This window comes from Microcoleus sp. T2B6 (genome assembly GCF_036700475.1).
Classification (GTDB): Bacteria; Cyanobacteriota; Cyanobacteriia; order Cyanobacteriales; family Microcoleaceae; genus Microcoleus.
The window spans coordinates 1-57671 of record NZ_JAUBOZ010000039.1 but is presented as its reverse complement, the minus strand read 5'-3'; the positions used below and the strand labels follow the sequence as shown (position 1 = coordinate 57671).

The window sequence follows — 57671 nt, the reverse complement described above, 5'->3', positions numbered from 1 at the left end:
AAACCGCAGCCGGGAATGTTTCTCCAAGCCATTCGAGACCACGGCTTAAACCCGAATCAGTGCTGGGTAATTGGCGATCGCCTCCGGGATTTAGAACCGGGACTGCAACTGGGCATGAAAGCTTTTTTGGTGAAAACAGGCAGCGGGTTACAGGAACTCGAAGAACTGTCCAAACGTCCTTACGCTTCCCTAGTTACTGTCATTTCGTCTTTGTCGGAGATTGGCGCGATCGTGCAGGAAAAGCCAAATTTACCAGCCTGCAAAGACTCCCAAGCTTCTATTTGTAAAGAGTAAACATGACTGAGCGATCGTTTTGAATAAGATTTTTGCCACAGCTTCCCACTAGAAAAAGTTTAGCACAAACAGCAACTATTTATTTCAATATCTGCGCTATTTTGCAGTAAAATGGTGGCAAACGAGTTTAAAGAGCTGGCTGATTCTCGGTCTGGTGTCTGGGTTAATTGATCTCAGTTTCATTAGGCAAATACTATGGGTTATGGTGGATATCAGCTCAATTTATTCTCAAAAATGTCCCAAAAAGGATTTTTTGAAAAAGTTAATCGAGTGATGGAATTAGGTATCCAAGAGATTAATTGCAAAGGTTATGAAAAGATTATTAAAAATCTCATCCCCCACGCATTAAAAACCGAGGTCAGCGATCGGGAAATTTCCAAAATTTCCAACCGAGGCAGTGCTCGCAGTTTATATGAGTTATTGGGATTTCATTATTGCTGTGTGGATATTGAAGAAAAGTATGGCTCAATATGTCTAGACTTAAATTTTGATTCTGTACCGCTCGATCATCACAACTTATACGATCTAGTGACTAATTTCGGCACAACCGAACACGTAGCAAATCAATTAAATGCCTTCAAAGTTATCCACGACTTGACGAAAGTGGGTGGCTATATGTGGCACGACGTACCTTTTACGGGTTACGTCAATCACGGTCTGGTCAACTATACAACTAAATTTTTTTATTCGCTTTGCAAGAGCAACCGCTATCAATTGTGCGACCTGCACATACAGCCGATTGTTGCTATGAGAAAACTTCCAGAGGATGTAGTGACTGCACTTAACGTTCCTGATGACTTCGCAGAAAATTTTCAATATCGCGACTCTGGACTGTCGGTTTTGATTCAAAAGGTGCAGGATATTCCCTTTGTCCCTCCCCTCGACGGATTGCCTACAGGAATGAATGATTTACAGAAGAGCAGGTATTGGACTGTAACTGAGTTTGATATCGAAAAAGCATTGATAGAGAGCCGGAAAAAATATTATTATTGACCAAAGTCGAATTTTACCCTAGGCTGTTAATACACAATTAAAAGATTGAGGACTGTCAACTTTGAATACATTGCAGCAAATTCTTGTTACAGGCGGAGCGGGCTATGTGGGAGCTGTTTTAGTTCCTAAGCTCCTGCAAGCGGGATACCGAGTCAAGGTAGTGGATTTGTACATTTACGGAGATGATGTTTTAGCAGCCGTCCAAGACGATCCGGGTTTAGAACAAATTAAAGGAGACATCCGTGATCGCGCCCTCTTGGAAAAAATCATGCCGGGATGCGACGCCGTTATCCATCTAGCTTGCATTTCCAATGACCCCAGTTTTGAACTCGACCCCGACCTGGGAAAATCAATTAACTACGACGCATTTCTAGACTTAGTAGAAGTCGCAAAAAACAACGGAGTCAAGCGGTTCATCTACGCATCTTCTTCCAGCGTTTACGGCATCAAAGAAACCGAAAACGTCACCGAAGAATTGCCACTACAACCCTTGACAGACTACTCGAAATATAAAGCACTCTGCGAAGAAGTGCTGTTTGCCAACCGGGAACCAGGGTTTGTAACTTTAGTGCTGCGACCGGCTACAGTATGCGGTTACTCGCCCCGCTTGCGACTGGATTTAACAGTAAATATTCTTACCAACCACGCTATTAATAACGGCAAAATCACCGTTTTTGGTGGCGAACAAAAACGTCCCAACATTCACATAGAAGACATGACCGACCTCTACGTCAAGTCTTTGCAGTTGCCTGACGAAGCGATCGATGGCAAAATTTTTAACGCCGGCTACGAAAACCACACCGTCATGCAAATTGCCCAGATGGTGCGGAACGTTGTCGGCGAACAAGTAGAAATTATCGCCACCCCCACCGACGACCACCGCTCCTATCACATCTCCTCTGATAAAATTAAGCGGGAGTTGGGGTTTGTACCTCAGCACACTATCGAACAAGCGGTAAAAGATTTGGTGAAAGCATTTAAAGCCGATTTAGTGCCTAACCCGATGACAGATATCCGCTATTACAATATTAAGATCATGCAGGCTCTAAATCTCAAATAACTATAGCGCTCATTGCAGGATTTGTGAACCTATCTCTTCTCTTCTTTTACGAAAGCGCCCTTCGGGCATTCGCGGTTCGTTCACAAATAAATCTAGTTCACAAATGAAATAGGATTGCTATAGCAGGATGACTGACATCAATCGCATTATCGGTGTTGATTTTGACAATACAATTGTCAGCTACGACGACCTCATGCACAGGTTAGCCGTTGAAAAAGGTTGGATTTCTCCCGAAGTGAGCAAAAGTAAAAAGCAAATCCGGGACTGCATTCGCCTGTTGCCCAACGGGGACATAGAATGGCAAAAATTGCAAGCAATTGTCTATGGTCGCCAGATGCAAGAAGCCAAGTTAATAGAAGGAGTGCTGACCTTTTTTAAGTTGTGTCAGCAACACCGAATGCGAGTTTATATTGTCAGTCACAAAACCGAGTACGCTAATTACGACGAAACCAAAACTAATCTGAGAGAAGCCGCGCTAGCTTGGATGAAGAGTCACAGTTTTTTTTCGGGCAGCGGGTTGGGATTAACTCAAGAACAAGTTTATTTTGAATCTACGAGAGTGTCTAAAATAGAGCGAATAAAACAGCTAAACTGTACGGATTTCATAGACGATTTAGAAGAAACATTTCTGGAGGAATCCTTTCCGAACAGCGTTAACAAGATTCTGTACGCGCCGAATTACCAACCTGCCGAGATTCCAACAGTAAAAGCAGTTATAAAATGGCAAGAAATTAATGAATATTTTTTCTCAACAACCTGAAAACATAACTGCGAAAGTCCAATCAGCTTGCTCGGCACTGCTAGGACTAGAAATTACTGATATTGAAAAAATAGGTGGGGGACGCAACAGCCGCGTTTACAAACTATCTTGCGAAAATGATAGTTACTACGCTGCTAAAGTATATTTCCGCCACTATTCAGACCAAAGAAACCGCCTACAAACTGAATTTTCCAGCTTGCAATTCCTCTGGGAAAACGGCGTGAAAAGCATTCCGCAACCGATTGCCGCTGACCGCAACTTGGGGTGCGCCGTCTACGAATACATCGCGGGCGAAAAGATTATACCGCAAGAGGTGACAAATAATGAAATAGATGTTGCTGCCAACTTCTTGGTACAATTGGCGGAACTTAAAAGCAGAGAAAATAGTCATCTTTTGCCACAGGCATCGGAGGCATTTTTTTCAGTTCGAGGCGTTGTTGACAATATTGAACAGCGATATAAGAGGTTGTCGTCACTTCCTAAGAGCGACACACCTTACATTGAACTGGAAAAATTTTTGAGCGATGACTTCATGCCGGCTTGGAGTAAAATAGCAACATGGTGTCAGGAAAGGCTCAGTCAGTCGCAAATGTCTTGGGACGCAGAGATAGAGGAGGAAGAAAAAACGCTGAGTCCCTCAGATTTTGGTTTTCACAATGCCATAAGGCGGGATAATGGCGAAATAATATTTGTGGATTTTGAATATTTTGGCTGGGACGACCAGGCTAAAGCGATCGCAGATTTCCTGCTCCATCCAGCGGTGGAGTTGGGGGAGAGCCTAAAACAGCGGTTTCTCGACCAGATGCTGTGCGGTTTTAAAGACAGCAAACATCTGGCCGAGCGAGTCGAAATAGTCTATCCCCTATTCGGATTGAAGTGGTGTCTGATACTCTTAAATGAGTTTGTGCCTCAAGACTTGCTGCGGCGCGGGTTCGCTCAAGCGATCGACTTAGACCGCAGCAAATTGCAGATAGAACAGTTGGCAAAAGCCAAACGAATGTTACAAAAAATTCTGGCAAATTATGAGCAGTTCCCCTACGGTGGCCGAACACCTAAAAACTAATTCATCTGGACTGGACAGCCGCTCTAGAGAAATTCGCAAAACCATTGTTAAAATACTCGAAGCGAGCCGCAGAGGTCATGTAGGTTCTACATTCTCGCTAATAGAAATATTGCGGGTGCTTTACGACGACGTACTGCGGTATGATTCTAAGAACCCGAAGTGGTCGGAGCGCGATCGCTGCATCCTCAGCAAAGGACACGGCTGTCTCGCTCTCTACGCAATTCTTGCCGAAAAAGGTTTCTTTCCCGAATCCGAACTCTGGAAATTTTGCCAAAGCGACGGCATTTTGGGAGGACACCCGGAATACAGCAAAGTTCCCGGCATCGAAGCATCTACAGGAAGTTTGGGTCACGGTTTGTCCATAGGAATTGGGTTTGCTCTCAATGCCAGGTACGAGAAAGCTAATCACCGCACTTTTGTGATTTTGGGAGATGGCGAGTCAAATGAAGGCTCGGTCTGGGAAGCAGCTATGTGTGCCGGCAAACACAAACTAACAAATTTAACCGTGCTTGTAGACTACAACAAGCACCAATCCTACGGCACAACCTATGAAGTTCAAGATTTAGAACCGCTAGCGGACAAGTGGAGAGCTTTCGGTTTCGCGGCGACAGAAGTAGACGGTCACAGCGTCGAAGAACTGCGTTCTGTTTTGTTGAATTTGCCGATCGCACCCAATAAACCAACTGCAATTATCTGCCATACAGTGAAAGGCAAAGGCATTCCATTTGCTGAAAACAATTTGAAATGGCACCACAAAAATAAAGTATCCGACAGCGAGATTCAATCGATGCTGGCCGCCTTGGAGGAAAACTAAATGCGTCAACTTTGCCTGGACACAGTGTATGAATTGGCCAAGAAAGACCGCCGGATTTTCTTCATTGGCTCAGACCTCGGTTTCGGTACTCTCCAAAAATTTAAAGAGGAGATGCCGGAGAGATTTTTAATGGAAGGCGTTAACGAGGCTAATATTGTCGGCCTGGCTGCTGGCTTGGCTCTAGAAGGCAAGATTGTGTATGTAAATACGATCGCCACCTTTCTCTCCCGCCGCTGTTTTGAACAGATTGTTTTAGACTTGTGCCTGCACAACGTTAACGTCCGCTTAATCGCCAACGGCGGCGGCGTAGTGTACGCGCCGCTGGGCCCAACTCACCTGGCAATTGACGACATTGGAATTTTGCGGACAATTCCCCGGATGACAATTGTCGCACCGGCTGACGAAGCTGAAATGGGGCGGCTGATGCCGGAGACAGTCGATTATCGGGGGCCGATTTACATCCGTTTAGGCAAGGGAAATGAGCCGATTTTAACGACAGATGAGATACCCTTTCAAATTGGCAAGGCAATTCCCATGCGCGAAGGAACTGACGCGCTGATTATTACCACTGGCGTTACTTTAAAGGCGGCTTTAGATGCGGCAGCCAATCTCAGCCAACAGGGGTTAGAAGCAGCCGTACTTCACGTTCATACTGTCAAGCCGCTGGACTCGGATGCTATTCTCAAATATGCTGCTGACGTGCCTGTAATTGTCACTATTGAAGAACACACTTTGATGGGGGGACTAGGCAGTGCGGTGGCTGAATTAGTTGCAGAGGCTAACTTTAACCCTGCCAAGCGGTTCAAGCGCATTGGCATTCCGGATGTATTCCCGGAACAATACGGTTCTCAAGAGAGTCTGATGGCGCTGTACGGCATTACCGCTGAAAAGTTGGCTGCCACAGTCGCAACTCTTGCTGAACGGCGGCGCGAACCGCTGGCAGCAGTTTGAACTAAATCGGCTCTCAAGCTGCCAAGCATTTGGCACTGCATTTTTGGTCTGTGAGAGAGCCCACCTCACAAAAGTTTTAAAATTTATGACGTGCAAACAAAATGATTGAGAACTTAGTGCCGTTCGATATGCGGCAAATTTTCTTTGATCGGCGAGTTTAACTGTATAGTGGAGGATTGGAGCGTGGCCTGCGTCGATTTCATTACCAAGGTGCATACGAGTACCAAGCGCAATTATGTCGAGCGTGTCGTCGAGTACGACAAAGCGGAGTGTGCCGCCGTTGCCAAACTGTACGGGAAAGATTACTGGGACGGCGATCGCAAGTACGGTTACGGTGGCTATCGCTATGACGGCAGATGGCGCGCGATCGCTGAGAAAATGGCTCAGCATTACGGCATTAAATCAGGAGACAAAATTCTTGATGTCGGATGCGGTAAAGGATACTTGCTTTACGAGTTTACCCAAGCCGTTCCTGGAGTAGAAATTGTCGGTATTGATATGTCCGAGTACGCAATTCAAAATGCCAAAGAAGAGGTAAAGCCGTTCTTAACGGCAGGTAATGCTGTTGATTTGCCTTTCCCTGACAAGAATTTTGATTTGGTAGTTTCAATTTTGACGCTGCACAATTTGTACAACTACGAACTGCGGCAAGCTTTGCAAGAAATTGAGCGGGTAGGAAAGCAAGATAAGTACATTGTTGTGGAGTCCTACAGGAACGAGGAAGAAAAAGTTAACTTGCTTTACTGGCAGTTAACTTGCCAATCGTTTTATACTCCTCAAGAGTGGGAGTGGTTTTTCAAAGAGAGCGGTTATACAGGAGATTATGGGTGTATTTTCTTTGAATGAACGAGACTCTAAAGTTCGCACTATGAGCAATCCATTTTTTACTTCAGAAGAAGATGAGGCGATCGCCCAATTTTTAAGGGACGGCTATCTTGTATTTTCCCTAGAAGACCGTAATTTGCTGGATGCAGTTAAAAAAAATATTTATCAGGCAGCCGCTGATTTTATAAACAATAAATCTCAGCTTTCTGAGGAGGATTTTTTTGATAAAATTCACGAAATAATTTCAGTCAAAGAATTGAATGATTTTCGGGTTAAACTGATAGCTTACATGGCTCAGGACAAAACTGTCAGACCCTCAATCTATTCTCTTGCCCAAAAGCAGATTCACTGGCTGGTTGGCAATGAATTGGCAATGCAGAGAAATTGCAATCTCAGCATTCAGTTTCCCGGAGATGACAGTTCGCTTTTGCCGCTTCACTCTGATGTTTGGTCGGGAAATTCTCCTTATGAAATAGTTTTTTGGCTGCCGTTCGTCAATTGTTACGATACTAAGTCTATGTTTATCTTGCCGCGAGCGTACTCAGAGGAAGTATTCATAAACTTTAAACAATATTCCAGTTTGACGGCTGAAGATTTTTACCAAAAAATCAAAGACAAGCTGGTTTGGTTAGATGTGAAATACGGACAGGGAGTTATTTTTTCTCACTCTTTGCTGCACGGGAACCGCGTCAATCGCCAAGCAGAAAGCCGATGGACGATTAATGTTCGGTTTAAGAGTTTGCTCTCTCCTTACGGAACTAAGGAACTAGGGGAATCATTTTTGCCGATTACAATGCGTCCCGTTACAAGAATCGGATACAATTATATCAAACCGGAGTGCTGATGAAATCAACAAAAGGTTGGAGGGGATATATTTCCAGCCGCGAAATCGGCGGCAGCACGATTCCTCAACGGCTGCAAAATATGGTAATTCGCAATTATGCTCAAAGTAAAGGAATGGTATTTCTTTTGAGCGGTACTGAATACTATATGGATAATTGCTACATGATGTTAAGTGCTTTGTTGGAAGAGTTAGACTCGTTATCGGGCTTGATTTTTTATTCGCTAAAACTGTTGCCAGAAAATCCCTTTCATAGAAAGTTGATTTATGAGAAAGTTGTGAATCGGGAATGCGAATTGCATTTTGCTTTAGAAGAGCTGGCTATTGTTAAGGAGGAAGATATTAACTTAATAGAAGACATAATTGCTTGCAAGACATTAGTAGCGCAAAGCAACAGCAGCTTGTGGCACAGTGAGAGCCATAGCGCGCGGTCTAGCACTCGTAAATGATTCGTGAAGGCGAGAACCCAGACAGCTTAAAGAAGTCGGGTATCTGAACCGATGACATCTCAAAACTCAAAGCGGTGCAGGACACTCAATAAGACACTCGCAGCGTTTTAAAGATTTTTCAATGTCACGCACGCTACGAGTCCAATACTATTACGATAAACAGGTAAGGAGTTTATGGACATACAAACAACTAGAGAACCTCAATATCAAGCCCACGTAACTCTGAGCGAGACAAAAGGGCTGACTCAGCTAGGTTTGCGAGCAAATGCTACCTGGTACGAAGACCCGAGACGGTTGCTTTTTGTCTTGGCGAGATACAAATTTGTCTCGAAAATGTTGAGCGGGAAACAAAATGTATTGGAGGTGGGATGCGGAGACGCATTTGGCACTAGAATTGTCTTGCAAGAGGTGGGTGCAATTTGTGCGGTAGACTTCGATCGGCTGTTTGTAAATCACGTAAACGAACAGATGGAAGAAAAGTGGAAATTTGATTGCAGAGTTCACGATATGCTGTCAGGGCCTGTGGAGGGAGAGTTTGACGCGGCTTACTCCCTTGACGTGATCGAACACATACCTCAAGAGGACGAACAGCGATTTATTTCAAATATTGCGCGATCGCTCGACCAAAACGGCGTGCTCATCATTGGTTCTCCGTCAATTCAATCTCAAGCTTACGCTTCAGAAGGCAGCAAGGCGGGACACATCAACTGCAAAGACCACAAAGGTCTTAAAGAATTAATGTTAAAATACTTCCACAACGTTTTCATATTTTCCATGAACGATGAAGTAGTGCATACAGGATTTTATCCGATGGCGCACTATTTATTTGCAATGGGTGCGAGCAGAAAGTAATGGAAAAATTGCACTGCAAGGGAGCGGTTATTTAAGATCATGAAAGTAAACCATTTTAACGCGGCTAATGAACTGCTGAGGTCAGGAAAGGTAGAGGAAGCGATCGCGTCCTACAGAGAAGCGATCTCTCTCAATCCCAACTTTTATTGGTCGCATCACAACTTAGGCGAAGCTTTAGCAAAACAGGGTCTTTTAGCAGCGGCGGTTGCTAGTTACCGCAAAGCTATTGAACTCAACCCAAATTCTTTTATATCTTGTCAGCACTTAGGAGAAATTTTTTACAAGTTAGCAGACGAGTTGAGTCCCGAAGCTGCATCTAAATTGTCATCAGACCAAATAGATGCTGTTTTTAAGCAAGCCACAAATCACCTAGAGATCGAATCCTTTTTGCAAGCAGCTTACCGCACCTATAGCCAAAGCATCCCTGACGAAGCCGGTCAAAAATACTGGCTGGAACAGTTGGGAAATGGCACCCTCCCGCGCGAGCAATTGCTTTGCGAAGTTCGCAAAGCAAAGGAGTGCCAGGCCGCAGTTGTCCTCATCTCCGCTTATCTGTGGGAAGCGATCGCGTGTTTTGACAAAGCAATTGCGCTCGACCCGCAGGCCGCTTGGTCTCACTTTTACTTGGGGGAAGCTTTAGCAAAAAAAGATGACTTAGAAGCCGCAATAGCTTCCTACCAAAAAGCTCTAGAACTGCAACCGGAACAGCCTTTATTTGGCGCTAGGCTGTCAGAGGTAGCGAAACTCAAAACCATCTTAGAGCAATCCGATGTCTGGTCAATTCAGAACTTGGATCGGGCGATTCAAACTGAACTCGATAACGGATATGAAAACGCCCAGGCAAACAACTTTGAGGGGGCTTGGGTGTCGTGGAAGCGGGCGATCGCATTTGCTCCGGATCGGATAGAAACATACCTATTGATTGGCTACTACCTCGGCAATTGCGGCAAAATCGACGAAGCAGTAAATATCTTTGAAGAATATTATCAAAAGCAGCGTAAACTTGCCGAATTGCACGGAGTTGACAAGTTAGGCATCCGTTTTGTCGATCCGCACAATGCAGCATCCGCGATCGGTCACACAGGTTTGCTGGATTACTATGTAAAAATGAGTCTTTTGGGATGGCGGCCACCGCACCGCGCGATTTTGTTGACGCCCCCCAACCATACTATTGCTAACTCGCATTACCTCAAATACTGGCAGCGTTACGTTCAAATTATTTCTGAACCTTCGCAGGTTGCGCGTCTTTCTCAAGTAGTCAGGTACTTGAGCGATTTCTTTTTTGCAACCCCAACAGCAGACAAAACTTTGCTGTATTTCCAGGCCGAGACTGCGGTGCAAAAACAGTGGGAAGCCGAAGGGCGAGGGCCCCTGCTGACTTTATCAGATGCCGACTCCGAACGGGGTCGGCGCACTCTGGAGTCTTTAGGAATGCCGAAAAACGCTTGGTTTGTTTGCCTGCACGTGCGAGAATCCGGCTATCACGAAAGCCTTGCGGCAATTAAAGCTTGCCACAACGCAGACATTGATACATACCGGCTGGCGATCGAAACTATTGTCAAACGCGGCGGTTGGGTTGTCCGCTTGGGTGACTCTTCAATGACACCGCTGCCGCCAATTGAGGGGGTAATTGACTATGCTTGCAGTTCAGCAAAAAGCGAGTGGATGGATGTATTTTTGTGTGCTTCCGGCCGCTTCTTTTTAGGCTCAACTTCCGGTTTGTGTTACGTTCCCGCCAGCTTTGGCGTTCCTTGCGCTTTGACTAACTGGGCCTGCATGGGAATACAGTCTCCTTACGGAAAGGATATCTTTATTCCCAAGCTTTATTGGTCGGAAACTTTAGAGCGCTATCTCACATTAGAAGAAGCAATGTCTGCACCTTACGGTCCAGTTAACAATTCTCGACTATTGTCCGCCTTAGGCGTGAGATTGGCAGACAACGCGCCCGAAGAAATCAGGGATTTAACCGTAGAAATGCTGGCGCGTTTGGAGGGTACAATACACTGCGAGGCATCTGACGATCTGCTGCAAGCACAATTCTTTGAACTGAGGAACAGTTGTCAAGCTTACGGAAACTGTCGCATCGGGATAGAATTCCTGCGGAAATATGCTGGGCTTTTGTCAAAGTCAACTGAGGGAGCAAGTGAGAGTAAAAAAGGGTAAAAGAGCAGCTCTAACTGACCGAAAAACACTTAAGTCACAACCCCCCGACTTTTATCGCGAACCGCAACAAATTTTTGAGTCGCCTCAATCCAGAGGATTTATTTGCGGGGCAAAATCTAAAATCTAAAATCTAAAATCTAAAATCGAATGACTGTAAGCTATTTTGATGCGGCCAACCAAATGCTGAGTTCTGGAAAATTAGATGAAGCGGTCGAAATGTACCGTTTTGCTATTGAGCGAAACCCTAATTTTTGCTGGTCGCACCACAACTTAGGAAAAGCTTTAGCCAAACTGGGTCGCCTAGAAGAAGCTGTCGCTAGTTACCGCCGAGCAAGTGAACTAGAGCCAGAGTCTTTTACATTTTACCACCAGTTAGGGGAAACTTATTACAAACTGGCGACAAATCTGAATCATAAAAATTATGCTCGCTGGTCGGGCGAGCAGTTAGATGAGGTGTTTTTGCGAGCGACAAATGACCTCACAGACGAAGAGTTTCTGCAAGAAACTTATTTCGCTTACGTGAAGCACAAAATAGATATAGAAGGCAAAAAATACTGGCTGGAGCAGTTGAGCGAAGGTTATCTTACCCGCGAGCTATTCCTGAGTGGATTTCGGCAATCAGCAGAATTCAGGCAGCCGATAAGTATTATTATATCGGCTTATTTGCTGGAAGCTGCATTCTGCTTGCGAAAAGCGATTGATCTCAATCGAGATTCAGCTTGGTCTTACTACAACTTGGGGTTAGTCCTAGCTAAATTGGGGCATCAAGATGAAGCGATATCGGCTTATCAAAAAGCCACTGAACTGCAACCGGAACAGAGTTTATTTCACTCTCAACTGACCGAAGCGAATGCTTTCAAAGTTATAGCGGTTCACGGTGATATATTGGCAAATGAGAACCTAGAAGTCGAGATCAATAAAGAACTCACTGAGGGCTACGAATTTGCCCAACGAAACGATTTAGAAGGTGCGTCGCAGCACTGGCAGCGAGCCGTCACGCTCGATTGGGGCAAGATAGAAACACTGCTGATTGTCGGTTACATGATGGGCAATTGTGGCAAACTTGTAGAAGCAGTTGATTTCTGCAATCAGTATTATCAAAAACAGCGCGAACTTGCTCGATCGCATGGCATTGACAATTTAGGAATTCGGATTCTTCACGATAACTGGACTGTCGCGATCGGTCACACAGCTTTGCTGGACTGTTATGTGAAAATGGGTATTCTGGGATGGCGGCCGCAGCAGCGCACTGTAGTGTTCCCGCACCCGTCTTTAGTTATTGCTAATTCGTGTTACTTGAACTACTGGCACCGCTACGTCCAAATTCTTTCAGAACCTGCCGAGTACACTTCTTTAATTCCGATGGTGAGGTACTTGAACGATTTCTTTTTTGCACTGCCGGCAAAGGGAGAAACTTTACTGTATTTCCAGGCAGACGCGGCGGTGCAAAAACAGTGGGAAGCTGAAGGTCGAGCTCCGCTGCTGACTTTATCAGATTTTGATTTTGAACGGGGCTGGCGCACTGTAGAGTCTTTAGGAGTGCCAAAAAATGCTTGGTTTGTTTGCCTTCACGCTCGAGAATCCGGGTACCACAACCACGTAGTCGAACTTCAAGAATTTCGCAACGCGGATGTTGGCACTTACTTGTTAGCGGTAGAGGAGATTGTCAAACGCGGCGGCTGGGTTGTTCGCATGGGCGACTCGACGATGAAACCGCTGCCGCCGATGGAGGGGGTAATTGACTACGCTCAGTCTTCAGTCAAAAGCGATTGGATGGATGTATTTTTATGTGCTGCGAGTCGCTTCTTTTTAGGTTCGACTTCCGGTTTGGCTCACGTTCCGGGTACTTTTGGCGTTCCTTGCGCTTTGGCTAATTGGGCCTGTATGGGGATTACGTCTTCTTACGGCAAAGATATCTTTATTCCCAAGCTTTATTGGTCGGAAACTTTAGAGCGCTATCTGACAGTAGAAGAGGCTATGTCTCCACCTTACGGTCAAGTTAACAATACTAAAATGCTGTCGGCGCTGGGGGTTAAGTTGAAAGAAAATACGCCGGAAGAAATTAGGGATTTAACGCTAGAAATGCTCGCTTGGTTGGACGGAACAATTCAGTACGAGGCCTCCGACGAGGTGCTGCAAGAACGGTTTAAGGAACTGGCGACCCGCAGTAAAGCCTGCGGAAACAGTCGCATGGGACGGGATTTCTTGCGGAAATACGCAAAAATGCTGTCACGAGCGACTGATTGAGTTATATAATAGTTAAAAATCGAGGAGTAGCTGAATTATGACTGCAAGCTATTTTCATGAGGCAAATCAACTGCTGAAGTCTGGCCACTTAGATAATAATTTCCCCCAAAAAGAGCTGTTAGAAGAAACTGTTAACTTGTGCCTCCAAGCAGTGGAAGTTAATCCTTTGTCGGCTAGGGCTTATTTAAATTTAGGGGAGGCTTTGACCAAAATCGCTCGGCTAGAAGAAGCGATCGCTGCTTACCGCAAAGCACTTACAATTGACCAAAAATCGGCAAAATGTTACAATAATCTGGGAGAAATTCTCGCGCAAACGAGTCAGTTAAAAGAAGCTGTCGCCTGCTTCAGAAAAGCAATAAATATCGACTCGAAATGCGCGAAATATTACTGCAACTTGGGGTCAGCCTTGGCAAAAACTGAGGAGATGGATGCAGCCTTTGCAGCGTACAGCCAAGTGATTAACCTTAACCCGAGTTTGTTGCGATTTGACAACAACTTGGGGGAAGTTTTAATCAAACTCGGCAAACTAGATGAGGCGATAACTTTTTACCAACAAATAATTGCTGCTGACCCCGACAACAGCGAAGCTTACTTGAATTTGGGACAGGTATTGAACAAACAGGGTAAACTAGACGAAGCGCTTCCCTGCTATCAAAAAGCAATTTCGCTGCAACCAGATTTGGGACTGCATTTGGCACAAACTTTGCAAGCTAAAAAAAAGGAAGAGGCGGCGATCGCACTTTATCAACAAGTAATAGCTGTCGCACCTGAAAAAATAGAGGCTTATTTGAGCTTGGCACATTTATTGCACGAAGTGGGGCGCTTTGAAGAGGCGATCGCTGCTTGGCAAAAAGCCGCAGTTATCCAACCGGAATTGGGATTAAATTTGGGTAACACTTTGCAAGCAGAAGGGAAACAAGAGGCGGCGATCGCACTTTATCAACAAGTAATAGCTGCTGAACCTGAAAAAATAGAAGGATACTTGAGTTTGGCGCACTTGTTGAACGAAATGGGGCAATCGCAGTCAGCCCTAGACACTTGGAAAAAAGCTGTTGCTTTGCAACCAGATTTAGCATTGAGCTTGGGCGATAGATTGCAATCGGCACGGAAACTAGAGGATGCGATCGCACTTTATCAACACGCAATTGCTGTCGAACCTGAAAAAATAGAGGCTTACTTGAGCTTGGCACACTTATTGCACGAAGTGGGGCGCTTTGAAGAGGCGATCGCTGCTTGGCAAAAAGCCGCAGTTATCCAACCGGAATTGGGATTAAATTTGGGTAACACTTTGCAAGCAGAAGGGAAACAAGAGGCGGCGATCGCACTTTATCAACAAGTAATAGCTGCTGAACCTGAAAAAATAGAAGGATACTTGAGTTTGGCGCACTTGTTGAACGAAATGGGGCAATCGCAGTCAGCCCTAGACACTTGGAAAAAAGCTGTTGCTTTGCAACCAGATTTAGCATTGAGCTTGGGCGATAGATTGCAATCAGAGGGGAAACCAGAGGATGCGATCGCACTTTATCAACACGCAATAGCTGTCCGACCAGATCGAGTAGAATTTTACTTAAAACTAGGCAACATTTTTAGAGAACAGAAACAGCTTGATGCAGCAATTAAAAGTTATCAGCAGGCGTTAGAAATCGATCCCAAATTAGTAGAAGCGCACCTCCAACTTGGGGAGGTACTGGGACGCAAGGGCGAGTACGAAGAAGCTGTCCGCTGCTGCCGACGGGCTTTGGAAATTGATCCTAACTCAGCAGCAACTTACACTTATTTAGGCAAAATTTTTATATTACACGGAAACATGGATGAAGCTCTAAGTTGTTTATACAAGTCAAATCAAATCAAATCTGCAAATCTAATTGCTCTCGATAAAATTCCGGGAATACTATTAAATACTTTACCAAAATCAGGCAGTTTTTATATTTTAGAAGCCCTTTATAAGGGTTTAAATATAAATTGGATGCCAATCTCAGCGGAAAGTGAAGTTATTAAACGGGCTGATATCGGTATTTTAGCTTCAGGAATGAACGCTACCCAGGAACATTTGCATGCAACTTCTAGAAATTTATGTTTAATAAGTGAAGTTTTGGATAAACTAGTTGTCCACGTTCGCGACCCGAGACAAGCAACGCTATCATGGGTACATCATTTAGTAAAAACAACGCGAGAAATTAAAGATGTGGTATCTTTACTGCCAGCCATACCTGCTGCTAAAAACTATTTTTCCCTGTCTTTGACAGAGCAAATAAGTTGGCAAATAGAGTCAGGGTATTTGCCGATTGCCATTAGTTTTATAGAAGAATGGCTGAATGCAGAGGCAGACCCATTATTTTATCCTGATATCCTATTCACAAAATATGAAGATTTAGCGACAGAGCCTCAAGCATTTTTTGAGTCAATACTGAAATTTTACAATATAGAAAAATTTCCATTTACTTTTCCCGATCCGCCACAGCAGGGTAAATTGCACTATCGTAAAGGCAGGGCAGACGAATGGCGGGAAGTGTTCACCCCAGAACAAGCAGAAAAAGCTTCTAGCATGATTCCCCAGAGGCTATTCGACAGATTTGGATGGCCGCAGCGATAAAAATCGTAGTAAAAATACAAAAAAAGGTACGAACAAAAGATGAGTAGCGAATACATTGAGGCAGCTAACCAATATATTCTTGAAGGCAAGCAGGAGTTAGCAAACGCCGCCTACCAAGAGGTAATAGAAAACGCACCCAAAAATAGAGAAGCTTACTTAAATCTGGCACAGCTATTCGAGGAAAATGGCAACAGCGATCTAGCAATGATTTGTTATGAAAAAGCAGCAATTCAACCAGAGGAAATTTTAAATTTAGGACATATATTGCAAGGACAAGGCAAGCAAGATGCAGCGCTAGTAATGTATGAAAAAGTAATAGCTAGCCAGCCAGAGAAAATAGAAGCATACTTGAGCATGGCGCACTTGCTGAACGAAATGGGGAAACAACAGGAGGCAGTAGCGGTGTGGCAACAAGCCATAGCTGTGCAGCCAGATTTAGCATTACCGCTTGCTGACCGAATGAAAGCCGAAGAGAAATTAGATGTGGCGATCACTTTTTATCAACAGGCCATAGCGGTAGCACCAGAAAATATCGAGGCTTATACGGGTTTGGGAGAAGTATTGAAGCAACTTGGCAACCAGGAATCCCTGCAAAGTTGGTATCAGAAAACAGCCCAACTCAAACCAGAGTTGGGGTTAAATTTGGCATATAAATTGCAAGCTTTAGAGAACTTAGATGCAGCAATTGCCGTTTACAAACAGGTAATAGCTGCCGCCCCAGACAAACTAGAAGCTTACTTGAGTTTAGGACACCTGGAAAGTCAAATTGGAAAATTTGACGAGGCTATGGCTACTTGGAAACAAGCGATCGCACGCCAGCCAGAGGTGGGCTTCAGTTTAGCAAACAGATTGCAGCTAGAACACAAACCAGAAGATGCGTGTGCCTGCTATCAACAAGTAATAGCTGTTGCTCCCGATCAAGTGGAAGCTTACATGGATCTGGCGACCATATTGAATCGTATGGACAAACTTGACGATGCGATCACAGTTTGGCAACAAGCTATTATCCGCCAGCCCGACTTAGCCTGCAGTATTGGGGACAAATTGAAAGATGAACGCAAATCCGAGGTAGCGATCGCTCTTTATCAATATGCAATTGCTATCCAGCCTGAGTTGGTGGAACTACACTTAAATTTAGGCTACCTACTACTTGACCAAAAAAAAATTGACGCGGCGATGCAGTGTTGTCAGCAGGCGCTAGAACTCGATCCTAGTTCGGCCGCAGCACAGGTGTTGCTGGGAGTGCTCGCGCGCATCCAAGGCGACAGCGAGCGAGCATTTTCCTGTTATCAGCAGGCGGTTAAAAACGATCCCAACTTTGCGTCAGCTTACACCGAAATCGGCAAAATAATGCTGTCGCGAGGCCGGAAGAATGACGCTATTAGCAATTTATATAAGTCTAACCAAATTAAAACAGCAGCCATAATCGCCAATGGAAAAATTCCCGGTATCTTTCTAAATACTTTGCCGAAGTCAGGGAGTATGTACGTTTTAGAAGCTATTTCCAATGGCTTAAAAAAACCTTGGATGCGAATAGCCGTCGACGACGGTGAAAATATTAGCCGCGGCGCTGTTAATATTTTGGCTGCCAAAATGAAGCTGGCTCACGAACATTTGCCTGCATCTTTAAGGAATTTATGTTTAATTACTGAAGTTTTAGATAGATTAATTGTTCACGTCCGTGACCCCAGACAAGCAATGCTATCGTGGGTACACCATTTAAGCAAAACAATAGCAGAAACAGAAGATGTGATTTCTCTAATGCACATGATACCTGATGCAGAAAACTATTTTTCCCTGCCACTGACAGAGCAAATAAGTTGGCAAATAGAAAAAGGGCACCTGTCGGCAGTCATAAATTTTATAGAAGGATGGCTGGATGCCGAAGCCGATCCGTCATTTTATCCCAAGATACTATTTACAAAATATGAAGATTTAGCGGCAGATCCTCAAGCTTTTTTTGAATCAATACTAAACTTTTATGAAATAGATAAATCGCGATTTACTTTTCCAGAGCCACCGCAGCAGGGTAAGTTGCACTATCGTAAAGGCAGGGCAGACGAATGGCGGGAAGTGTTTACCGCAGAACAGGTAGAAAAAGCTTCTAGCATGATTCCCCAGAGGCTATTCGACAAATTTGGATGGCCGCCGCGATAAAATTAGCAGTGAAAAAAACAACTAAAGGTATTGACAGAAGATGAGTATCGAATACATTCAGGCAGCTAACCAATATATTCTGGAAGGGAAGCTAGAGGAAGCGAACGCCACCTACCAACAGGCAATAGCAAGCTCGCCAAACAATAGAGAAGCTTACTTAAGTTTGGCAAAGCTATTCGAGGAAAATGGCAACAGCGAACTAGCAATGATTTGTTATGAAAAAGTAGCAGCAATTCAACCGGAGGGAATTTTAAATTTAGGACATATATTGCAAGGACAAGGCAAGCAAGATGCAGCGCTAGTAATGTATGAAAGAGTAATAGCTAGCCAGCCAGAGAAAATAGAAGCATACTTGAGCATGGCGCACTTGCTGAACGAAATGGGGAAACAACAGGAGGCAGTAGCGGTGTGGCAACAAGCCATAGCTGTGCAGCCAGATTTAGCATTACCGCTTGCTGACCGAATGAAAGCCGAAGAGAAATTAGATGTGGCGATCACTTTTTATCAACAGGCCATAGCGGTAGCACCAGAAAATATCGAAGCTTATGCAAGTTTGGGACAAGTATTAAAACAACAAGGTGATCAGGAAGCAGAGCTTGTTTTGTATCAAAAAGCGATCCAACTCAAAGCAGAGTTAGGGTTAAATTTGGCAATTAAATTGCAAGCTTTAGAGAACTTAGATGTCGCTCGCTTTGTTTACAAACAAGTAATAGCTGCCGCACCAAAGCTGATAAAAGCTTACTTGCGTCTGGGATACTTGGAAAGCCAAATGGGGAATTTAGACTCGGCGATCGCTAGTTGGCAACAAGCGATCTCACTACAACCAGACGCAGCATCTAGTCTTGGGGACAAATTGAAAGCTGAAGGTAAATCCGAGGTAGCGATCGCTCTTTATCAATATGCAATTGCTATCCAGCCTGAGTTGGTGGAACTACACTTAAATTTAGGCTACCTACTACTTGACCAAAAAAAAATTGACGCGGCGATGCAGTGTTGTCAGCAGGCGCTAGAACTCGATCCTAGTTCGGCCGCAGCACAGGTGTTGCTGGGAGTGCTCGCGCGCATCCAAGGCGACAGCGAGCGAGCATTTTCCTGTTATCAGCAGGCGGTTAAAAACGATCCCAACTTTGCGTCAGCTTACACCGAAATCGGCAAAATAATGCTGTCGCGAGGCCGGAAGAATGACGCTATTAGCAATTTATATAAGTCTAACCAAATTAAAACAGCAGCCATAATCGCCAATGGAGAAATTCCCGGTATCTTTCTAAATACTTTGCCGAAGTCAGGGAGTATGTACGTTTTAGAAGCTATTTCCAATGGCTTAAATAAACCTTGGATGCGAATAGTCGTCGACGACGGTGAAAATATTAGCCGCGGCGCTGTTAATATTTTGGCTGACGAAATGAAGCTGGCTCACGAACATTTGCCTGCATCTTTAAGGAATTTATGTTTAATTACTGAAGTTTTAGATAGATTAATTGTTCACGTCCGCGACCCCAGACAAGCAATCCTATCATGGGTACACCATTTAAGCAAAACAATAGCAGAAACAGAAGATGTGATTTCTCTAATGCACATTATACCTGATGCAGAAAACTATTTTTCCCTATCGTTGACAGATCAAATAAGTTGGCAAATAGAAAAAGGGCACCTGTCGGCAGTCATAAATTTTATAGAAGGATGGCTGGATGCCGAAGCCAATCCGTCATTTTATCCCAAGATACTATTTACAAAATATGAAGATTTAGCGGCAGATCCTCAAGCTTTTTTTGAATCAATACTAAACTTTTATGAAATAGATAAATCGCGATTTACTTTTCCAGAACCACCGCAGCAGGGGAAATTGCACTATCGCCAAGGCAGGGCAGACGAATGGCGAGAAGTGTTCACCTCAGAACAAGCAGCAAAAGCCTCAAGCATGATTCCCAAACGACTCTTCGATAAATTTGGATGGTCGCCCACGTAAAAGAATAAAAAAGGATGCTGTTTAAATGACCGATAAACATCTCAACGATCTAAGCAATTCTTATAAAAAAGAAAAAATTGATGGCTCTGTTGCTGCTTGCCCAAGTATGTTGGAGCGGCTTTACCAAAAGTTAGGAGAGGCATTAGCAGAAATAGGGGAGATGGCTGAAGCTGCGGCTGCTTGCAGGAAGGCTATAGAAATTAATCCAAATTCGGCTCGGTCTTACAGCAGTTTAGGAAAAATCTTAGCTCAAATGGAACGCTTAGATGAATCGGTTAGCTATTGCCGAAAAGCCGTTGAACTAGAGCCAAAAAACTCAGTATTTAACAACAATTTAGGCGAAATTTTAGCTAAAACCGATGGACTAGATGAAGCTATTAGTTTATACCGCAGGGCAATAGAACTCGATCCAAATTATGATGAGCCTCACCGCAACTTAGGAGAAGCGAGCGCCCAAAAAGGAGATATGGAAGCTGCGATCGCAGCTTACCGCCGCGCTATTGAACTCAACCCAGAATGCGGAAGTTCTCATTACCAGCTAGGGGAAACTTTGGCAAAACTCAATCGCATAGAAGAGGCGATCGCAGCTTACCGCAGCGCCGTTGCCCTCAAATCAGACTGGGCACAAGCGTATTTCTCGATGGGAAACGCCCTGGAAAAGCTAAACTGCGGGGTTTGGCAAATGGATGAAGCAATGATTTATTGGCTGCGGGCGCTTTCCCTCAAACCAGACTGGCCAGAACTGCAACAGAAAATTGAGTTGGCAGTTGCATTTATGCAGTGGCAGCCTCGAAGATCGCACGGCAAAGGCGAAAGTTCAACAAAGGAACAGTTCCAATTCAAAGGAAATCACCCGCTAGCCAAATTGGGCATCCGATTTGTGTCAGAAACTTGGATTGAGGCGATCGGTCACTTGAGAAATTTGGAGATTTACGCCAAAATGGTAAGCCTGGGCTGGATACCAAATTACTGTTGTATCCTGGCAGAGAGTAAAGTTGCTAATCCCTGTTACCTCAATTACTGGCGTCAACAAGGCCCGATCAAATTTATTTGCGACCCCCACTTAATCAGCTTGCTCTCCCCACTAGCGAACAAACAAGAACTTAGAGACATAGATTGGGGTCGCAAGACATCAGTCTCTCTCCCTAATGGTCAGCGGTTTTGTCGTGCTAACGTACCAGTTGAAAAACAGTGGGAAGCAGAGAACCGTCCGCCCCTACTCACCCTGTCAGATACTCACCGGGAACAAGGCAGGCGCTGCCTCCAAGAACTCGGTGTCCCCAAAGATGCTTGGTTTGTTAGCCTTCACGTTCGCGAAGACGGCTTTTACAATCAACAAGGACGCTGTGCCCCCCGCAACGGCGATATCGATACATACTTATTGGCGATCAACACGATTACGGCGCGGGGCGGGTGGGTGATACGCACGGGCGACCCCTCTATGAAACCTCTACCAGCAACAGAACACGCGCTCGATTACGCTCTGTGCGACAAAAGAAGCGACTGGATGGACGTATTTCTGTGGGCAGAGTGCCGCTTGTTCCTCGGTACTACCTCCGGGCCAATTCACATACCGCCCACCTTTGGCGTGCCCGCAGTGATGACCAACTCGATACCGATGTCCCACGCTTTCTGGCTGGTTTGTGGCAAACACAGCTTATTTATTCCCAAACTAGCTTGGTCGGTGGAACAGCAGCGCTATCTGACTTTTGCAGAACACCTGCAACCGCCCGTTGATGGGGCAACTTTCACGCATCAGCTAGACCCAGCGGGCATTCAGATGGTGGACAATACGCCAGAGGAAATCAAGGACGCGCTAGTGGAAATGCTGGATTTGCTGGATGGCAAAAGCTGTTTCACCGCAGAAGATGAAGCTTTGCTACAGAGGTTGAATGCACTGTCGCCTACTTATCAAGCTTACGAATTTTGCAACCGGATGGGGCGAGACTTTTTGCGAAAGTACGCTTATTTGTTGCCAGATTGAGTAATTGGTACGTCAACTGATTTAATAAGAAACTTGAGCCTTTCGTCAGATTCCCAAACCAAGCCCAACATGAGCAACTCATCTTTCCGGCGCAGCACTTGCCGCCTTTGCGGTGCAACTGATGTAGAACTCGCCGTGCCCGTAGCAGCAACGCCACCGGGCGATCGCTACGTTTCGAGCGAATACCTCGGCGAACACCAAGAAACCTATCCGCTAGACCTTTATTTGTGCCGCAGTTGCGGTTTGTTACAACTGCTTGACGTAGTTGACCCGGAAGTGCTATACGGCAAATACATCTACACCACCTCAATTTCTTTGGGTTTAGTCGAACACTTCCGCAGATACGCTTCGGCAGTGGTAGAGAGGGTAAAACCAGCAGCAGGGGCGATCGCGATCGATATTGGCAGCAACGACGGCACCCTGCTGAGGCACTTCCAAGAACGGGGAATGCGCGTCTTGGGAGTGGAACCAGCACGCCACATCGCTCAAAAAGCAACAGAATCAGGTGTTGAAACGCTGCCTACCTTCTTTAGCGCCGAATTAGCCCAGCAGATTAAAAACGAACGCGGCGCTGCATCCGTCGTCACTGCCAACAACGTATTTGCTAATATTGACGACTTGACTGATATGATGAATGGCATCCGCCACCTGTTAGCCCCTGACGGCGTATTTGTGTTTGAAACAGGGTATGGCGTCGATTTAATCGACCAGTATCTTTTCGACACTATTTATCACGAACACCTGAGTTACTTCTCTGTCAAACCCCTGGCAACTTTCTTCCGCAGCCGCAATATGGAATTGATAGACATCGAACGCATAACTTCTAAAGGCGGTTCCCTGCGCGGCACCGTGCAGCTGGCTGGAGGCGGGAGATCGGTGTCGCAATCTGTCACCAACATGATAGAAGCCGAGACAAATCAAGGCTGCGATCGCCCGGAAATTTACAAAGCTTATGCTGCTAAAATTGACAGCCTCAAACAGCAGCTTCTCGCCTTGCTGCGCGACATGAAAGCACAAGGAAAAACAGTAGCAGGCTACGGCGCTTCTGTAGGCGTTACTACCCTACTTTATCACTTCGAGCTTAACGATTTGCTGAGTTTTCTCGTAGACGACAATCCAGTCCGACATAACTTATTTACCCCCGGACACCACATTCCAGTATTGCCCTCGCAAGCCCTCTACGATCGCAAACCTGACTGTGTAGTTATACTCGCTTGGAGATACGCTGAACCCATTATGAAAAAGCATCAAGCTTACCTAAATCAGGGAGGACATTTTATCTTGCCTTTGCCCGAAATTTCTGTAATTTAAAACTTTAACTATTCAGGAAAAGCAAGATGCCTGCACCCACTAACCCAGTCACTCCCAGCGATATTCGGCGAGTCATTATTCTCGGCAATACCGGATTTATCGGAGGTCATTTAGAAAGATTTTTCCGCCAGCGATCGCCGGAAATAGAAATTGTCGGCCGTTCTTTCCCCGATTTCGACCTCACAAAAGCGGAAGATACCTTCTCTATCGCAGAATTTTTAGACTTGCAAACAGCAGTCGTGATGTGTTCTGCAATTAAGAAACAGTTGGGAGACACTGTAGATGCTTTTTGCCAAAACATTCAGATGGCTGTCAATATGTGCCACCTGCTGCAAAGCCATCCTGCAAAACGCTTAGTTTTTATCAGTTCGGCCGCTGTTTACGGCGAAGACATCCACAACACCAACATTACCGAAGAAACCCCAATTCAACCGCGTACCTATTACGGAACAGCCAAATACGCCGCTGAATGTTTGTTTCGCAAAACATTAGAAGGACAGGGCAAAACACAGCTAGTGATCGCGCGTCCTGCCTTAGTTTACGGAGGGGGCGATCGCTCTTATTCTTACGGCCCTTGTGGCTTCATCAAAGCTGCCCTGAATCAAGAACAAATTACACTTTGGGGAGATGGTACGGAACTGCGGGAATTTGTCTTTGTAGAAGACACAGTAAAAATTTTGCATGAATTAGCTGTGGCTGATTGCGAAGGAGTTTTCAATATCGCCAGTGGCCGGAGTTATACTTATGTTGAAGCCCTAGGAATTATCGAAGAGTTAGTGCCGTCAAAAATTCCAGTAACTTCGCGCCCCAGAACCAAAGAAAAGGTAGATCATAAATTTGATACTTCCCATATAGCTAAACTTTTGCCAAACATCAGTTTTACGAATTTGGCAGAGGGAATGCGGCAAACATACCAATCAGAATTAGAGCAAATTAAGTCAGCAAAAACCAACTAAATAGAGGATAAAATTTGATGAACACTTGCCATATTTGCGGAAATCAAGAAGTGGTAGACTTGCTGGATTTAGGAATGCAGCCAATTAGCAACCGGTTTCTGGATTCTCCAAGCGCAGAAGAGTACAGTCACCCGATAGTAGTCGGCCAATGCAGCGCTTGCGGACTGGTTCAAATCAGCCGTCCCGTACCAGCCGAAGAACTCAAACCGCTTTACGATTGGATTACCTACCGAGAACCGGAAGGGCACCTCGATACCCTAGCAGATACAATCAGCAAACTGCCGGGAATTAATCGAGATGCGGCGATCGGTGGAATCAGCTTTAAAGATGACCCGCTGTTAGAAAGGATGCAGAAACTGGGATTTAAAAATACCTGGCGACTTGACCCCGAAACAGATTTGGGAATCAGCGATCGCCGTTCTGGAGTAGAAACAATTCAGTCGCATTTAACACAGGAAACAGCCGCATCCATCGCCCAGACCCGCGGCAAAGCAGATATAGTCATAGCTAGGCACATCCTAGAACACGCCTATAATACGCTAGACTTCGCGGCAGCACTCAGAGAACTGGCAACACCAGAAGGATATATCATATTAGAAGTACCCGACTGCGAGCGATCGCTTGCCAAATGCGATTACACCACTATCTGGGAAGAACACATAATTTACTTTACTCCAGAAACTTTCCGCAACAGTTTCAGTTTTAGCGGACTCTCGCTAATTCATTTTGACAGCTTCCCTTACCCCTTTGAAAATTCCCTCGTCGGCATCGGACAGTGCCAAAAATCAGTAACTCCAACTTTCCCCTCAGACAGCATTTTAGAGAATGAAAAAAGCAGACTTACTGATTTCGCTCAAGGATTATCCGAACAGCGGCAAAAATTGAAAACCTTTTTTTCCGAATACCGACAGAATCAAGGTAAAATTGCATTGATGGGTGCTGGACATCTGTGCTGTGCCTTTATCACCTTCTTAGAGTTAGACGGCTATTTTGAATTTGTCGCCGACGACAACCCCAACAAACAAGGACTGTTCATGCCCAGTTCGCGACTGCCAATTTACAATTCTGCTGCTTTGCTAGAAAATGACATCAAACTGTGCCTGCTAAGTCTCAGTCCCGACAGCGAAACAAAAGTCCTGCAAAACAATCAAGCTTTTTTGGAAAAAGGAGGAACATTTGCGTCAATTTTTCCTGCTAGTAAACTCGCCCTAAAAATTTAAGTTATTCTATCTTGGGGAATCAAACCATGCGGACTAAAGAATTCAACAAAGAAGTGCTGTACGCTGACGAACCCATCGTCAAAGTGAATCAACAAGACATAGAATCATTAAAAGAAATGTCTCAACACAATATCCGCCAGCGGATTAGATTGTGTTCGCACAAAGGAGTTGACGACAAACTGCACGAAATGCTGATAGTTCACGCTCAAGATACTTACGTCAGACCGCACAAACACTTGCAGAAAAGCGAATCATTTCATATAATAGAAGGCTCGGCTGACGTAATTATCTTTAATGAAGAAGGCAGCATCGTCGAAGCAATTCAAATGGGTGATTTTAAATCGGGTAAGCAATTTTACTATCGACTTTCAGAGCCTTACTATCACACGCTGCTGATCCATTCCGAGTTTTTAGTATTCCACGAAACAACCACTGGCCCTTTTAACAGAAGCGACACAGTGTTTGCTTTGTGGTCGCCTAGCGAGCAAGACACCGATGGTGTAAGCACTTTTATGGAAAGTTTAACCAAACAACTGCATACAGTCAGCTACTTACACTAACCTTCGGTATAGTACAGGGTGGCAGAGAGTCTAACCAACTCGCTGTATGGTAAAATAAGACTAGACTGCCCAAGATTCCAGCTTTGCATAGTCGATCGATAGGAGCGTGAGAATGTCAGTGTTTTTGCAAAACTTAAAGAAAAGCGGTCATTTAGATCAAATTCACATAAATGTTTGCTTTGTGGGTTCTCGCGACGAGAACTTAGCCGGGAAAGGATGGGAAATATTCGCTCCAAATCTAACCATTTATGGCTTTGATGCCGATCGCTCTGCTTGCGATGTGTTGAATGCTAATTTGGCAGCAAAAAATGTAAGTTGGACTGAAAAGCACATTCCAATGGCTATTTGGGATTCATCAGGAAAGCAGAAGCTATACGTATCAAGAAATGCCTGCGGCTCGTCCCTCTATCCTCCTAAACTATCCATGATGGAGCGATTTAGTTCATATCAAGAAGAGAGTGGAATTTGGGAATTTAGTACAACAGAAGGTTCTTTCACAACTTATTCTATAGAAGACATTGAAACAATAAGTCTCGATGATTTCTTTGGAAAAATAGACCCTCAAGAAATAGACATCATCATGATGGATGTTCAAGGAGGAGAGCTGAATGTTTTAGAAGGCGCCTCAAATCTTATGAAGAGCAGCATCCTAGCTGTCGTAGCTGAAACTATGTTTATTGAATTGTACGAGAATCAACCTTTGTTTGGAGATATAGATGTCTACCTTAGGAGACAGAAGGGTTTTACATTATTCGATTTATCCTATATAGCTCGCGGTAAACGCAGAGGCATTCCTATCTTGTCGAAAGAGCACCGCGGCCAGTTATTCTTTGCTTGCGAAGCTTTTTGGTTTCGGGATTTGATGGAACACGACAAAAATAGGCATTTGACGACACCCGATCGAATACTGAAACTCGCTTGCATTGCTGATATTCTCAATTTTCCCGATTACGCTCTGGAATTATTAGTGGAATTAACTCGAAGGTATGGAGAAGACAAAAACTATAATTGTGCTAATAGTATTGTCGAGAGTCTAGCTCAAACTTCATTCGCGACAGAACACGGTCTAGATTCCATACCTATCCTTGCTAAAATTAAAGATTACCTTAATTAAAAATAAGCAGGTAGGGTTAAATAAAGTCGGCTGAGAAATCGTTTTTTTTCCGCTGGGGATATTGTGTTTAGTTAGACCTACCTGTTTGTAGCAATTTCATAAATATTTGCCATAATTAGGTGGGTTTGAGGTACAAAACCCAACACTCAGCGTCGATACAAATGTCGCATTCTTTTTTGAAATTGGTATTAGCTGTCTGCGAGCTAGGGTGAATACAGTAAAATTGATCGCATCAAATCATCCCCCAAGGAATTTCTGGACAATGACTGCACCAAAAACTGACAAAATGTATGCCTATTACGAACAGCAAAGTATTTTGCCCACCTTTGCTCGGTTCACAACTATCGAACAACTAGATCGCTACGATCGCCAAAGATCCCATATATTTTGCGACAAGCTGCACTTGCCCGTACAAATATTTAAAGGATCCCGTACAGTCGAATTTGGCCCCGATTCAGGCGAAAATTCACTGGTATTTGCCCGTTGGGGAGCGAATCTGACATTAGTTGAACCGAACCCCAACGCTCGTCCTCAAATATTAGCGTACTTTGAAAAGTTCAATTTGAAAGACAAATTGGAATCTTTAGTTGAAGTTGATGTTGCCCAGTTTGAATCTCAAGAAAAATACGATCTAATTGTTGCTGAGGGTTTCATTTATACAGTCCGTCCCGAATCAACCTGGATTGAACTTTTCAGCCGTCTCTTAAATGAAAACGGATTTTGCGTGATTAACTACTACGAATCGACAGCTTCTTTTCTCGAATTAATATTAAAAGTAATTCACGCTAGAACTAAAGCTTTAACAGGTTTAGATTCCCCAGAAAATGCCTGGAGACTATTTCAAGCCAAATGGAACTCCATCCCTCACACGCGGGCTTTTGAATCTTGGGTGATGGATGTCTTGAACAATCCATTTGTGAGATATGAGTATTTTTTGAATGCGAGTGATTTGTGCTGCAAGTTATCGTCAGCAGGGTTTTCCCTGTATTCTTCGTGGCCTAACTACAGCGATACTTTAAGCATTTACTGGCACAAAAAAGAGCTGTCGCCAGAGGAACAGCTAGCAAACAATTTAGATTTTATTGCCAGAAGTAGCCTGAGCTTTGCTTTTGGCAAGAAGTTATTTTTGTTTGCTCAATCGCCAGATGAAGTCAAGGCAGTTAGCGATGTAGCGAACAGGATAGTAACTTCGATTGACAGATTGATTGATGATTTTGATGCGAGCGTAGTTCAACAAGTGCGAGAAGATTTGCAGCAGATTAAAAAATTGTTGAGCGAGGGCGATGTACTAGCAGATTCAGAAGCAGAGAAGCAGGAGGCAATTCAACTGATAGCAAGTATTGACATAATTTTTGAATTGCTGGCGGCGGGCGACGTAAAAGGTTTAACAGATTTCTGCAACTCCGATGCTATTTTTATCAAGAATTGGGGAGTGCAATATCACTTCGCTGTTTTCAAAAAAAAGCCAGTTAGTATTTAGAATTCCTGCCGTCAACTCATCGAAAATGTATGTCTTCCGAGCCAAAAATTTCAACTGTAAATATCGGCATTGTGGGTGCGGGACTGATGGGACAGTTAGCTCACGCAGCCAATTATGCAACGATTGACGAGTGCCGAATTGCAGCGATCGCAGAACACAAACCGGAACGCCGCCGCCTGGTCGCAGAACGTTACGGCATTCCCCGCACTTATTCAAGCCACGAAGAACTGCTGGGCGACGCTGAAGTTGACGCTGTGGCAGTAGCCACCTCACGCCCGAAAATCGGCCCGATCGCCCTAGATTGCTTGAATGCCGGCAAGCATATCATTACAGAAAAACCGATGGCGGCAACAGTAGAACAAGCAAAAATTTTAGTAAAAGCAGCTCGCGATAGAGGAGTTCGCTATGCCGTGGGTTACATGAAACGCCACGATGAAGGTGTCCAAACAGCAAAAAAAATTGTAGATGAACTGTTGCAGACTGGAGAACTAGGCGAAGTTACTTTTGTTCGATCTCACTGCTTTACGGGAGAATTTTACTGCAATATTGACGGTCAAATTATCACCGATGAAAAAACTTCGGAATCCAGTCAAGAGTGGGCGATCGCTCCTGACTGGATGCCGAACGAGTACAAACAGAAATATGCGCGGTTTCTCAACGTTTACTGCCACAACATCAACCTGCTGCGCTATCTTTTAGGCCGCACTCCTGAAGTAAAATTCGTCGAATTTAAACAAAGCGACGGACAAGTAGCTGTCCTAGACTTCGGCAGTTACGCCGCTGTTTTAGAAGCAGGTAGTTTAACCTACCGGGGTTGGGATGAAGTCACAGAAATATATTTTACTCGCGGCCGCCTTCGCATCGAACATCCGCCGGGAATGTTGAGAAATGTACCGGCAAAAGTAGAACTGTATAAGGGCAAAGATTTGTTGCACGAGGTTTATACTCCCGTGTGCGGGTGGACGTGGGCTTTTCGCCGTCAGGCAGAGGCTTTTGTCAGAGACGTTCAAGAAGGCTTAGAACCGATCGCTAGCGGTGCAGATGCTTTAGAAGATATGCGTTTAGTTGAGGAAATGTGGCGGCAGCAAATTAGCAAAGGTTAATTTTTAGATTCGCCGGCTAAAGCTGCTAGGCTTTGTGGCAGTAATTCTGTAAGATGTTGTGGACAATATTTCTCGGCGAGGAATTAGAACCGGAGGATTAATGACAACTTCAAAACGCTGCTTAGTTACGGGTGCGGCCGGCTTTATTGGCAGCCACCTCTGCGATCGCCTCCTGGCTCTAGGTCACTCTGTAACTGGCTTGGACAGCTTGATTACAGGTCGCACAGCCAACTTAGCAACAGCCAAAACCTACGGCGACTTTACCTTTCTCGAACAAGATTTAGCCGACATCGCTCCCTCTACCCTAGAAGGCATCGACTGGGTATTTCACTTAGCGGGATTGGCTGATTTAGTACCGTCCATTGAGAACCCCGGCAATTACTACCACGCCAACGTCCAAAGCACCTTTGCCTTATTAGAAGCCTGCCGCAGCGCCCAAGTCCAGCGCTTCATTTACACCGCTTCCTCGACTTGCTACGGCATCCCGGACCAGTACCCCACCCCGGAAACTTATCCCTGTTCTCCCGAACACCCCTACGCTCTCACTAAGTATCTAGGAGAGCAACTCGTGCTTCACTGGGCGAAGGTCTACAAACTGCCGGCCCTATCCCTGCGGCTGTTTAACGTCTACGGCCCGCGTTCTAGAACTACTGGAGCTTACGGCGCTGTTTTTGGTGTCTTTTTAGCTCAGAAATTATCGGGAAAACCTTTTACTTTGGTCGGAGACGGCACCCAAACCAGGGACTTTACCTTTGTCAGCGACGTTGTAGAAGGCTTTGTGAAAGCTGCGGAGTCAGATTTGGCGGGTGAAATCATCAATATTTGCTCCGGCCAGCCTCAAAGCGTCCTGACTTTAGTGGAACTATTAGGAGGGCCAATCGTCCACATCCCCAAGCGTCCCGGAGAACCTGACTGTACCTGGGGAGACATTACTAAAGCGAAAACCCTACTGAAATGGCAGCCACAGGTTTCTTTTCCAGAGGGGGTATCGCAAATGCTGGCAAATATCGATCTGTGGCGAGAGGCCCCGGTCTGGACGCCTGATTCGATTCAGCAAGCAACAAAGGAATGGTTTGAGTGTTTGGGACAAAAATAATGTCTGTGGCTCGAGAAACTCCGCCGCCAATGATGATTCAGGTTTCCAAGGCGTTTATTTATCAGGGGCCTCGCCTGCTGCTGCAACTGCGAGACAACAAACCTGATATTTATTACCCCAATTATTGGGGGCTGTTTGGGGGGGCTGTAGACCCCGGAGAAACTCCCATTCAAGCGATCGCGCGGGAACTTGAAGAAGAAATAGGCTGGACGCCGCCCGAATTCAAGTTCTTGCTGACGTGGGAAGAGTCCGACCCCCCTTGCGTCACCTATATCTACGGTGCGCCTCTGACAACAGCCGCCAGCCAGCTACAATTAACCGAAGGTCAAGCACTCGGGCTGTTTACCTTTGAGGAGTTGGCTCAGTTGCCTACAGTTCCTCACATCCAGCACAATTTGCCAAAAGTTGTGGATGCGATCGCCTCCCCTGAACTCACAGCAGCTTGGCAGGCTTTTTCCAAGTGAGTTCCGCCCCGTTCTATTTTGCAATATCCAGATTCTGTACCTATGCAAACACTACCGTCGCAACTTGCTTTTGCTACTGATTATTTCCGCCAGTTGGCGAGTCTGAGCGAAACTTTCGAGGTCAGCGATCGCCAATCTCAACCTCTGTCTTTTGATGAAGGCATTAGTCGGGCTGCTGCCTTAGTGCGGAAGCAAACCCAACAGCAAAAAAAGGTAATTTTTATTGGCAATGGCGGCAGTGCAGCAGTTGCCAGCCACCAGGCGATCGACTACTGGCGGAACGGGGGTTTTCCGGCTATGGCCTTTAACGACGGAGCCCTCCTCACCTGCATCAGCAATGATTTTGGCTACGAACAAGTTTTTAGCAAGCCGATCGCTACCTTTGCTCAGCCGGGAGATATCGTCTTTGCCATTAGCAGTTCTGGACAGTCTGCTAATATCCTCGCAGGCGCAAATCAAGCGAATCAAATGGGCTGTTACGTAATTACGCTCTCGGCTTTCGAGCCAGATAATCCCCTGCGCCAATTAGGCAACCTCAATTTCTACGTCCCTACAATGGCTTACGGGTTTGCTGAAATTACCCACCTCTGCATTTGTCACTGTATCTTGGATGGCTTAATGAAAGGTGCTCTGCCTGAAGCCGATCAGGTAGAGGAAACCGCGACCCCAGCGTGAAAATGCTGTGTAGGTAGGGCTTCTTGCTAACTTAGTTGTGTTTGTAGGCCCATCCCTGACAACTTAAGTTAGGGAAGCATTTGTCAATCAGCAATTATGCTCAGAATTTACTCGGATTTTGGGTAGAAAACTCAGATTGGGGCGATCGAGGAATCATGCCGAGCGCCAGATTTATGCCCACCCACTCCCCAATCGCCAATTTTCCACTCCTAGAAAAGCAGTTTTTTTGAGTAATGTTACTGATTGACAAATGAAATTAATTCTTAAGTTGTTACCCATGTTGTAGGCCTGTTCGCGCTTGGCATACGAGTCGAAGAGTTGGGAATGCGGGGGTTGGGGATTGAGCAAAGTAGATAGAATTTTTTGTCTAGTCCCCGATCGCCTCAGCTTAAGAAAAAATCTCTCGTTTAGGCGCAAAATGAGGTAAAATACTGCGGAGATTGGCAGTAAAGAAAGTAAGACGAAAATCCAGAATTTATTGTCCGGTTCGTGTTCAGACAGTTGGCCAAGCAGTTGCTAGAGGGAAGCATAAATATGAAATGCAAAATTTGTGAAGCGGAATCGTTTTACTTTGCCCGCGCCAAAGTTTTAAACAAATATGATGTGTCTTATTTTCAATGTAGGAATTGCAGGTTTGTTCAAACAGAAGATCCTTACTGGCTGGAAGAAGCTTATGCCAGCCCTATAGCCCACAGCGATGCGGGTTTAGTGTTTAGAAACTATATGCTATCGAGAGTAGCGAGTAATATAATTGCCAAACTATTTAACCCGGAGGCAAATTTCCTAGACTGCGGCGGTGGCTACGGCTTATTTGTCCGGCTGATGAGAGACATCAACTATAAGTTTTTCTGGCAAGACAAGTATTGCGAAAATATATTTTCCCAAGGGTTTGAAGCTAATTTACAAGAGGGAGAAACTTATGAAGTAGCAACTTCGTTTGAAGTATTCGAGCATTTTGTCAATCCTATTGTTGAAATTAGCGAGATATTAAAGTATTCAAAAAACATCTTATTTAGCACGGAGTTGCTGCCGGACAGCGACCCAAAACCAGAAGAGTGGTGGTACTATGCGCCTCACGAAGGGCAGCACATCTCTTTTTACACTCCAAAATCACTTTTTATTTTAGCAGAAAGGTTGGGCTTAAACCTGTACTCAAATGGTTCGTCGCTGCACCTGCTGACAGAAAGTAATATACCGGAAGCACTGTTTGAAAGATTATCTTATTATGACTCGCTAGGACTGAAAGACTTTTTATTGGTATCGAGAGATTACCAGCAAACTATTGAAAAAGTTGACTCAGAACAGTACAAAGTAAAAGTGCGCGAGACAGAGGCAGAATTAGGGCGAACGCAAGCGCAACTGCACGACACCTACGCGCAATGGGTACAATCTCAAGCGCAACTGCACGCAACTCAAACAGAGTTAGGACAAGCTCAAGGGCAACTGCACGAGAAAGAGGCACAATTGGTACAATCTCAAGTGCAACTGCACGCGGCTAAAACAGAAATAGGGCGATCGCAAGCGAAACTGCACGAGAAAGAGTCAGAATTGGTACAATTTCAAGCGCAACTGTACCAGACTCAGGAGGAAGTGGAGCGATCGCAGGCGCGGCTGCATCAAAATGAGGCCAAAGTGGCACAGTTGCAAGCGCAACAGCACCAGATGCAGGAGGACTTTGAGCGAAGTCAGGAACAATTGCAGCAACGCCAGGAAGAATTGGAGGTATTGCAGGCGCAACTGCAGGCCGCCGAGCTAGAGGCGGCCAACTTCCAGAAGCAACAGCACCAGATGCAGGCGGACTTTGAGCGCACTCAGGCAGAATTGCAGCAACGCCAGGAAGAATTGGAGGTATTGCAGGCGCAACGGCAGGCCGCCGAGCTAGAGGCGGCCAACTTCCAGAGGCAACAGCACCAGATGCAGGAGGACTTTGAGCGCACTCAGGAACAATTGCAGCAACGCCAGGAAGAATTGGAGGTATTGCAGGGGCTGTTGCACGCTGCCGAGGTAGAGGTGGTAAACTTGCGATCGCAGGAATACCGCACTCAAGAGGAACTCTCTCAAGCGATGTCTGTTGCACACTGTGCTCAGCAGGAAATGAAGCAGTGGCAGTCTCAGTATCACGAAGTTTTTGCAGAACTCGAGCAATCTCAGTCTCAATTGCACCAGCTTCAGGAACAGTTAGAGCGCTCTCAAGCTCAAGGAGAGCGGGATCACTGGGAATTGCAGCGAGCAGAATTTCAACAAGCTGTTGCTAATCAGGCAAATGGAAACGGTCAAAAGCATTACAGACTATTAGTGTGGGAGGGATGGTATGCCTATCGCAGCGGCGATTTGAAAAAAATGCGGGAGTGCTTGCAGGAATCTTTGAAATTTACGTCTTTACCGCGAACTGAAACAGTAAGTAACTGGTTAGAGAGTTTTAGCACTTTCTCCTCGGAGAAAGGTGGGCAGCTTGACAGCCATGCCTTGACGAACTCAGAAGAGTGGAAACAATTGATGCGCCGCCTCCTTACCAAGGCAAACTCATCTAAAATTTGAATATCTGTCGTGCAAGTCTCCGGGAAAGTTGGATTCTCAATCAACCGCTTTCTCGCTCTTGCAGGAAAAGAAATTCAATGTGCAAGTTCTAGTATCCGGTTCACACATTGCTGCAATTTTTTTTATAAGTTGAGGCAAAGATGAAAATACCTATCTGGGAAGTGAAAAACTAAAGATGACAGAGTGGAAGAATACGTTTGTTTTTCAAGGAAAAAAGTTATCCTATAATAGAATCCAATTTAACAATCCATCAGAGAGAGCAGTTGAGGTTGCGATCGCCTTTGACTTTCTGGCCAATCTCGACAGTAAAAAACGGATTCTAGAAGTAGGCCATGTACTTTCTCATTATGAAAACACCCTCAGCGACTATCTGGGAATTAAGTCTAGACAAATCATAGATAAATTTGAAATAGATGTCGGGGTAGATAATCAAGACTTAATCAGCTTTTTATCGCCTGAGAAATACGACGCTATAGTGTCAGTTTCTACTGTCGAACATATAGGACAGGGAGCTGAGCCTTCGGGTCATTACGGGCAGTCGGTAGAGTCCCGCGATCTGGAAGAACCGCTAAAAGCAATTGCCAAAATATACGACCTGCTTGCTACAGACGGTAAAGCTTTGATTACAGTGCCTTTTGGCAAACTCACGGATGCCGGATGGTTTATTCAGTGCAGTCAAGAGTATTTGGATCTTTTAGTCGAAAAATATGGCATTCCCCAAGCAGCTATATCAATTAGCTTTTTAAAGCTAATAAATATAGAAACAACAAGCAGCAGCCCCCGCATGGTTTGGGGGGAATCAAAGGCTGTCGAACTTAGCAGTGTCGAATACAATTCACCTTGGCCCTGTGCTAATGGGATCGCTGTTATACAGCTTTCTAAGGTGTCAGCCGATTTTCACTTAAACTTAAATGCAGAGCCTACCCCTCTGTTTTACGAAATGCTTTATCAGGAACAGCAAGAATTAGAGAAATCTCAGCCCGAAATCCAAACAGCAGCAGAATTAGAACAGTCCCCTGACTTTATTTTCCTGGTTTCAACGCTTGCTGCTCAACTTCACACTTCTGAGGAAGAGTTAGAGGAATCTCACGCTTTTGTACAATTGATGCAAGGGAAAATTGAGCAATTGCAGGGAGTGCAAGAGCAACTAAGCCAAACTCAGGAGGAATTGAAGCGGATTCAAACTTTGATGCAGGAAGTTCAGGCAGAAAAAGATTGGCTGCAATCCAAATATCTGGCTGTGAGACAGATGGCACACCAGCTTCAAAAGGAGCTGGAGCAAGCTCTGGCTCGGCAAAGATAGAATTTTAAGCAACCGCTGCGGCTGTTGACTTGCATACCGCAAGACCGCACTTGATCGTGAGTGAGTTAAATTATGAATAACGGGAGATATGTTATGAACAAGGAAACATTAAACTCTAATTTTGGAGTTAATATAGGCGGTTTTGTCAAAGGTGAGTTTGGGCTTGGGGAAGGTGTCAGAGCCAATATTAGATCCATCAAAGCTGCGGGGATTCCCTACACAGTTAATAGCCTGAATGTCCAGTGGCACCGGAACTTAGATACCAGCTACAAAGAGGAAGATTTTGCGGCAGAAAACCCCTATGCAATTAACTTGGTCAACGTGAATGCCGAGTCCCTGGGTACATTTATTGATGCTTTTGGTAAAAGTTATTTTCAAAATCACTACAATATTGGATGTTGGGCTTGGGAACTGCCGACATTTCCTCCAGAGTGGCGGTTTGCTTTCGATTTCTTTGACGAGATATGGACTTACAGCAATCACTCAGCAGAAGCGATCGCAGCGGTGTCGCCTATCCCCGTGATTAAGATCATGCCTAGCCTCGATCTGCCCCAGCCTTCTTTGGGAAAAGGAGCTTTAGGTTTGCCTACAGATAAGTTTATTTTTCTTTTTATGTTTGACTCTCTGAGCACCTTTGAAAGAAAAAATCCCGAAGGAGTAGTTCAGGCATTTATCCAAGCTTTCGGCGAGTCAAATAACGATGTTTTGCTGGTCATAAAGTTTTCTAACTCGGAGCACTATCCTCACCAGCGAGATAAATTTAAGGAGTTAGTGGCAAACTATCCGTCAGTTCACCTGATAGAGGGGCATTTGATGAAGGAAGAGGTGAATGCCTTAATTTACAATTCTGACTGCTATGTATCGCTGCATCGGGCTGAAGGTTTCGGGCTGACAATGGCTGAAGCTATGTTTTACGGCAAGCCAGTAATCGCCACGGCTTACTCGTCTAATATGGAATTTATGAATGTCGGTAATAGTTTTTTAGTTAAATACGATTTGGTGACGCTTGTAGAAGAGCAGGGGCCTTACAAAAGAGGGAACACTTGGGCGGAAGCTGATATCGAACACGCTGCTGCTCTCATGTATTACGTCTTTCACAATTATCCGCAAGCCCAGGAAGTAGGCGCAAGAGCAGCTAGGGAGTTGAAGTCTTTATTGAGTCCGCAGGCGATAGGCAAAAAGGTTAGAAGTCGGGTAGAACATATTATGAATATGTGGACAACGAACAACTTTTATAGAGCCAAAGATTACTTTCAAGCTCAAGCAAATTACTTTGAATCCCAAGCCCGAGCTTGGAAAAATACAGCACAGCAAGTGCAGGTAGAATTAAAGCAATGCCAGAAGCTTGCTTCCCGCCAGCCTAAGATTAAATAATTAATATCAATCTTGCTTGAACTGTCAAGAGGTAGATCACTGGCTCATCCCCTTTCTTGTAACTGTTTTATGATTTTCCGAGCTTCCTGATAAACTACTTTCCAATCACAATCATAATTGCGATTAGGAGGATGAAATGTACTCGCCTCATCATCAACAATATACTCCAAAGATATAAAGACTGGCGGCACAATGTTTTCTCGACTCTCTATCCAATATCTTTGAGCAGTGCTAGCACAAGCCTCCCTGTTTCCATGTATCACCCCTGGTTTGTTAGCAATCCATGATATAAAGGTAAGCCCGGATCCTCCCGGTGCAATAAACAGATCCATAGCTTGATCCCAAGCAATAGTTTCATAGATCATGCAACCTATGGCGCTATCTATATAGATATCAGGCGGAATAAGAGTGCGAATTTGGTCAACAAGTGCGTTCTCGCTTTCAATCATCTTTTCCAAATCCCACGTATGATCGGTTTTCTTCACGTCCTTATTAAGTTCTTCTCTTTCTGGACGTGAAAATCCCTCAAATACAACACCCATATTCGGAAAATCTGGATAGAGGCTTGTGATAATGTTAGCAATTCCTTCTACTTGAGACAGCCAGACTCTATTGTGCGTACGCAGTTGAAAACAAATTAGGGGGAAATGTTTCTTGCTTCTGTCAATCTCTTCTAAAAAAGTTTTAGAGCATTTCTTGCGGTAAGCTTCAGAGATTCTTGTTGCCAATCCCTGAGTGATAAAATAGCCAGTTGCTCTCAGAGCAAAATAGTTTTTTTCTAAGATTGTTTTAAAGACAGTCAAATTGTCGGGTATTTGGACAATCTTCTCGCAAGGAATTTCGGCAAAAATATCGGTCAATTTTAAATATTCATGAGGTCCCATTAAGAATTTGCTGATTCTGTTCAAGATTCCATTATCATATAAGTATTGAAGTCCCGTAACATCATTCCACAAGTAATGCCCCAGGTTTGGGTAAAAACCTTGAGTTGCAACCAGTTCTTTGGGTGAATTTGATGATATATAACGCTTAAAATCCTGCCAATAACTAACAGTGTAACTTTTAAATCTATTAATCTCAGCTACAATATATGGGTCTTTTATGTGATAAATAATTAAATTTAAACGAGGTAAGTAAATACAAACTTTACATCCTAAATTATGTCCTATTAATAAATAAAATACTTCACATCCTACAAACCTATAAAAAAGGATTTGAAGCCAACTAACACTATGAAATGACTCTTGAGACCTCATAACTTTACCAGTTGTGGGGCAGACTGAATAAATATAGCCAGTTTCTACAATACTTTTACTACAAGCATAGTTTTTCAATGCTTGCCATACAGTTGGAGCTTCGCCTTCTACTTGTTTTGAAAGCTGGTGTTTTGAGCGACAGTTAAAACTATTAATATAAATTTCTTCTAGAAAGATATCATCCTTGAAAATCAACTCCAAATTTGCTAATGACAAGCCAGAATCCCGAAGAAACTTTTTGTCGTTTTCAGTTAAAGAGGAGAGGAAAATCTCTCGATATTGGCTATTTTTATCAAAATATTGGTAGGCAGATTGCTGATTGAGTTCGGTTGAGTAATCAGGAAAATTCTCATCAAGCCTAATGGGTATTTGATTCAATCCATTCCATATATTTTCGTAGATGGCTTCCTCCCTAAGCTTGAGCTGGGGTGATTTTTGGAAGTAGGATATTGCTTCATCCAGCATTCCTTGCTTTGCTAGTAATGCGGCCATCATGTAATGAGTGCTAGCAGACAGGTAGACATCTGCCGTGTCGGACTGTTGACCGACTTGGGTGAGAGCTTCCCCTAAGCTGTGGTAAAATTCTGCTGAGCTTGCATTGAGTTCAATCGCCTTCCGAAAACAAGTAATAGCCTCTTTCCAATTGCCCTTTTGGGCGAAAGCTTCCCCCAAACAGCGGCACAACTCGTCAGAGTCAGGATTTAATTCAACTGCACGGCGGTAAGCCGCGATCGCTTCTTGGAAACATCTTGAAACGGTTGAATCGACTAACAGGAATATAAATTCCGATGATTGCCGAATTTGAGCTGGGCATTGCTGTCGGGTGAGTGTGCCATGACGGAGAGAATTGAAGAAGCCGTTTCTGCCCTCTACATCGATCGCCCGTTTCAGATAGGTGCGGTACAATTCCTCTACAAAATCTTCGTCGCTGAGGTGAGAAGTTGCCAGCAAAAAGGCGGAGTCGCTGAGGTGAAGTGGCTCAGTTGAAAAGTCGTTGCTCTGACCTGGTTGAGCGAGCAGTTCCACTAACCAGTTATATAATTGTACCGATTCAGGATTCAGCTCGCTTGCCAAGCTATGGAAGGTTTTTCCTAACTGGTGATGGCATTCAAAAGAGTCTGGGTTGAGTTCAACAGCACGGCGATAATTGACCAGTGCTTCCTCCCATTGATTCTGGGAAACTAAGGTATTCCCTAACTGCAAGTACAATTCAAAGTTATCTGGCGGTAAATTCATGAGATGAGCATACTTTTGTAGAAAATTCCGCCCCATCCTAGAACCACTGTAAATGTCATCAGGATCTACCAGTTGGACAAAGCGAGACTGCAACAGATCATCCTCTTCTGTGTAGTTGATTTTCCCTTCCAGTCGCTCCAACATTTCCCAAACTAAGTCGTTGATCTCCTCTGGAGTATTATCGACAACTTTAACGCCTATAGAATCAAAGTAGTCAACATTTTCAGTGACTATATAAGCAGGAGAAAGCATTTCGGTAAATGTTAGATAGCGCTGCTCATTCTCAGACCAGTAAAGTTTAGGAATAAAGATATCTTGACTAAAGTGCTGTCGAAACTGTATTGATGCCCAGTTTGTTAGAACGCAGGGGACACCAAAGGTAGGGGGGACAACGCTAGGACCTGAAGGCGTACCGATAAAAAAGCGACACTTAGCCCACAGAAAGACATCCATCCAATCACTTTTTGCGTCGCTGTGAGCATAGTCAATTACTTGCGGCATGGGCGGTAGAGGCTTCATCTTGCGATCGCCCATACGGATGACCCATCCTCCTCGTTCTACAATCGATTGGATTGCTAGGAAGTAACTTTCAATATGAGCGTTGCGCCCCGAGCGAGTTGCCCCGGCCCACTGTCCGTTAACATAGCCCGTGTCTCGAACGTGCAGGCTGACAAACCAAGCATCCTTTGGTACGCCAAGTTGCTCCAAACAAGACCAACCACGCTCTTCATCCGTATTGGACAAAGTGTGCAGGTGTGGTCGCTTCTCGGCTTCCCATTGTTTTTGAACCTTCATCACAGCTTCATATAAAGGCAGAGTCTCTCCGTTACTAAGAGTAATCATATTGATGCGGTCTGCCAGATATTTTGTTAATGGGGACAAAAGCTGGATCTGTGCTGGTGGAATTACCACGGGGAAATAACGATACCAGTAGTTCAGGTAACAAGGGTTAGCACTCTGAAATGAGGTCGCCAACAAAATAGTTTGGTGTGTTGGCAACCAGCCAAGGATTTTCATTTTCACATAGTAATCAAGTAAACCCAGATGACCAATAGCACCAGTCCACTCTTGTGTGATAATTCGTATACCTAACTTATCAAATTGATAATTTTTTGCAAGTTCATTTTGAACTTCCGCAGACCTAATTAGCAATTTGACAGCCCAATCATATTTTCCATAAACATAAAACTGGCTGCTAATTAAATGGTAGATTTGCAGCGAGTCGGGTTTGATATCGAGTTCAGCCCGCCGATCGAGCGCCTTCTCCAAGTTATGATAATATCTCTCATAGTTGCTGTCCAGAGCAATAGCACGGCGGTATGCGCCGATCGCTTCTTCTAAGCAAAATGAAATAATGGGAATGATGTAAAAAGGTGTAAATTCTGATGATTTTCTGATATTAACGAGTGAGTGATGGCGTGTGAAGCTGCCATTACCGATATATTGGAGGAAGTAGTTTTTGCCTCCCATATCTGGTTCACGTTTCAGATAAGTGCGATAAACTTCTTCGATAAATTGTTCATCATTTAGTTGTGAGGTTGCTTGCAAAAAAAATTCGTCATTAAATCGGTATAGTTCATTTAAATAGTCGTTCTCTTGACCTTTATGAGAAAAAACTTCTCCTAACCTTGAATATGACGAGAAAGATACTTGGTTCACTGCCATCGCCAATTGATAAAATGTTTCTCCTAAACTATTGTGCAATTCATGAAAGTTAGGGTTAAATTCTATCGCCCTACTGTAGGCGAGAATTGCTTCATCAAGCTTGCCCTGTGAACCTAAAGCTTCCGCCAAACAGCGGTAAGACTCGTCAGATTCAGGATTGAGTTCAACTACAAGGCGGTAAGCCACGATCGCTTCTTGGAAACATCTTGAAGCGGTTGAATCCACTAACAGCGATATAAATTCCGATGATTGACGAATTTGAGCTGGGCATTGCTGTCGGGTGAGCTTGCCATGACGGATTGAATTGAAGAAGCCGTTTTTGCCCTCTACATCGACCGCCCGTTTTAGGTAGGTGCGGTACAGTTCTTCTACAAAATCTTCGTCGCTGATGTGGGAAGTCGCTGACAAAAAAAGTTGGTCGTTGAGGTCGTACAACTCAGTTAAGGAATCATTAGTATTAGCTTGTTGAGGGAGGATTTCCCAGAGTCTTTGATAAGAATATAAATTTTCTGGGGTCAACTCCACGCCCAGCCGATAAAAAGTTTGCCCTAAATCCTGGTAAAATTCATAACAATTTGGATCGATATCAATACTGCGGCGGTAAGCAGCGATCGCTCCCTCGACCTGACCAAGTTGTGCTAAAATTTTTCCTAATTTGTGGTGGCTTCCTGCATCGCTGGGATCGATTTCAACAGCCTTCTGGAAACTGACAATTGCTTCATCCAAACGTCCCTGTTGAACCAAAACTTCTCCCAATTTGCGGTGAAGTTCTGCCGAATTCAGGTTAATCTCCGCAGCACGGCCGTGGTGAGTGAATGCCTCATCCCACTCGCCCTTTTGGATTAAGGCTTCTTCCCAGTTTTGGTGAATTAGTTCGATCGCTTTTCTATATGCCTCGATCGCTTCCTGTAATTTGCCTTCTTGTTTAAATAAGTCGCCACTTTCTAAATAAGTGGCCGCATCGTCTAGATTCATGGAACCTCTTTTATTTTTACTGGTTGATTATAGCACGGGTTAGCTACTTTTGGCTAAGGTATTCTAGAAAATTATTAGCAATCCCTGCCCAGTCAAACTTTTGTTCAACATATTGTCTAGCATTCTCAATCCTGCTGCTTGTGACGGAAATATCTTCCTCTTTCAGACTAGAGATAGCTTCAGAAAAATGATCGAGTTCGGCTATAATGCAGTGCTTTCCATCCTCAATACCCAAACCCCTCGCTCCGAAAGGAGTAGTAATAATCGGAATCCCGGCTGCCAAGTAATCCAGCATCTTCAAGTTAGTCCCAGACCCCGATACCACTGGATTCAATGCCGCGTCAGCTACTCCCAAAACAACATTTTTGATTTCATCATTCACCAATCCCATAAAACTAACATTAGAGGGCAAATGTTCCCCAGAAAAAGCCCAACAAACATTCCCGACAATTAAGAAATTAACCTCCGGCATTCTCGCAGCACCCTTCAATATATAGCGGACAGCCTCTACATTCGGAGCGTGCCAACTGCCAATAAATAATGCTGTAAAACTTCCGTCCAAGCCGAGCTGTTTTTTATGAAAAATCCGCTTGGCTGGCGAAACATAGCTAACCGCATCTAAATCTACTCCGTTAGGAACTTCAACGAACTTATTTAAGTCAGTGCCGTAGATTTCTTTCAGCCGCACAGCGTCATTGTAGCAGCATACCACAATTAAATCGCTGACTTGGCAGCAGTCACTTTCAACTTTGCGAGCGGCTTCTAAAAGCTCCCCTCCTTTTTCATAAGCTGCAAAAATATTCTTCTTGACATCCACTTGCACGTCATGGGCTTCATACCAAATAGGGCGATCGCAAACTTCTTGAATTGCGGGCAAAAGATAGGAATTGCAAGCCACAATCAAATCTGAAGCACTTGCTGCTTTCCTGAGAGCTTCCACATAAGCAGGTGTCAAGCGGTATAGCTGAGGCATAACTACATCGGTAATTTGCAGTACCCCTGTCCTCGACCTGATAGATGCTTCTGCTTCTAAATGCTGCGGTGATTGGGGGATTCTGGTTTCCCAAACTCCCGGAGCAATTTCGCCTTGAAATGCCTCTCCACTATCAGTAAACGTGACTAATTCAACATCAAATTTCTTAGCCAAATGCCGATAAAGGTGAAATACTCGACTTTGACCACCGCCACTTGGGGGGAAAATTGGATAAGTCAAAGCTACAGTAATTTTCTTGCGTTTTTGTACTGCTGTATTCGCGGTGTAGCGAACAGTCTCGCCCAACAAGCGGGCAACAGCATTTTCCCAGGTAATGTCCTCAACCAATTTCTGGCCGGCCGTTCCCATCCGCTGTGCTGTATCGGGATATTCGCACAAATAATCAATACGTTCAGCAATTGTTTTGGGGTCTAGCGGCACTGAATATCCCGTTTCTCCATTGCACACAAACTCGTTCGGTCCCCCTGAATCTGTAGCAGTAATCACAGGCTTTCCGCTCATCATTGCCTCTACGGTAATTAATCCGTAATCTTCGTCGTAGGGAATGTAAAGCACAGCAAAAGCATCAGCATACAGTTCTTCAAGTTCGCGATCGTTAACAAAACCCAGAAAAATAATTCTCGGATCGTCTCCTGCCAGTTGTTTAAGATAATTCAGTTCATCGCCAGTGCCTGCAATTTTAAATTTAATATCGGTTTTGACATATTTCATCGCTTCTATTAAAACACCAATTCGCTTGCTCCCGTACTCCAGGCGACTCGCTGTAAATAGATAATCAGTTTTGCCTGCACGCAGATTTTTGAGGATGGGAGGCGGGTAAATAGTTTCAACTCGACAGCCTGCTGGAAAATAATCTTTGCGGTTAGCAACGTTATTGGCTATCGCAGCATATTTCTTGACAGCACTCGGTGCCAATCCGATACTGTCTAAGTAATGAACTATCTCGCGGATTAGCGGGCCTGGAAACTGGAAAGCATCGGCTGGCAAATACTCGCCATAAGAACGAAGCTGATTAATTTTTTGATAAAACTCGCTGAGCGAATCCCTGGAACCAGTGTTTTTTTGCATGAATTTCTGCAAGGCAGAAATTTCCAGATTATCTGTCGCGTATATTTCTGGCCAGCTTGGTGGATAAGTGTCGTACAAGCCCCGCAACTTGTGCAGCATATAGCAGATGTGGTTGGGATGCTGAACCATCCAAGACGGGTATTTGCCAGAAATAACTAAATCAAAGTGGCTCAGATCCAACTGCGAAAAATGCCAGTAATTATCTATCAGTTCGTCGAAATTACTCTCAGGGCTTGGCAATTTGATTAAATCAGCTTGGTGTGCAGTGTGCTGGTTTATGTGGTGCAGCAGTCCCCACCAGAGGTTTTCAGCACCCCCAATCCGAAACGGAACAGCACTAGGAGCAAGGATAGCAATCTTCATAATTATTAACCGATATGTACTTTAACCGACTTTTTCAGCAGTAACGTCAAACAACCAACCATCTATCAGCTTAAACTCCATGTTGGCAAAACCCGCCAATTCTAAATAGTTAGTCAATAAAATTTTTGTAAACCCAGTAAAATGCCAATCTCCATCATAAGCTTGGGTTCCAAATAAACATTGAACTAATTTTTCTTGAAGCTCCACTGTTTGATATGCTTCTTCTTTGAAGAGTTCAAGTAAATCGATGAGGCTCGTAGTCCTAAGTTGCAATATACCTCCGATTTTCAACAAACGCGCCCATTCTTTAATCGTTAATTGTGTCTCGGCCCTGGGAAGATGTTCTAAGCAATCCTGAGTTATTATTTGTTCATAAAAACCTGAAGGTAGCATATTTAGACATCGGATGTCTGCTACTAAGTCTGGATTGTGATCGGAGTGAAGGTCTACATTTAAGTAACCAAGCTTGATATCGAATCCACAGCCGAGATTTAAACGCTGGGGATATTTAGAATAGTCAAATTCATTCAAGAATTTAAATTCTGATGATTGCCGGAATGCGTCAATAATATGCTGGGGTTTATTTGGGTAACCACCTAGATACTGACAATATGACTGTTTGCCAAACTCATCTGGTTCGCGGTTCAAATAGGTGCGGTAAGCTGCTTGCAAAAAAGCTTCGTCACTGAGGCTGTTAGTTTCTTGCAAAAACGTTTCGTCGCTAAGTTGAATTGTTATCGAATTGTCTTCCACAGTTACCTTATACTCTCAGATAATAGTTGCTTTAACTCACAGTATTGAATAGCCGCCAGGTTCAATTTACAACCGTGTAGCTGTAAAAGCAAAACGGGCGTACACAGAAACATCCACTTGTGGTGCATTCTTCAAGTAGTAAAAGTCAAACTTAAATCGATCTTTGACTGAATTCATTATCCTTTCTTTAAACGATCGCGGGCTGTAAAATCTAGCGTGCCTGTTTCCCCATCCTTGAGCACAATATATTGTTGTCCCTTCGTCAAAACTTACACGAGATGCTAAACTAACTTGGGGGTCGGTTTGGGTCGCTGCCTCTGTATATATGTAAAAGGGACATACAAAAAGAATACCTCCTGGTTTGAGCACTCTGGACAATTCAACAAACAACCTCGTATCTGCATCCCCCTCAAAGTGTTCTATCGAGCAAGTCAATGCAGCTTTTGATGCAAATCCGTCCGGTACAGGCATCGAGCAAGCATCTCCACCAATTTGATTGCCGTTGATACCTGGGGGATACATGATATCTTGGCTGAATGCAGTAGCTTCAGTTAGCCGGTGATAAATTTCAGGAATTGGAGAATTTTCACTGGCTAAATCGACAAAAATATCTTTTTCATTTAAGTTTAAAAGACAGAGGCCTAGGTAATGCTCTAGGGACTTCTCTACTTGATTTCCTGGGTAATAATCTGAATATTTTGTGAGATATGCAGCTCGGTTAAAGTATTCTTTGTAACCCGCGATATCGACTTCATAAGGTTGAAAATAAATTCCTTCTGGCTCGGCTATTTTAACTATAGCGGCTACAACTTCTGGGGAAGAATTGTCGATTCCTGAAGCTACCACTTTATATCCGCTTTTTTTGATGTCTTCCACGCTCTCAGAAAAACTTTTATCGGCAACTCCTGGTTGGTATAAATACTGTTCTTCTTCTTGCGACCTAGCATTTTTTGGTGGTTCTAACTCGACTTCCTGAGTTTTTAATGTCTCTTTTTGAGGAGCGATTCCTGACAAAGTAAGGGCGAGTTTAAATTGGTCTGTATTCGCTGTTAACTTCGCAGGTTTAATTGTTCCTTTGTTTGATGCTGCTGTCGGTTCAATGGTAGTTATGTTCTGACAAACTGTTTCTTCACTGTCGCTATTATCTACTGCATCAATTGCTTGATTGTGATTTTGTTGGTGAAAATAATGCTCATAATTTATGGGTTGTTGTGTAGCAGAAACTAGCTGTTGATGTTGACTTAATTTCCCGATCTTACGGCAAACTAATTTAACTGTAACGCTGCCGAGCAATTCCGCTTCGGAAATTCCTGTAACTTTTCCTCTCCTGTTCATTTTCGCGAACGAAAAACCGCTTTTTAAAAGCTCATAAATAAAGTTTTTTGGAGAACTTCCGCTGCGGTCGAAATCCGTAGAGTTAACAACTATGTACATAGTTATTTGAGGATTTTGTTTGAGAATATTCTGCATCTCATGGAAAATTAAAGGTGCAGCACCTTTAGCATCTAAGTTAATCGCATCTATTTTAGGAATCCCAGCCAGTACAGCATCTAAAGAAGAAGTTTCTACTTCAAAAAAAGTCTCATCAACTGTGGGAGGTAATAAACTGTTGGGTTCATGCACCTCCTTGATTGCTATTTTTACCGTCCCTTCGGTGTCAGAAAGAACAACATTTAAAGTTGTTAATTTATGCTGCTGAGGACTAGCTATTTTCAACTCATGTTTGAGGGAAGCGTATTGAAGAATGCGGGATTGAATGGCTCCAGCAGTAAGATCGTTAGGCATATTTTGTCACTGTCTCCGAAACAACAATTCAAATATTTTCTTCATGACAACGTACAAAGCAGTGTTTCTCCGTCAAGCTACATTTAGAGGTGTTTGTTTTCAAATGAACTCAACTTTTGAACCTCAGAAAATTTTGGTTTCAAGCTCAACAGCTCGACGGTAAGCAGCACTCGCTTCATCTACTTTACCCTGTTTAGCCAAAGCATCGCCTAAATTATTGTAGGTGGCTGGGCTGTCTGGGTTCAATTCAATGGCTCGCCCGAACATCTCGATCGCCTCATCCAGAAAACCTTGTACTATTAGGCTTTCCCCCATACAATGAGAAGACCAACTGTAGTTTGGGTTCAATTCAATAGCGCGGCGGTAAAGAGCGATCGCTTCTTCCCGCTGACCCTGCCTTGCCAGAAGATCGCCCAATAGGTGATAAGCCTCATACTTCTCAGGATTGCCCTCAATAGCGCGGCGGTAACAAACGATCGCCCGCTCGATATCATTCTTTTGCGCGAAAAGCAACCCCAACTGCAAGTGCGCCTCACCACATTCGGGATTTACTTGTAAAGCCATCTGATAAAAGACGATCGCCCCATCCGACCAATTCTTCCGCACCAAAGCATTAGCCAACTCAACATAAAGGTCAGCATCATTCGGCGCAATCTCCAGCGCCTTGTGATACAACTGCACGTCATCACGATTATCCTGAATCGCCTTTCTGTACAAACCCATCGCATCCCGCAAATCCCACTGCGATCGCATCCTCAAAGCATCAGCCAACTTTTGCGAAAGCCACGGCAAATCCGCCTGAATTTCCGCAGCGCGGCGGTAAGCGGCGATCGACTCATCCCACCGTTCCAGGTTCTCAAAAGCCGTTCCCATGTTGTAATAAGTCCACGGAAAATCAGGATTTAACTCGGCCGCGCGTCGGTAAACATCGATCGCCTCCTCCCACCTTTCCATTTCTAGCAACACGTCGCCTAATTTGCTCTGCGACCAGAAGAAATTCGGATTAACTTCGTTAGCACGCCGGTAGGCAACAACTGCCTCATCCCAACGTTCCAAATTCACCAGCGCTTCTGCTAAATTGTTGTGCGCCCAAAAATGGTCGGGATTGAGTTCGATCGACCTTTGGTAAGCCGAAATTGCCTCATCCCACCTTCCCAGCTTAATCAGCGCGTCTGCTAAATAGTTGTGCGACCAACTGAAATCAGGATTTAACTCTGTTGCTTTCCGGTAAGACTCTACAGCTTCTTCCCACCGTTCCAGCTTCAGCAACACATCGGCTAAATTGTTGTGAGACCAGCTAAAATCAGGATTTAATTCGATCGCCTTGCGGTAAGCATTTACAGATTCCTCCCACCGTTCCAACTTAACCAGCGACTCAGCTAAATTGTTGTGCGACCAAGAAAGATCGGGATTGTTTCTAATAGCATTAGTGTAAGCATCTACCGCGGCTTCCCACTGTTCTTGACCCTTAAGAATTTCGCCTAATTCGTGATATGCTGCGCCTGAATTTGGGTTCAACTCAACCGCGCGCCGGTAACAGTCAATTCCCTTATCTACCTTACCTTGCTCGATCAAAGTTTTGGCTAAATTTTCGTGTTCCTCAGCGCTGCCAGACTTCGGGTCGATCGCAAATGCTCGATACCAAGCCTCAGCCGCCTCCTCCGACTTGCCTAACTGCGTCAAAAGTTTCGCAAAATTGCGGAAAGCACCCGCAAAATCCGGTTTCAGGGCTATCGCCTTTTCGTAAGCAGAAACCGCTTGCTGCCACTGTTCCTGCTGCGCGCAAATGCTGCCGTAATTAGCATAAGCTTCGGCAAAATTAGGGTTAATTTCTATTGCTTTGACATAGCAACTTTTAGCTTCATCAATTTTGCCGCCAGCTTGCAGGGCGTTGCCCAGCATTTTGTAAAGTGGCGCTTCCGGCTTAATTTGCAGTGCCTTCTTGCAAGCTGCGATCGCCTGTTCCAATTTGCCCTGAGCAAAATAGCCTTCTGCCAGTATTTTGTATGCTTCTGGATCTTCTATATTAATTGTAGAATTAACTGCCTGCTGCACTGGCGGCTTAACTGCCTGCTGCACTGGCGGCTTAACTGCCTGCTGCACTGCGGTTGCTGCGGGCTGCTGCTTAACTGCACCGTTTGTCGCAGTTGCACCCGCCAAAGTTTGCTGTCCCTCGCTGCCATTTCTGGCATTAGCTGCGTTCAGTTCAATAGCTTTGCGATAATATGCTGTCGCTTCTTCTAACTTGCCTTGTTTTTTGAGCGCTTCGCCCAAATTTTGGTAAGCAGTAGCCACATTAGGATTTAATTTTATAGCGCGATCGTAACAGGCGATCGCTTCCGGGTATTTTTCCTGCCGAAAAAAAGCGTCGCCCATATTCAAGTGTTCCCCCGGCGCTACTTTTTCCGGTTCCAAACTAAATGCTTGATACCAGCACTGCTGGGCTTCTTCCGGTTTGTTAATTTGTCCGAATACTTTTGCTAAATTCCGGTACACTCCCGCGAAATTCGGCTTAATCGCGATCGCCTTTTGATAAAATCCGATCGCCTCCTGCCATTTTTGCTGCTGCGCGCCCAGGCTGCCCAAATTCGCATATACTTCCGCAAAATTCGGTTCTATTTCAATCGCTTTAGCGTACCAGTGCCGCGCCTCTTCCATCCTGCCTTGAGCTTGCAGCGCGTTGCCCAAAGTCTTGTAAGCTGGTGCAAAATTGGGGTGAATCTTCAAAGCTTGCTCGCAGGAGGCGATCGCTTCTTCTATTTTTCCTTGGGATAAGTATGTTTCTCCCTGTTGGTTAAATTGAACCGCTGTTGATTCTGTACTGACTGTTGATGGCATAGGGGCGGCGGCTCCACAAGTAGCAAGTAAATTATAGGATTCAAAATGTTTCACAATTATACAGCGGTTTGACGCCAACAATTGCCGTTTTACCAAAGCTGTCGAGAATGTGATGCAAAGGTTCAACAATAGCAGAATACGATCGCGAGCGCGCAACTCCGGCAAAAAAGCGATCGACCACCTCCGCCTCGGTTTTTTCCCGGCATTCTAGTGCTTGCACCGGAGATACAGGTTTTCACCCCCCATGAGGGATGCCTGATTCGGCGGCTGTCAGGATTTTCGAGGTTTGGTTTGTACCTCTAGAAACTTGAGAAAGTCGATAGTGCAGCAGACGAAGTTCCAGCGGCAATAGTTCCTCACGCACCAAAATCGATCGCAGGTATCCGGGCTGCACCACCAGACTTATGGAAGAAATATATTAAAATAATTAACAGTAAATGTTCTGTCAACTTTCGCTTAAATTGCGGTAATTTTGATGTTGTTAGAGCCACCACCTCAACTTGTCGGAGAAAAGCGCCTCACCTTTCGCGGCCTCGATTGGCAAGCCTTCAAGCAAATTCAAAGTTTGCTGAGGGAGCGCACTCGCGCCCGCTTTACTTACGATAACGGAGTGTTAGAAATCACCATGCCCCTCGAAGAACACGAACGCTCTGCTCGTTTGATTGAGCGATTCATCTTAATCCTGATCGTTGAGATGGGGATGAGAATGAAGACGATGGGATCGACTAGGCTCGATCGAGAAGACCTACTCAAGAGCGCCGAGCCAGACAATGGATATTACATTCAGAATTATACCTTAGTTGCCGATCGCCTGGTTAATTTGAATGTCGATCCAGCCCCGGATTTAGTGGTGGAAGTGGATATTACCCATACCGATCTCAATAAAAATACACTTTATGCCAGTATGGGCGTGCCGGAATTTTGGCGGTTTAACGGGCGGGTATGGCGGATTTTGCAATTAGTCGATGGGGCTTATGTCGAGCGCGATCGATCTCCGACTTTTCCCATTATTGAAAAAACTGATTTATACCGATTTCTCGAAGCGGCTTTCATCGATGAAATTGCGGCACAGATTGATTTTAGTCAATGGGTGCGACAGCAGATTCAAGGCGGAGTAGAGTAAGTGCGATCGAACCCAAACGAGAATATCCTTTTTAGCAAAAAACGATCGCCCTTTTGGGAGAAAGCGATCGCCCTTTTTTTGCAACCATTAGTTAACAACTATTAGCAATTACTAATTAAGCTGCTGCGGCTGCGTCTTCTTCTGCGTCTTCGGCTTCAGAACCTGCTTGAATTCCCAGCACGCTAACAACCACCTGATCTGGTTCGCCGAGAGCTACCACTCCAGCAGGCAAAACTAACTCGTGAATGTGCAGCGCATCCCCAACCTTTAAATGAGAAATATCTACTTCAATTGCTTCAGGAATGCTGTCTGGTTTGCACTTAGCTGCGAGTTGCGTCAGCACGGTATCCAAAATGCCGCCTTCTAACTTGACGCCGACAGGTTCGCCGACAAAACGCAGTGACAATTCAACTTCCAGGCTGTCTTGAGTTGCCACGGAGAAAAAGCTCAGGTGATAAGGATAGCCCTTCCAAGGATGAACTTGAACTTCCCGCAGCAAGGTTTTTCCGCTCCAAGAGAGGTCGGGAATGCTGAGGTCAATTAGGGTATTGTTGACTACGTGCTTTTTGAGCAGGTGTTCAACTGTTTTGGCTTTGATGGTAAGGGAAATGGATTCAGATCCTTTGTGACCGTAGAGGACGGCGGGAATCAATCCAGAGCGGCGGAGGGCGTTAGGTTTGCTGCCTTCTGCCCGCTTTTGACATTCTACTGCGAGTTCCATTTTCTGACTTTCTGTTGATTGTTTTCACATTTTACCAGAATTGTGATATTGCGATCGAACATTAATCAGACTCTGGTCAACGGTCACACTTTAACTAGCTTGTATGGTGCGTCAGTATTGAGTTTATGACAAAAAATTTAGGTCTTATCAACTGACGCACCCTACTAATTGAACCAGTTGCGTAAGTCCCGATTAAATTCGCTGAAGGTATTGATAATTTTCGTTTTCCACACACTTCAGCAATTCCAGCATTTTCCTCAAACGGTACGTTCCTGCTTGATACTCTTCTTTTGAAGGGGAATCACCCAGCTTAGTAAGAACTGCATCGCTTTCATTGATGATTGCTTCGCTGAAAATTTTCTTGAACTGCTGGCGAATATCTTGATTTAATTCAACTAGAGGCAGAATTACATTTTCTTCATCTAGGTAAATTTCGGTGTCGATTGATGCCCCGCCTATTTTTGAAAATGCTGATTTTGCTAACCACTCGTAAGTAGCTGCTGTTATTCTTACACTATCGGACGGTTCACCATTGGCTGAATAAAAACTGATGTCAAACATTGGGATTACTCCTTCTGGTAAACATCCAGAAACTCATTCAAAGGACTCGCTGAAGATACTGATAATCTTCGTTTTCAACACATTTTAGCAAGTCCAGCAATTTCCTCAAACGGTAAGTTGCTGTTTGATACTCTTCTTTGAGAGGGGAATCTCCCAGCTTGGTGAGGACGGTATCGCTTTCGCAGATAATTGCATCGCGGAAAAAATTTCTGAGCTTCTGGCGAATATCTCTATCTAACTCAACTACAGGTAGCTTCTCCTCTTCTTCATCTATCAAAATATTTCTGGGGACAGATTTGCCGATTTTGGAAAATTCTGATTTGGCCAACCACTCGTAAACCTCTTCAGACATTTCGACATAGTGTGGTGACAGTTCGGTTTTGAAGGCATAAAAAATAAAATCTAACATTAGCTTTCCTCTTGACCTTCCTGATTTAACAACTTACTTTCGGGAAAATATTACAAGTCATTAGTGTCAACTTAAGGCTAAAATCTTTGATAAATCTCACTTTTATTGTAGTCTAGATCCCCCTCGCATACCCCCTACTCCCCATTAATAAGGGGAGTAGGGGTTGACTTTGAGAAGAGTCTTGTCCCCCCCTTCGTAGGGGCGGTGCCCCGTGCCCGCCCTTGGCGCCGGGGGGATCTAGATTTAATAGTCAAACAGCAGTCTCTGACTGGGTTTGACGTTAAGTTTAGACCAATGATTACGAGTGTGCTGCTACAGGCGTACCGTCAGCAGAGAGCAAAGCGCGTTTCGGGCCGTGAATCGGGTCTTCTACAATAATAGTTTGGTCGCGGCTGGCACCGAGAGAAACGATCGCGATCGGCACTTCCATCAAGTCTGCCAAAAACTTCAGATAATTCAAAGCTTGCTGCGGCAAATCTTCCAAATTCCGGCACTCTTCCGTAGACTGTTTCCAACCGGGAAGGGTTTCGTAAATAGGTTGGCACCGAGCAAAGATTCGGGAACTTTTCGGGAAATCAACACATTTTTCGCCGTCAATTTCGTAAGCAACGCAAACTTTTATTTCTTCTAATTCATCCAACACATCTAGTTTGGTAATTGCCAGACAGTCAAGGCCGTTGATGCGGACTGCGTAGCGGCCGATTACCGCGTCGAACCAACCGCAGCGACGTTTGCGGCCGGTTGTCGTGCCGAATTCTGCACCCCGATCGCCCAAAATTGCGCCAATTCCATCTACCATTTCGGTAGGGAAGGGGCCTTCGCCGACGCGGGTTGTATAAGCTTTTGCTACACCAATTACGCGATCGATCGCTGTTGGGCCGACTCCGGTTCCCACACAAGCACCGCCAGCGATGGGATTGCTGGAAGTAACGTAAGGATAAGTACCGTGGTCTAAGTCTAATAAAGTGCCTTGCGCGCCTTCAAACAGAATATTTTTCCGCTTGTAAATTCCCTCATAAATCTTCAGGGAACTATCAACTACGTGCGGCCGCAAACGTTCCGCATAAACTCGATATTCATCAATTACGTCTTGCGGATTTAAAGGCGGCAAATTGTAGAGTTTTTCGAGAAGGACATTTTTACAATTAATCGTCCATTCCAATTGTTCTTGCAACCCATCCAAGTCCATTAAATCGAGCATCCGAATGCCGGTACGTTCCGACTTGTCGGCGTAAGTAGGGCCGATGCCGCGTCCCGTCGTCCCGATTTTATAATTTCCCCGCTGCGTTTCCGATGCTACATCAATTAATCGATGATAGGGCATCGTGACGTGAGCCGTCTCCGAAATCATCAGGGAGGTTGTCGAAATATTCAGTGCCTCTAGCTGATCTAACTCTGCAATTAAAACTTTCGGGTCGATGACCGTACCGCAGCCGATAATACACTCTTTATCAGGGTAGAGAATCCCGGAGGGAATTAAGTGCAGCTTGAAAGTCTGACCGTTGACTACCACGGTGTGACCCGCGTTGACGCCCCCTTGGTAGCGGACAACGATATCTGCGGATTTGCTGAGCAAATCGGTAATTTTGCCTTTTCCTTCATCGCCCCACTGGGCGCCGATTACAACTACGTTAGCCAAGGGTTTCTCGCGTTCTGTTCAGGTTGACACAATCTCCGATTATGTACGAATGCGCCCTAAATGTCAATCTATTTTAGATTTTAGATTTTGGATTTTAGATTTTAGATACGGGCATGGGGCATGGGGCATGGGGCATGGGGCATGGGGCGTGGGGCATGGGGCATGGGGGCATGGGGCATCTCCCAAAAAGCCTGTTTTTAACAGGCAAGATGCCTGTTCCACAAGAATTATCGGAGATGTCTATTGGGCATTAGGCATTGGAACTCACAAATAACCAATGACTAATGACTAATGACTACTGACTAAGGACTACTGACTACTGACTGCTGACTAATTAATTTTTGTTAACATTGAGAAAATAGAGGCTTTGTTGCCATGACTTTACACGCTGAGTTGCACCGCCATCTGGGTGGTTCTGTCGTTCCTAGGGTGCTGTGGCGGTATTTCGATCGCCACAATGCTGAGATGGTTAATCGATTTCCGAAATACTCGGAGTTTGAGGAGTTTTACACTCGTCCGCGCAATACTCTCAATGAGTATTTGGAACTGCACACGCTGGTAGAAAGCGTTCAAACTGTTGAGACGTTGCCTTATTTCATCTATCGGTTGATGCGGGGCGCTTACGTGTTTGAAAATCTGGCTTATTTGGAGTTGCGCTATACGCCTTATTTGCGGACTCCAGAACATTTGAATCAGTCAGAACGCATTGATTTGATGGCAGAAATTGTACAGGTTGTGGGCAAGGCAAGTCAAATTAGCGATTGTCCGATTGTTACCAGCCAAATTTTGTGTATGCACTCGCGTTTACCCTATGAGGTGAATCGGGCGATCGTAGATTTGGCGGCCGGGATGGGAGAATATGTTTGTGCGATCGATATAGCTGGCGGTGATGCTTGTATTGGCGATCGTTTAGATGAGTTTGTCGGATTGTACCAGTACGCGAGGTCGATCGGCATCAAAACTACCGGCCACCTCTACGAAACTACCTCTGGCTGTTATCCCGAACTTCTGCCCTATCTGATGCGTATCGGTCACGGGATTCAAATTCCGTTAAAATATCCCGAACTGCTGCCAGAAGTCGCGCGCAGGGGTCAATGCTTGGAAGTTTGCCCCACTACCTATCTCAAAACGGGGACGTTGCAGGATATGCGCGAATTGAAGGTTGTGTTCGATCGATGTTTTGAAGCTGGTGTCGATATTGCCATTTGCACCGACAACGCGGGATTGCACAACGTGCGGCTGCCTTTCGAGTACGAGAATTTGTTAACTTTGGATATCATTGATTTTCGGCAATTGCAAGCGTGTCAAGAGGCCGCTTTCCGCCATGCTTTCGCGTGGCCCTACGGGGAGCGTCCTGTGAAAATGCTGACGGGTTTGTTGCAACATGAGTCTGTGGAGGCGATCGTGAATTAAGATGCGATCGTGAATTAAGATGAGACGGCGGTTGAAACCGTGTCTACACAAAGGAAGTCCGCCTCCGCGGACTGAAGAAAATAAGGTAATTTCAACCGCCCTCCGATCTTCAACCCGCGGAGGCGGGTTTTGTTTGTATAGACGCGGTTTCAACCGCCGTTTGATCGGAACCGTATTGAGTTATAGTTTGGAAGCATAAGCATCAATATAAAAGGATAAAAAAAGATGACAAATATGGACGCTTACTGGATGCCATTCACTGCCAACCGACAATTTAAAGCGAATCCGCGAATATTGGTTTCGGCAAAAGATATGCACTTTACAAGCGATGATAACCGCTCAATTTTAGATGGTACTGCGGGGCTTTGGTGCGTGAATGCAGGGCACGCCCGCGAGACAATTGCCGAAGCAGTTAAACAGCAGGTTTTGCGTTTGGATTACTCCCCGGCTTTTCAGATGGGACATCCGGGTGCTTTTGAATTAGCGGAACGTTTGGTAAAGATGATTCCGGGCAATTTCGATCGCGTTTTCTTTACTAATTCGGGTTCGGAATCTGTAGAAACTGCTTTAAAAATTGCGATTGCTTATCACCGGGTAAAAGGTGAAGGAACTCGCCAACGATTAATCGGTAGGGAACGCGGCTATCACGGCGTTGGTTTTGGGGGAATTTCTGTCGGCGGTATCGGTACAAACCGCAAGTTTTTTGGCAGTTTGCTGACGGGAGTCGATCATTTGCCTCACACTCACAATCTCGAACACAATGCTTTCAGCCGCAAACAACCGGAATGGGGAGCGCATTTGGCGGATGAATTGGAGCGGATTGTCGCTTTGCACGATGCGTCTAATATTGCAGCGGTAATTGTGGAACCGGTGGCTGGTTCTACAGGTGTTTTGATTCCCCCGAAAGGTTATTTGGAGCGGCTGCGGGCGATTTGCGACAAGTACGGAATTCTGCTGATTTTTGATGAGGTAATTACCGGATTCGGGCGTTTAGGTTCCAGTTTTGCAACGGAATATTTTGGGGTGGTTCCCGATATTGTGACGGCGGCGAAAGGGATAACTAACGGTACGGTGCCGATGGGGGCGGTGTTTGTGAAAGAAGGCATTTATGATGCTTTTATGAATGCTCCTGAAAATGCGATCGAGCTTTTTCACGGTTATACTTATTCTGGTCATCCTCTGGCTTGTGCGGCTGCTTTGGCGACGCTGGATATTTATGAGGAAGAAAGGTTATTTGAACGAGCCGATAAGATGGCTGGTTACTGGGAAGATGCGGTGCATTCTTTGAAGGGGGTGCGGCACGTAATTGATGTCCGCAATCTGGGACTGGTGGCGGGTATTGAGTTGGAATCTATTGCTGGGAAGCCGGGGAAACGGGCTTTTGATTGTTTCTTGCAGTGCTATGAAAAAGGTTTGCTAATTCGGACTACTGGTGATATTATTGCTTTGTCGCCACCGTTGATTATTGAGAAGGAACATATCGATCGCATTGTGGAAATTTTGACAGGGGTTTTGCTGGAGATGGAGTAGGATTAAAAGGAGATTTTGCACCATTCTCTCTTAACAGGCAAGATGCCTGTTCCACAAAATTAACAGGCAAGATGCCTGTTCCACAAAATTAACAGGCAAGATGCCTGTTCCACAAAATTAACAGGCAAGATGCCTG

44 protein-coding genes (1 of these 44 running past the window's edge) are annotated in these 57671 nt (G+C 44.8%); 33 read left to right on the top strand and 11 right to left on the bottom strand.

Annotated features, from left to right (window positions below):
- The 30 genes from QUA00_RS18245 to QUA00_RS18100 form a co-directional block, all read left to right on the top strand.
- Positions 1–294, top strand: partial view of an HAD family hydrolase gene (locus QUA00_RS18245; protein WP_333410632.1) — the 3' portion only. The gene continues 324 nt to the left of window position 1, outside the view; only the last 294 of its 618 coding nucleotides appear in the window; the start codon falls outside the window, past its left edge; the stop codon is at positions 292–294.
- 195 nt (positions 295–489) lie between these two features.
- Positions 490–1287, top strand: coding sequence for a hypothetical protein (locus QUA00_RS18240; RefSeq protein ID WP_333410629.1), 798 nt, complete (start codon positions 490–492; stop codon positions 1285–1287).
- Between the two features lie 70 nt (positions 1288–1357).
- Positions 1358–2347, top strand: a complete 990-nt coding sequence (locus tag QUA00_RS18235) for an NAD-dependent epimerase/dehydratase (RefSeq protein WP_333410627.1) — start codon at positions 1358–1360, stop codon at positions 2345–2347.
- Between the two features lie 127 nt (positions 2348–2474).
- Positions 2475–3107 carry a hypothetical protein gene (locus tag QUA00_RS18230; RefSeq protein ID WP_333410625.1) on the top strand — a complete coding sequence of 211 codons (633 nt, stop codon included), beginning with the start codon at positions 2475–2477 and terminating at the stop codon, positions 3105–3107.
- Positions 3082–4170: a phosphotransferase gene (locus QUA00_RS18225; RefSeq protein ID WP_333410623.1), complete on the top strand. Its 1089-nt coding sequence runs from the start codon at positions 3082–3084 to the stop codon at positions 4168–4170. The genes QUA00_RS18230 and QUA00_RS18225 overlap by 26 nt, the downstream gene beginning before the upstream one ends.
- Positions 4130–4984: a transketolase gene (locus QUA00_RS18220; RefSeq protein ID WP_199292447.1), complete on the top strand. Its 855-nt coding sequence runs from the start codon at positions 4130–4132 to the stop codon at positions 4982–4984. The genes QUA00_RS18225 and QUA00_RS18220 overlap by 41 nt, the downstream gene beginning before the upstream one ends.
- Entirely contained in the window at positions 4985–5935 is a 951-nt protein-coding gene (locus QUA00_RS18215; RefSeq protein WP_333410620.1) for a transketolase C-terminal domain-containing protein, read from the top strand.
- A 183-nt stretch (positions 5936–6118) separates the two neighbouring features.
- A complete protein-coding gene (locus QUA00_RS18210; RefSeq protein WP_333410618.1) occupies positions 6119–6781 on the top strand; it encodes a class I SAM-dependent methyltransferase in 663 nt (220 codons plus the stop codon).
- 22 nt (positions 6782–6803) lie between these two features.
- A complete protein-coding gene (locus QUA00_RS18205) occupies positions 6804–7604 on the top strand; it encodes a sporadic carbohydrate cluster 2OG-Fe(II) oxygenase (RefSeq protein ID WP_333410616.1) in 801 nt (266 codons plus the stop codon).
- Entirely contained in the window at positions 7604–8050 is a 447-nt protein-coding gene (locus QUA00_RS18200) for an LIC12192 family sporadic carbohydrate cluster protein (RefSeq protein WP_333410614.1), read from the top strand. The genes QUA00_RS18205 and QUA00_RS18200 overlap by 1 nt, the downstream gene beginning before the upstream one ends.
- 174 nt (positions 8051–8224) lie before the next feature.
- Positions 8225–8902, top strand: a complete 678-nt coding sequence (locus QUA00_RS18195; protein ID WP_333410611.1) for a class I SAM-dependent methyltransferase — start codon at positions 8225–8227, stop codon at positions 8900–8902.
- Positions 8903–8941: 39 nt separating this feature from the next.
- On the top strand, positions 8942–11065 hold the full coding sequence (locus QUA00_RS18190; protein ID WP_333410609.1) for a TIGR04372 family glycosyltransferase: 2124 nt from the start codon (positions 8942–8944) through the stop codon (positions 11063–11065).
- Positions 11066–11212: 147 nt separating this feature from the next.
- On the top strand, positions 11213–13312 hold the full coding sequence (locus tag QUA00_RS18185) for a TIGR04372 family glycosyltransferase (protein ID WP_333410607.1): 2100 nt from the start codon (positions 11213–11215) through the stop codon (positions 13310–13312).
- Positions 13313–13349: 37 nt separating this feature from the next.
- Entirely contained in the window at positions 13350–15905 is a 2556-nt protein-coding gene (locus tag QUA00_RS18180; RefSeq protein WP_333410605.1) for a tetratricopeptide repeat protein, read from the top strand.
- Positions 15906–15944: 39 nt separating this feature from the next.
- A complete protein-coding gene (locus tag QUA00_RS18175; protein WP_333410603.1) occupies positions 15945–18062 on the top strand; it encodes a tetratricopeptide repeat protein in 2118 nt (705 codons plus the stop codon).
- A gap of 40 nt (positions 18063–18102) precedes the next feature.
- A complete protein-coding gene (locus QUA00_RS18170; protein WP_333410601.1) occupies positions 18103–20028 on the top strand; it encodes a tetratricopeptide repeat protein in 1926 nt (641 codons plus the stop codon).
- A gap of 25 nt (positions 20029–20053) precedes the next feature.
- Positions 20054–22012, top strand: a complete 1959-nt coding sequence (locus tag QUA00_RS18165) for a TIGR04372 family glycosyltransferase (RefSeq protein ID WP_333410598.1) — start codon at positions 20054–20056, stop codon at positions 22010–22012.
- Between the two features lie 69 nt (positions 22013–22081).
- Entirely contained in the window at positions 22082–23323 is a 1242-nt protein-coding gene (locus QUA00_RS18160) for a class I SAM-dependent methyltransferase (RefSeq protein ID WP_333410596.1), read from the top strand.
- Between the two features lie 26 nt (positions 23324–23349).
- Positions 23350–24279, top strand: a complete 930-nt coding sequence (locus QUA00_RS18155; protein ID WP_333410594.1) for an NAD(P)-dependent oxidoreductase — start codon at positions 23350–23352, stop codon at positions 24277–24279.
- A gap of 17 nt (positions 24280–24296) precedes the next feature.
- Positions 24297–25499: a class I SAM-dependent methyltransferase gene (locus tag QUA00_RS18150; protein ID WP_333410592.1), complete on the top strand. Its 1203-nt coding sequence runs from the start codon at positions 24297–24299 to the stop codon at positions 25497–25499.
- A 26-nt stretch (positions 25500–25525) separates the two neighbouring features.
- A complete protein-coding gene (locus QUA00_RS18145; RefSeq protein WP_333410590.1) occupies positions 25526–26059 on the top strand; it encodes a WbuC family cupin fold metalloprotein in 534 nt (177 codons plus the stop codon).
- Between the two features lie 112 nt (positions 26060–26171).
- On the top strand, positions 26172–27173 hold the full coding sequence (locus tag QUA00_RS18140; RefSeq protein ID WP_333410588.1) for an FkbM family methyltransferase: 1002 nt from the start codon (positions 26172–26174) through the stop codon (positions 27171–27173).
- A gap of 262 nt (positions 27174–27435) precedes the next feature.
- The gene (locus tag QUA00_RS18135) at positions 27436–28653 is read left to right on the top strand and encodes a methyltransferase domain-containing protein (protein WP_333410586.1); all 1218 of its coding nucleotides are present in this window, start codon (positions 27436–27438) and stop codon (positions 28651–28653) included.
- A 29-nt stretch (positions 28654–28682) separates the two neighbouring features.
- Positions 28683–29756, top strand: coding sequence for a Gfo/Idh/MocA family oxidoreductase (locus tag QUA00_RS18130; RefSeq protein ID WP_333410583.1), 1074 nt, complete (start codon positions 28683–28685; stop codon positions 29754–29756).
- A 100-nt stretch (positions 29757–29856) separates the two neighbouring features.
- Positions 29857–30852, top strand: coding sequence for an SDR family oxidoreductase (locus tag QUA00_RS18125; RefSeq protein ID WP_333410581.1), 996 nt, complete (start codon positions 29857–29859; stop codon positions 30850–30852).
- Positions 30852–31316 (top strand): NUDIX hydrolase, encoded by a 465-nt coding sequence (locus QUA00_RS18120; RefSeq protein ID WP_332943093.1) that lies wholly within the window; start codon positions 30852–30854, stop codon positions 31314–31316. Before QUA00_RS18125 ends, QUA00_RS18120 begins: the two co-directional genes overlap by 1 nt.
- A gap of 42 nt (positions 31317–31358) precedes the next feature.
- Complete coding sequence (locus tag QUA00_RS18115) at positions 31359–31991, top strand: SIS domain-containing protein (protein WP_333410579.1); 633 nt, start codon at positions 31359–31361, stop codon at positions 31989–31991.
- 534 nt (positions 31992–32525) lie between these two features.
- Positions 32526–34529 carry a methyltransferase domain-containing protein gene (locus tag QUA00_RS18110; RefSeq protein WP_333410577.1) on the top strand — a complete coding sequence of 668 codons (2004 nt, stop codon included), beginning with the start codon at positions 32526–32528 and terminating at the stop codon, positions 34527–34529.
- Positions 34530–34704: 175 nt separating this feature from the next.
- Positions 34705–35832 carry a hypothetical protein gene (locus tag QUA00_RS18105; protein WP_333410574.1) on the top strand — a complete coding sequence of 376 codons (1128 nt, stop codon included), beginning with the start codon at positions 34705–34707 and terminating at the stop codon, positions 35830–35832.
- Positions 35833–35925: 93 nt separating this feature from the next.
- The gene (locus tag QUA00_RS18100; RefSeq protein WP_333410572.1) at positions 35926–37206 is read left to right on the top strand and encodes a glycosyltransferase; all 1281 of its coding nucleotides are present in this window, start codon (positions 35926–35928) and stop codon (positions 37204–37206) included.
- A gap of 44 nt (positions 37207–37250) precedes the next feature.
- Here the strand turns inward: QUA00_RS18100 and QUA00_RS18095 are convergent, their stop codons facing one another.
- From QUA00_RS18095 to QUA00_RS18065, 7 genes are all read right to left on the bottom strand, one after another.
- Complete coding sequence (locus QUA00_RS18095) at positions 37251–42338, bottom strand: tetratricopeptide repeat protein (protein WP_333410570.1); 5088 nt, start codon at positions 42336–42338, stop codon at positions 37251–37253.
- Positions 42339–42381: 43 nt separating this feature from the next.
- Positions 42382–44763, bottom strand: coding sequence for a glycosyltransferase (locus QUA00_RS18090; protein WP_333410568.1), 2382 nt, complete (start codon positions 44761–44763; stop codon positions 42382–42384).
- Positions 44764–44784: 21 nt separating this feature from the next.
- A complete protein-coding gene (locus QUA00_RS18085) occupies positions 44785–45471 on the bottom strand; it encodes a DUF4214 domain-containing protein (protein ID WP_333410566.1) in 687 nt (228 codons plus the stop codon).
- A gap of 111 nt (positions 45472–45582) precedes the next feature.
- Positions 45583–47301 (bottom strand): methyltransferase domain-containing protein, encoded by a 1719-nt coding sequence (locus tag QUA00_RS18080; protein WP_333410564.1) that lies wholly within the window; start codon positions 47299–47301, stop codon positions 45583–45585.
- A 123-nt stretch (positions 47302–47424) separates the two neighbouring features.
- Complete coding sequence (locus QUA00_RS18075) at positions 47425–50193, bottom strand: tetratricopeptide repeat protein (protein ID WP_333410562.1); 2769 nt, start codon at positions 50191–50193, stop codon at positions 47425–47427.
- Positions 50180–50359, bottom strand: coding sequence for a hypothetical protein (locus QUA00_RS18070; RefSeq protein WP_333102414.1), 180 nt, complete (start codon positions 50357–50359; stop codon positions 50180–50182). Before QUA00_RS18070 ends, QUA00_RS18075 begins: the two co-directional genes overlap by 14 nt.
- A 15-nt stretch (positions 50360–50374) precedes the next feature.
- Positions 50375–50536, bottom strand: a complete 162-nt coding sequence (locus tag QUA00_RS18065; protein ID WP_333410560.1) for a hypothetical protein — start codon at positions 50534–50536, stop codon at positions 50375–50377.
- 78 nt (positions 50537–50614) lie between these two features.
- Here QUA00_RS18065 and QUA00_RS18060 point away from each other — a divergent pair, with 78 nt between their 5' ends.
- Positions 50615–51262 (top strand): Uma2 family endonuclease, encoded by a 648-nt coding sequence (locus QUA00_RS18060; RefSeq protein WP_333313797.1) that lies wholly within the window; start codon positions 50615–50617, stop codon positions 51260–51262.
- A 115-nt stretch (positions 51263–51377) separates the two neighbouring features.
- Here the strand turns inward: QUA00_RS18060 and QUA00_RS18055 are convergent, their stop codons facing one another.
- The 4 genes from QUA00_RS18055 to QUA00_RS18040 all read right to left on the bottom strand — a co-directional run bounded on the left by QUA00_RS18055 (position 51378) and on the right by QUA00_RS18040 (position 54592).
- Positions 51378–51983 (bottom strand): 50S ribosomal protein L25/general stress protein Ctc, encoded by a 606-nt coding sequence (locus tag QUA00_RS18055; RefSeq protein WP_333280129.1) that lies wholly within the window; start codon positions 51981–51983, stop codon positions 51378–51380.
- Positions 51984–52175: 192 nt separating this feature from the next.
- Positions 52176–52544, bottom strand: coding sequence for a hypothetical protein (locus QUA00_RS18050; RefSeq protein WP_333410558.1), 369 nt, complete (start codon positions 52542–52544; stop codon positions 52176–52178).
- Positions 52545–52581: 37 nt separating this feature from the next.
- Positions 52582–52953 (bottom strand): hypothetical protein, encoded by a 372-nt coding sequence (locus tag QUA00_RS18045; protein WP_333410556.1) that lies wholly within the window; start codon positions 52951–52953, stop codon positions 52582–52584.
- A gap of 298 nt (positions 52954–53251) precedes the next feature.
- Positions 53252–54592 (bottom strand): adenylosuccinate synthase, encoded by a 1341-nt coding sequence (locus QUA00_RS18040; RefSeq protein WP_333410554.1) that lies wholly within the window; start codon positions 54590–54592, stop codon positions 53252–53254.
- Positions 54593–54967: 375 nt separating this feature from the next.
- On the opposite strand from QUA00_RS18040, the gene QUA00_RS18035 reads away from it, so the two are divergent.
- Together QUA00_RS18035 and QUA00_RS18030 are read left to right on the top strand one after the other, a co-directional pair.
- Positions 54968–56005, top strand: a complete 1038-nt coding sequence (locus tag QUA00_RS18035; RefSeq protein WP_333410552.1) for an adenosine deaminase — start codon at positions 54968–54970, stop codon at positions 56003–56005.
- Between the two features lie 225 nt (positions 56006–56230).
- Entirely contained in the window at positions 56231–57535 is a 1305-nt protein-coding gene (locus tag QUA00_RS18030; RefSeq protein WP_333410550.1) for an aspartate aminotransferase family protein, read from the top strand.
- The last annotated feature ends 136 nt before the right edge of the window (positions 57536–57671 follow it).

Bases quoted from the DNA above. Each gene is read 5' to 3' on its own strand.
- QUA00_RS18240 (WP_333410629.1), top strand. From the start codon at position 490: ATGGGTTATGGTGGATATCAGCTCAATTTATTCTCAAAAATGTCCCAA.
- QUA00_RS18230 (WP_333410625.1), top strand. From the start codon at position 2,475: ATGACTGACATCAATCGCATTATCGGTGTTGATTTTGACAATACAATT.
- QUA00_RS18225 (WP_333410623.1), top strand. From the start codon at position 3,082: ATGAATATTTTTTCTCAACAACCTGAAAACATAACTGCGAAAGTCCAA.
- QUA00_RS18220 (WP_199292447.1), top strand. From the start codon at position 4,130: ATGAGCAGTTCCCCTACGGTGGCCGAACACCTAAAAACTAATTCATCT.
- QUA00_RS18215 (WP_333410620.1), top strand. From the start codon at position 4,985: ATGCGTCAACTTTGCCTGGACACAGTGTATGAATTGGCCAAGAAAGAC.
- QUA00_RS18205 (WP_333410616.1), top strand. From the start codon at position 6,804: ATGAGCAATCCATTTTTTACTTCAGAAGAAGATGAGGCGATCGCCCAA.
- QUA00_RS18200 (WP_333410614.1), top strand. From the start codon at position 7,604: ATGAAATCAACAAAAGGTTGGAGGGGATATATTTCCAGCCGCGAAATC.
- QUA00_RS18195 (WP_333410611.1), top strand. From the start codon at position 8,225: ATGGACATACAAACAACTAGAGAACCTCAATATCAAGCCCACGTAACT.
- QUA00_RS18190 (WP_333410609.1), top strand. From the start codon at position 8,942: ATGAAAGTAAACCATTTTAACGCGGCTAATGAACTGCTGAGGTCAGGA.
- QUA00_RS18185 (WP_333410607.1), top strand. From the start codon at position 11,213: ATGACTGTAAGCTATTTTGATGCGGCCAACCAAATGCTGAGTTCTGGA.
- QUA00_RS18180 (WP_333410605.1), top strand. From the start codon at position 13,350: ATGACTGCAAGCTATTTTCATGAGGCAAATCAACTGCTGAAGTCTGGC.
- QUA00_RS18175 (WP_333410603.1), top strand. From the start codon at position 15,945: ATGAGTAGCGAATACATTGAGGCAGCTAACCAATATATTCTTGAAGGC.
- QUA00_RS18170 (WP_333410601.1), top strand. From the start codon at position 18,103: ATGAGTATCGAATACATTCAGGCAGCTAACCAATATATTCTGGAAGGG.
- QUA00_RS18165 (WP_333410598.1), top strand. From the start codon at position 20,054: ATGACCGATAAACATCTCAACGATCTAAGCAATTCTTATAAAAAAGAA.
- QUA00_RS18160 (WP_333410596.1), top strand. From the start codon at position 22,082: ATGAGCAACTCATCTTTCCGGCGCAGCACTTGCCGCCTTTGCGGTGCA.
- QUA00_RS18155 (WP_333410594.1), top strand. From the start codon at position 23,350: ATGCCTGCACCCACTAACCCAGTCACTCCCAGCGATATTCGGCGAGTC.
- QUA00_RS18150 (WP_333410592.1), top strand. From the start codon at position 24,297: ATGAACACTTGCCATATTTGCGGAAATCAAGAAGTGGTAGACTTGCTG.
- QUA00_RS18145 (WP_333410590.1), top strand. From the start codon at position 25,526: ATGCGGACTAAAGAATTCAACAAAGAAGTGCTGTACGCTGACGAACCC.
- QUA00_RS18140 (WP_333410588.1), top strand. From the start codon at position 26,172: ATGTCAGTGTTTTTGCAAAACTTAAAGAAAAGCGGTCATTTAGATCAA.
- QUA00_RS18135 (WP_333410586.1), top strand. From the start codon at position 27,436: ATGACTGCACCAAAAACTGACAAAATGTATGCCTATTACGAACAGCAA.
- QUA00_RS18130 (WP_333410583.1), top strand. From the start codon at position 28,683: ATGTCTTCCGAGCCAAAAATTTCAACTGTAAATATCGGCATTGTGGGT.
- QUA00_RS18125 (WP_333410581.1), top strand. From the start codon at position 29,857: ATGACAACTTCAAAACGCTGCTTAGTTACGGGTGCGGCCGGCTTTATT.
- QUA00_RS18120 (WP_332943093.1), top strand. From the start codon at position 30,852: ATGTCTGTGGCTCGAGAAACTCCGCCGCCAATGATGATTCAGGTTTCC.
- QUA00_RS18115 (WP_333410579.1), top strand. From the start codon at position 31,359: ATGCAAACACTACCGTCGCAACTTGCTTTTGCTACTGATTATTTCCGC.
- QUA00_RS18110 (WP_333410577.1), top strand. From the start codon at position 32,526: ATGAAATGCAAAATTTGTGAAGCGGAATCGTTTTACTTTGCCCGCGCC.
- QUA00_RS18105 (WP_333410574.1), top strand. From the start codon at position 34,705: ATGACAGAGTGGAAGAATACGTTTGTTTTTCAAGGAAAAAAGTTATCC.
- QUA00_RS18100 (WP_333410572.1), top strand. From the start codon at position 35,926: ATGAACAAGGAAACATTAAACTCTAATTTTGGAGTTAATATAGGCGGT.
- QUA00_RS18095 (WP_333410570.1), bottom strand. From the start codon at position 42,338: ATGAATCTAGACGATGCGGCCACTTATTTAGAAAGTGGCGACTTATTT.
- QUA00_RS18090 (WP_333410568.1), bottom strand. From the start codon at position 44,763: ATGAAGATTGCTATCCTTGCTCCTAGTGCTGTTCCGTTTCGGATTGGG.
- QUA00_RS18080 (WP_333410564.1), bottom strand. From the start codon at position 47,301: ATGCCTAACGATCTTACTGCTGGAGCCATTCAATCCCGCATTCTTCAA.
- QUA00_RS18060 (WP_333313797.1), top strand. From the start codon at position 50,615: ATGTTGTTAGAGCCACCACCTCAACTTGTCGGAGAAAAGCGCCTCACC.
- QUA00_RS18055 (WP_333280129.1), bottom strand. From the start codon at position 51,983: ATGGAACTCGCAGTAGAATGTCAAAAGCGGGCAGAAGGCAGCAAACCT.
- QUA00_RS18050 (WP_333410558.1), bottom strand. From the start codon at position 52,544: ATGTTTGACATCAGTTTTTATTCAGCCAATGGTGAACCGTCCGATAGT.
- QUA00_RS18045 (WP_333410556.1), bottom strand. From the start codon at position 52,953: ATGTTAGATTTTATTTTTTATGCCTTCAAAACCGAACTGTCACCACAC.
- QUA00_RS18035 (WP_333410552.1), top strand. From the start codon at position 54,968: ATGACTTTACACGCTGAGTTGCACCGCCATCTGGGTGGTTCTGTCGTT.
- QUA00_RS18030 (WP_333410550.1), top strand. From the start codon at position 56,231: ATGACAAATATGGACGCTTACTGGATGCCATTCACTGCCAACCGACAA.